Raw genomic sequence first — 57,671 nt, 5'->3', positions numbered from 1 at the left:
TGGCCAGCGAAGAGAGCCTCCAGCAAATGACAAAATTCCTCCAACTGCGCAAGGAGCATAAGTTGCAGGAATTCAGCCAGTCACACCGTAAGATATTCAACACCTTCCACCTGCCTATGTGGAAGCGCATATTCGACATCCTTTTTGCCGTTGCCGTACTGATTGTGCTGTCTCCCATACTCATCGCGACAGCCATAGCCATCCGCGTGGAAAGCAAGGGAAGAGTGATTTACAAGTCCCAGCGTGTGGGCAGCAACTACCAGATATTCAACTTCCTGAAGTTCCGCTCCATGTACACCAATGCCGACAAGCGCCTGAAAGAGCTGAACGCCCTCAACCAATATAAGATAGAGGAAGAGCTTACGGACGAGCAGCCCGATATCCGCTTCGACGACCTGACCGGCACTTCCGAAGAAGAGGCTACCCTGCTGATTTCGGACGATTTTGTCATCTCTGAAGAAGATTTCCTTAAAAAGAAGGCCCAAGAAAAACAGAATACGTTTGTCAAGATAGAGAACGATCCCCGTGTCACCCGCGTAGGCCGTTTCATCCGCAAGTACAGCATTGACGAACTGCCGCAGCTGTTCAACGTCCTCAAAGGGGACATGAGCATCGTGGGCAACCGCCCGCTCCCCCTCTACGAGGCCGAGCTGCTGACCAGCGACGCGTATATCGAGCGTTTCATGGCTCCCGCCGGACTGACGGGACTGTGGCAAGTGGAGAAACGAGGCGGCGCCGGGAAGATGTCGGCCGAAGAGCGAAAGCAACTGGACATTAAGTACGCCCAAGAATTTTCATTCTGGCTGGACATGAAGATACTGTGCAAGACGCTGACAGCGTTTGTGCAAAAAGAGAATGTATAAAAAAAGATAATAGGAATTATATGGCTTTAGAGATGATAAAAAGATATATCAAGTCCATCATTTACAGTGTAATCCTTTTAGGATTGTTGGGGGTACCTTTGTCTGTGGCTGCGCAGCAGGAGTTGACACGGGAGGAACGGATAAAGGCGTTGGAGAGGTTGAAGATGGAAGACGAGAAGTTCGAAGTTAATACATTGGAATCTACTGCTCCTAAGACATTGACAGAACTTGAAAGGCTGGAACTTCCACCATTATCAGTCTTTCTTGATGCAGTAATAGAGAACGCTACTGTAAAAAGAGCTCAGTCACAAGTAGAACAAGTCAAAAATGAATATCGTCTTCAAAAACGGGATTGGCTAAATTATATTCGATTAAATGGTAACTATTCTTATGGACGATATAACATTATAGGTAATGCTAGTGATGAATTTACTCCTATGTATCAAACTACCATGTCAAGTGCCCAGCACAATTTCAATGTAGGTGCTAGTATCGGCGTAAGTTTAGGTGACATATTCAATCGGCCAACTAAACTAAAAAATTATCGTTATCAAATAGAACAACTACAGTATTCACAAGAGGAAGTAATGGAAGAACGCCGTTTACGTGTATTGGAAGCATATAACGCTGTGACGGAACAGCTTGCAACAATAAAAGCTAAAGCAGAAACAGCGGCTTTGTATAATGCACAAATGAAAATATGTGAATATAATTTCATAAACGGGACAATGGATATTACAGACCTTTCCATGGAACGTTCTCGACGTTCGGGAGCTGTAACTGCCTATGAACAAGCTCGGGTAGCTCTACACAATTCTATTATTTTATTAGAGATGCTTACTAATGTAAAAATTATCAAGGATAAATTGTAATAATATGGATATAGCACAATTTATAGCAAATTTCATTTATCGTATCCGATATTGGCTACTGTGGGGTACCCTTATTATCACAGGTATTGTAATTTATTTCACACAATTTCTTCCTTTTAGCTATACTGTTGAGGGAAGTTTATATGCCGGTGTTACAAATTCCACCTCTCTTGATGGAAGTTCTGCAAATCTAATATCTATTAATAGCACTTTTGACAATTTAGTAGGCATTGCCAAATCAAGAGGAACTCTGGAAAAAGTATCAGTTCGTCTTCTTGCAAATGCATTAACATATGGCGAAGAATGGAAGGATACCCGATATATCCAAGCAAAAAACTACCGTCAACTATTGCAGCAAACGCCCAAAGAAGTACTAACTTTAGTTGACAGAAAAGACGTGGTGAAAACCGCTGAAAACTTAACTAATTATCGAAAAGAGAATAGTGATAATTTCGTATATGCTATGTTCAACCGTCCAGTACCCTTTTATAGTGCTACTGCTCTTGACGAGATTGATGTTAAAAGAGATGGTACCAGTGATATCTTAAACATTACTTATACAGCTTCAGATCCAGGCATAACTCAGCAAACTGTATCTATTTTAATAGACGAATTAACAAAAGCATATGAGATATTACGATTTAAATCGACACAAGACGTGATAGCCTATTTCCAGGAACAAGTTCGTATAGCCAAAACAGCTCTGAATGAAGAAGAGAATGGTTTAATGGACTATTGTGTTCAAGAGCAAGTCATCAATTATCCCGAAGAAACAAAATTCTTAGCAGGCACGCGATACAACGTGGATGACCGGGTAGAAGAAGCTACACGCAATTACGAAAGTGCTGTTAAATTACGTTCAATGCTGGAACAAGAAATGGACATTCGTGCTAAAATAATCCGAAACAACAGTGATTTGCTTAAAGAGCTTGAGAATGTCAGTAGATTGAACCAAAATATTATGGAACAAGAGATTTTTGTCTCTGATAAAATTCAAGATAACAATATACTATTAAAAAAGAGTAAACAAGAACTCCAAAAAGCAGAAAAAAAGATAAACCATATATCTGATAATTTGAATGAATATGGTATATCTAAAGAAGGCGTTTCTGTTCATAGTATGGTAAGTGAATGGCTGCAAGCTTTAGTTAACGAGACTAAAGCTCAAGCAGAATTGAAAGTTCTAAAGAGCCGTCAGCAAGATATTTTTGAACAATACAGCCATATGTCTCCAATTGGTACGCAAGTAAATCGGAAACAACGTTCCATTGGCATTGCTGAAGATAATTATCGTACACAACTCAAAGGTTTAGCAGACGCGAACCTTAGGCTGAAAAATATAGAAATGAACACCAGCAACCTGCAAATCGTTGCTGAGCCATCTTATCCTCTTACAGATAATGGTCGCAGACGAATACTTTATGTTATTGCAGCATTTATAGGAAGTATGGCGTTTATCATAACTTATTTCTTACTTATAGAATTATTAGACCGAACATTACGAGATCCCCTACGAAGCAAACGTCTTAGCGGTCTGGATGTAATTGCAGCTTTCAATGGAACTAGCAATCTCAAATTCCGTGGCTTCCTTAAAGCTTGTAATAGACTAGCAGCAGCATACAGTTGCAGACAATTCAATAATTATCTACAACCACACCGTTCTACTGTCATCAATATAATAAGTGTAAATAAGGGAGAAGGAAAATCATTCCTAAGTAAATATTTTGCTGCATATTGGGAAACAGAAGGAATGAGCGTCCGCATTGTAAGATATGGCGAAGATTTTGACAATGAAGGTTATTCATATGTCAATGCTCGTCAACTATCTGATTTTTGGCAGCCTAACAGTGCAGAAAAAGAGCCTGACATTATTTTAGTAGAATACCCTGCTATGAAAACTTCTAGTATTCCCTTGCCAGTACTGAAACAAGCAGATCTTAACCTAGTAATAGCAAATGCCTGCCGTTTATGGAGTAGTGACGATGATGCCATATTGAAACCTCTAAAAGAAGTATCCAAGGATAGCACACCGCTCTTCCTCTATCTGAATAATGCAGATCGTGAAGTAGTTGAAATGTTCACGGGTGAATTACCTCCTAAAACTCCTGTCCATTCCTTCTTTAGCCGGATAGCACAATTAGGTTTAACTGCAAAAAGTGCAGCTGTAAAGTAACTATAAAAATAGAGATATGTCATTAATGTCCACGCAAAGTCGCGAAGCTCTAGCTTCCCCTAAGACGTTTACAATCTTATTGCTAATAATAGGATTGTGTGGGTTGGCATATTCAATAATGTTTCAAAAATGGATATTTGTAGCCATTATTTGTGCATCTCCCAGTATTATCCTTCTATTTGTTTATAGTTGTAAATACCCGATTGTCAGCTTTGTTGTATATGCTACTATTGCTTATTTTTTTGATGCAATTAATCGCTATACGCGCTTTGATGGAATCAGTATCATATTAGATATAGCCCTGATATATACTCTAATGGCAATGCTTCTAAATAGGATTTCAAATGAACATTCGGATATTCGTGCAAAGGATATTTTCAATACACTAACCATAGGTTACTTTATATGGATGATTTTCATCATTCTACAATTAACGAATTTGGGAACTGATTTAAATAAAATATTTACCAGTTCACGTAGCTGGCTTTTGGCAACCCCGCTTCTATACATTTTGTCATCATTACTATTAACCAGTCCCAAGAAATTACGATATGCACTAATTATATTAGGTGGATTTACTATTATCGTCTTTTTAAAATTATTGTGGCAAAAATTCCGATGGTTTGATCCTGCTGAAGTAGCTTGGCTCATGGAAGGAAGTTGGAGAACGCATTTATTACGTAGCGGAGTAAGATATTTTTCATTATTCAGTGATGCAGGAAACTTTGGAGCCATCATGGGTATGACTACTATTATCTATTCCATTTTATTTTTACATACCTATTCCAAAGTATTACGTTATTTCTATTTATTAATTGCATGTATGGGCGGATTAGGCATGCTAATGTCCGGCACACGAGGAAGTATAATAATTCCTCTGGGAGGACTTATGTTATACTGTTTATTGTGCCGTAATATAAAAGTCATTATAAGTTCCATTATAGCAGGTGGACTAATCTTCTGCTTCTTTTCTTTTACCAACATTGGAGATAATTATTCAATGATACGTCGTATGCGCACAGCTTTTAAGCCTACAGAGGATGCATCTTTTAATGTTCGTATAGAAAATCAAAAGATAATAGCCCAATATCTGAAAAAGCACCCCATGGGAGCTGGTATTGGTGGCCATATCACAACCCCAAGATGGGAGAATGATCAATACATTGATTACAGAATTCCTCCTGATTCTTTCTATGTAGATATTTGGTCACAAGGTGGTACATATGGATTAGTTTTATATATACTAATTTTTGCATGTATAATATTAAGGTGTTGTTACATCATTATGTTTCGAATACGGGATGCCCAATTAAGAAATACTTTGGCTGCTCTGCTATGTGGTTTATTTGGTTTATTTCTCAATGGATATGTAGGAAGAGGTATGGGATTTCAACCAGGTGTCAGTTTAATAGGTTTTTTCTTTGCTTTTATACTAAATGGGCCCTTAATAGAACAACGATTATCTAAAAAAACAAACTAAATATATGAACGAGATTTTTCAAATATTCAATCCTGATTGGTGGATGGACGAGAACAACAATGTATTGCAAATGACAGATGCAATTCTATTCCTCTTGTTTCTTATTCCGGTAGCATATCTATTTATCTATTCTTTGGCATCTTTGATGAAGTATAAAAATCCTTATCCAGAATCCAAAAAACAGCATAAATTTTTAGTGTTGTTTAATGTCTTTCGTAACGGTAAAGAAGTAATAGAATCTATTAATTATTTTCTAGACACGCAAACATATCCGCGGGATAAATATGATATCGCTGCAGCTGCAACACAGCTATCAGAAGAAGACTTGACAACCCTCCTTCAAATGCCTGTCAGTATTGTAGTACCAGATAAGGAATATTGTACTAAAGTATACGCTATACAGCAAGTTATGGAACGATACTCACCTCATGAATATGACATGATAGTCATTTTCAATTCTGATAATCGTGTAGTTCCTAATGCGTTGCACTTATTAAACAATGCATACTATTCAGGTTGTGACTCCATACAAGCACACCGTATGACAGAAAACCTTACGACCAGTACAGCTATTCTATCTGCTGCAGGAGAAGAAATCAATAATAATATATTCCGTAAAGGACATACAAAATTGGGATTCTCATCCGCATTGCTTGGTTCAGGTATGGCATTTGACTTTGAAATGTTCCATAGAATTGCTCCTGCTCTTAAAGGCTCTGACCTAGCAAAGGCAGTAGAGGTAAGATTACTTGAAGAAAATATTTACACTGAATACATACAGGAAATAATCTGCTATAGTAAGAAGCAAGAAAATGCAGAAGGATATAGTCGTGAACGCCAACGTTGGTTATCAGCTCAATATAATAGTACCTTCTTAGCACTAAAGCATTTACCATTAGCTTTTCTGCAAGGTAAATGGGACTACTGTAACAAACTATTCCAATGGCTGCTACCTTCACGATTTCTGCTTATCGCATGCATAGTAACTGCTACAATAATTATTACAATACTTGATTGGACCTTATCCTTCAAATGGTACATACTACTTTTACTCATCATAATTACGTTCTTAATGGCTTTACCGGAAGGTGAAATAAACAAGCGTTTCAAACACGCTGTATGGGCATTGCCTATACTGATTTTCGCTTCCATTTTCAGCCATTTCGGACGTATTTTCAAAAGTACAAAAAAGAATAAATGAAAATAGCAATCGAGGCCCAACGTATCTTCCGCCGCGACAAACACGGAATGGATTTTGTCGTTCTTGAAGTCTTAAGGGAACTTCAGAAACGGAAAGATGGCAATGAGTACTATGTACTTGTTGCTCCCGGTGAAGATTGCTGCCTCAAAGAATCAGACAATCTCCACATCATCGAACTGCGTTGCCCCACCTATCCCCTATGGGAACAGATTGCATTACCACGAGCTGTACGCCACTTAAAAGTAGATATATTGCATTGTACCTCAAATACGGCTCCATTGTGGTGCCCCATACCGCTGGTACTTACATTGCATGATATTATTTACTTGGAACCACGCCAACACCGAAATCCCTCGCTATATCAAGAAATGGGATGGCATTACCGACGATTGGTTGTTCCGCGTATCTTAAAGAAATGCAAGAAAATCATCACTGTTTCACATTTTGAATGTACACGCATCCGCGAAGCACTGCACCTGCCTAATAGACAGATAACCGCTGTCTATAATGGATATAATACACATTTCCGTAAGAATGAAACAATTGACGAGAATATCATTCAAAAGTATATCCCACAGGAAGGTTTTCTGTTCTTTTTAGGGAACACAGACCCCAAAAAAAACGCGGCACGCACGCTGAAGGCCTATTCACTTTACCTGAAAGCATCTGTAATAAAACGCCCGTTACTCATTGCGGACTTAAAAGAGGAACATATTGACGCACTCCTCCAGCAAGAAGGTATAACAGATATAAAAGTACATTTATTCTATCCGGGATATATTGACAACCGTGATTTGGTAACCCTCTATAGTGCAGCTTTTGCTTTCCTTTATCCTTCTTTAAGGGAAAGTTTCGGCATTCCAATGCTGGAAGCAATGGCTTGCGGTACTCCCGTAATAACCAGCAATACCTCTGCAATGCCGGAAGTGGCCGGAGCTGACGCCATCCTTGTCAATCCGCAAATGCCGTCAGAAATTGCAGACGCCATCCTGCAATTAGAAAAGAACAATGATTTCTATCGGCAACAATCTGCTTACGGACTAGAACGTGTAAAACAATTCTCTTGGAAAAGCACAGCTGAAGAATATGTGAAGATTTACAATGAAATCCATACACCATAAACCCACACCTCTAAAACTATGGCAGACTTCATCATCACCAGCCTCCAATCCTGGGACATCGAGATAGGAAGCACCATCAAGAACACCGCATCCGAGATAGCAAAGAAGCACCGTGTACTCTATGTCAATCCTCCCATGGATATTGCCACAAGGTTACGCATTGCAGCAGGAAAAGGGCCTCTATCTCCTACAGGCCATCGACAGCTGGAAGTCATCCAAAGCAAATCGGCTCCATTGCGGCAAATCAATGAAAATCTATGGGTATTGGACTGCCCCTTCATCATACACTCCGTAGGACAACTTCCTACATGGCTATTCAACTGTCTCAATCGCCGGAATTGCAAAAAGATTGGCAACTGGATAGTACAACAAGCCGATGTTCTTGGTTTCAAAGACTATACGCATTTGATTGATACCGACCTTTTCCGAAGCCTGCATCTCAAAGAATATATCTGCCCGGCAATCAGCATTTATTATCGGCGCGACTATGTTATCGGCTTTCCCTATTGGCGCAAGCACGGACCACGTTGCGAAGAAATGCTTGTACGTCAGTCAGATATCGTACTGGCAAATTCCAGTTACTTTGCAGAACAGCTCCGACCTCTGAACCGGCACACATATGTATTGAATACCGGTGTCAATCTTGAACTATACGATGCTACCCGGCATTGGGACAAACCGACGGATATGCAAAACATCCCCTCGCCAATAGTCGGCTATACGGGAGCTATCATCGAAAGCCGCCTGGACAGTGAACTGCTATACAATATCGCAAGGCAGTTGCCCGGCTACAGTTTTGTTTTCGTCGGACCTGAAGACAAGCATTTCCAAAAGCACCTGCTACACAATTTAAAGAATGTATTCTTCACAGGACGTAAGGAAGTGGAAGAACTGCCGAAATATATACAGCACTTTGACATCTGCATCAATCCACAGATACTCAATTCTATAACAGATGGTAATTACCCACTGAAAATAGATGAATACCTTGCCATGGGAAAACCTATAGTAGCTACCAGCACACATACCATGCGTAGCATCTTTGCCGGACACACTCATTTAGCTGTTTCAACAGAAGAATGGATAATAGCACTGAAAGCAGCAGCAAACGAAGCAGGCAACCCAAAACTGGAGAATGCCCGCATTGCCTTTGCGCATACACACAGTTGGGGACATAGTGTACAGACAATTTACAATGCCATTACCAGATATGTGACAAAAAAATAAGGTAACTATATACCACTTTGCACCAAATAGTAAATTGAAAGTTTAATGGAATTACATTTATTCATGTTTCAAACTTTTATATATTTGCCATACGTTCAATAAGAAAGATGCAAAAATAGAATAGTAAAGTCTGGATTTTAAATGGAAATAGATTATGAAAGATGAAATTTCCGAAAGCAACAAAATTCATTTCGCTGTTATGGCTCTTGGGGCCAGCTCTCGAAAGATGAATATCTCACCCATGGAGATGTACGGGTAGACTTATTCAAACGCCTTGTTTTAGACTGCTATGACGTGATGCATACACAAAGTTTAAAACATGTTTCCGAGGATTTAGTTGAAGCTTTGTCAAATTGGGAAAAACAACACAAATTCAACAGATAAGTTTTTTCTACATTTGCCATATTGCAAATATACGAAATCTATCGGGCGAAATTCGTATCTTTGTCGCGTTTTTCTTAAAAAAGTATTATGAGTAAAAAAAGTAACCTTTACCCTCCGTAGCGGAGACAAGGACGCAGTAAACATCGAAAAGGATACTGCACACAGTAGAAATCCATTATTGGATCAGTTGGAAATCATTGCAGAGGTCATTGACTATTTGCTGAAAGGGAAATCGTCTTTCTCCCAAAGCGAACTGCGCAGTCTGGCCCACATACGGCAGATGACACGTATGCACAAAACAAAGTCCGGAGAGTAATAGCTACTGTGAGTCAAATGTTTACGAATGTAACAAGTAGAAGGCCGCCTAAAGAGAGGGCTCCACCGACTACTTTCTGTAAAAAAACACATATTTCTCCATTGTATGCCTAAGCACCCGAAAAGAGACTGTAACACACGCAGGACAGCTTCTGGGGTCGGTGAGATGCCGCTAAACCCTACAAAAGTCCATTTGCAGGCTTGTTCTGTTATACGTAACTTTGCCGCATATTTTAAAAGATATGACCGCTGAACAGTCTCTCCCTTACACATCACTATGAAGCCCTTCTATCCTTTCAGAATATAAGATAACTATCAGGAAATAGAAAACTAATACACGAAGAAAATGATTTGGTTCAAACACCCCAACGATTTGCCTAATGACAAAAGACTGGCCGCACTCATCGACAATGAAGGATGCAGGGGCTATGGCATGTATCTGCGCATCATCGAGATGCTCTGTGCACAGCCCGACAGGAAACTCAGTTTCAGTCAACTGAATATTATTTCAAGAAAAGGGTTCTCCAAAAAATACATGGAGAAAATCATCTGGGAATACAAACTTTTCACTATCCACGAAGAAGAATTTGAATCTGCCATCAACTTCAACTATACGGAAAAAGGAAATCATTTGCAAAATGATTTGAAAACTCCAGAAAAAACGGAGGATGCGAAAAATGACGATAAATCACTGAACAACAGTGGTAATACAAACAAAACCAGCCTCGCGCGCGTAAGAGAAGAACAGAATAGAGAAGAACAGATGAAGAGAAAAGACGACGATGTCATCCAAAAGAACGGCGGCGACGGCGGCATCACTCCCTACCAGAGCTGGAGGAAGCAAGTGGATGGCTTGTCGAAAAATCAACTGTTCCGTGAAATGGTCTGCATGAGAAGCGGCTACAGTGTCCTGCTGAACAAGCATTTTGATACGGCACTGGAAGAATTCAAGAAACACATCGTACTCCTCGGAAAAGAGGAGAAGATGAACAGCCAGGAAGAAGTGCGAAGCTACTTCACGTTCTACACCCAAGCCGGCCAGCGCACCTCGCAGGAACTGCATATGCTGTTGCAGGGCCTCGAAAAGCAGCAGTCCGCCGCCGCACCGCCCAACCCCTACCGCTACGAGCAGCTGGTGAACGGACGGCGCACCTACCTGGGCTGCCCCATCCCCGACGGAGCGCCGCCCCGACCGGACAATACCGCCTTCTGGAACGAAACGACCCGTTCGTGGACTTCGCAAACCCCGCCGCCGTCATCGAAAAAGCCGAAACAGAAACCCGGCTGAAACGCCACACTCCGGCATCCGGAATGCCACATGTCAGCGTTCCGAATGCCACATGTCAACGTTCCGAATGCCACACCTCAGCACGTCCCAAGTGTGGCATTTACCCCCGTGAAGTGTGGCATTTCAACCCGCGAAGTGTGGCATCGGAAGGGGTGAGACCATTCATGTATAACCATTTACCGGACAAAAGGACAAAGAGACAAAAAAAAGAAGACAAGTACGTCCTTCTGTCAAACAAAACAAATCCCATATGAGAAATTTCCATCAACGCGGCATTGACACCCGCGGCCGTATCAGCGGCAAAATCAAGACCATCTGCCCGCAATGCAACGACACCCGCGGACACAAAGGCAACAAGTCACTCTCCGTAGACCTGGACAAAGGCTTGTGCTACTGCCACCACTGCGGCTACAAGCTCTACGTGCCCGACGACGCCGAAGAACGCCTCAAGCAGCAGCGCTGCGACATGCACCGGAAGCCCGCCGCACCGCCCCAGCACTTCCGCCGTCCCACCTTCGACCCTGCCCGGATGCAACTCTCCGAGAACCTGGAACGCTACTGGACCACCGTCCGCTGCCTGCCGCAGGAGCTGCTGCGCACCCTGCGCATCACCGAAGAGACGGTGCGCCTCCCGGAGAGCAGCCAGGAGGAGAATTGCATCTGCTTCAACTACTTCGAGAACGGGACGCTCGTCAACACCAAGTACCGCAGCGCCCTGAAACACTTCATGATGGTGAAGGGGGCCGAGCTCATCCCCTACAACGTGGACAGCATCCTCGTCACCCCGGAGTGCATCATCACCGAAGGCGAGTTCGACGCGGTAGCCATCATCGCCGCCGGACGCAAGGACGTCGTCTCCGTGCCCGCCGGCGCCCAGAGCAACCTCACGTGGCTGGACCGCTTCGTGGAGTCGCACTTCGAAAACAAGCAGGCCATCTACATCGCCGTAGACGAGGACCCGGCAGGGCAGTCGCTCCGGCAGGAACTCACGCGCCGCCTCGGAGTGGAACGCTGCCGCATCGTGCACTTCGGCGAGGGCTGCAAGGATGCCAACGAGCATCTGGTGAAATACGGCGCCGAAAGCCTCCGCATCTGCATCGAGCAAGCCGAAGAAGTGCCCCTGGAAGGCATCTTCACCGCCGAAGACTGCCGCGACGACCTGCGCTCCCTCTACGAGAACGGCCTGCAGCGGGGTGCCGACACCGGCTGGGACAACTTCGACGAACACTGCACCTTCGAGCCCCGCCGCCTGCTGGTGATGACCGGACGCCCCGGCGACGGCAAGTCCGAATTCACCGACGAGCTGGTGCTGCGCCTCTGCCTGCGCCACGAGTGGAAAATCGCCTTCTTCAGCCCCGAAAACATGCCCATCGCCTACCACCTGCACAAGCTGGCGGAGAAGCTGACCGGCCACCGCTTCACCCCCGGACCGGGCATGACGGAAGCCGTCTACGGGCAGGCAGTGGGCTGGCTGGACCGCAACGTGTCGCACATCCTGCCCGACGACGGGAGCTACGGCATCGACCACATCCTGGAGAAAGCCCGCCAGGTGGTGCGCCGCAAAGGGGTGCGCATCCTCGTCATCGACCCCATGAACCGCCTGGAACAACGTCTGGAACCGGGGCAGACGGAAATGGACTACATCACCGACACGCTGAACAAGCTGGGACGCTTCGCCACCCGCAACCAGTGCCTCGTCATCCTCGTGGCCCACCCCCGCAAGGTGAACCGCAACGAAAAGGACGGCACCCGGCGCCGTGTCGAGATGAACGACATCAACGGCTCCGCCAACTTCGCCAACATGTCCGACTTCTGCCTCGTGGTAGACCGTAACGACACGAAACAGATAGCCACCATCTACATCGAGAAAGTCCGCTTCAAACACCTGGGCAGCGCCCACACCGAGGCCAAATTCGTCTACAACCACCTGAACGGACGCTACTGGCCCTGCGAGGAAGACATCATCCACACGCCCGAAGGGGACAGACCGGGACCGGTGAACACGCAGTTCGACAACGAAAATTGGTTGAAAAATAATGAAGAACAAGGCAGGTTATTCGAGTAAAAATCCGTATCTTTACAAGACGGAAAGAAGAGAATAGGTGCAAGCATGTGCAAACTGTGCAATCACGTGTTATCCGTGCAATCACGTGTTATCCCTATTAAAGAAAACATACAACCTGAACTTTAAAGAATATGATGAAACAGAATGATTCCTTTGCAGAGCCACGCTTCCCCGTCCGCAGTTACGGGAAAGGCGAACTAGCCATGTACTACCTTCCGGGCATTGCCCAGCAGACTGCCGTCAACCGGCTGAACGAATGGATACGCACCGCCCCCGGGCTGGAACAACGCCTGCTTGCCACGGGCATGAACCCTTATTGCCGACGGTACACGCCCGCACAAGTGCAGCTTATGATTAATGTCTTCGGGGAGCCTTCTTAGAAGGTTCCCCCCTTTTCACATAAATCCTCACCCCCACTCTGTCTATATGCTCACGCAATGCCTCGTTTTCAAGATTGGCATATACCACCACTTCACGCACTTCATCAAAACGAGCTAAAACAGCACATATCCTGATTACTGTTTTCCAACATATTCCATGTCTTTTTATTCAGTTTACGCACATCTATGCGAATACAAATATACCTCCTATTTGTCACAAATCCAAAACAAAAGAAACAATAACCTCCCTTATCCTCTCCCAACCTCCTCCTACCTCCCCCAACCTCCCATCCTCCCTGCCCCATGTCCTATCTTTGTATCAACGAAACGGAGTAGAGGCCATCGCCGCGGAGACACCTCCTTCCCCCTTTCGGAATGAAACATTAACCATTAAACATCAACCATCATGCCAACAACATTAGTAGTGCGCACACAGCGCCACAAGAAAATCGGGGACAGCAGCTCCCCCATGGTCTACACCCTGAAACGCAAGCCCCAAGATGCCAAAATCTTCGACCTTGCCCGTATCGCGCAAGACATTGAAGCACTGGGAGCCATGTCGGCCGAAGACGTGGAGCACGTAGGCAAAGCCATCGTACGACAGATGCGCCAGACGCTGACGGACGGCAACAGTGTCCGTCTGGACGGCTTCGGCATCTTCCACACCACCTTCAAGTGCCGTGCCACCGAACTGGCCAAAGACTGCACCGTGAAAAACATCGAGCGCGTCAACATCCGCTTCAAGGTAGCCAACACCCTGCGGCTGGTGAACGACAGCAACGCCACCACCAAAGGTGGAGCAAACAACCTCATCTTTGAGCTTGTAACTGCCGACAAGGATAGCACCGGCGGAGGTTCCGGCGGCAATAATCCCGATGGCGGAGGTTCCGACGGAGACCAGGGGGAGAATCCGCTGGGATAAAAAAGAGGGATTAAGGATGAGCTTGTGTTCATTAATCATTAATCCTTAACCCTTAATCCTAATCCTTAAACATCAAACATCATGAGTACAAAATCATCAACCTGGGACAAGATTCTGAAAGTAATCATCGCTGTAGCTTCGGCACTTTTGGGTGCATTCAGCGCACACGCCATGAACAGCGGTGGTCCCTTTTAGCGAACAGCCCCCAAAGGCAAACAGTAAAGAAAAATGAGAAAAATTGATTTGATTGTGATACATTGCAGCGCCACGTGCGAGGACCGTCCCTTTACCGGGCAAGCTCTGGAAGCCGCGCACCGCCGACGTGGATTTGATGGCACGGGCTATCATTTCTACATCCGCCGTGACGGACAAATCCTGACTACCCGCCCGGTCGAGAGGGCCGGCGCCCACGCCCGCGGCTACAATGCCCACTCTATCGGAATCGCCTACGAAGGCGGATTGGACCACTATGGGAATCCCAAAGACACACGCACGGAATGGCAACGCCACTCGCTCCGCGTATTGGTCCGCGCTTTGCTGATGGACTATCCGGAAGCAAAAGTGGCGGGACATCGCGACCTCAGCCCCGACCTGAACAACAACGGAGAGGTGGAACCGATGGAATGGACGAAACAATGCCCGTGTTTTGAAGTAAAAAAAGAGAAGTGGTAACCAAGAAAAGGGAGGTGACAAAGCATGACAAAAGCTTTGCCACCTCATTTTTTATTCATACATTTGTTCTAATTAAGCAAAATGCGCATCAAACAAAATTCAGCCGTATGAAGTACCCTATTGGAATACAGAGTTTTGAGAGCCTTATCAATGACGGATATATCTATGTGGACAAAACCGCCCTGATTTATCAGTTAGTACATACCGGTCGTTACTACTTCCTGAGCCGCCCGCGGAGATTCGGAAAGAGTCTGCTCATCAGCACACTGGAAGCCTACTTTAACGGGCAGCAGGAACTGTTCAAGGGACTGGAAATGGAACGGCTCGAAAAAGAATGGACGAAATATCCGGTACTGCATTTGGATTTGAACACGAGTAAATACGATGAGAAGAACAGTCTTATCGACATATTGAACGATACTCTCTGCCAATGGGAAAACATCTACGGAGCCGTCTCCAGCGAAGTCAACCCCGAACTGCGTTTCAAGGGAATCATCCGCCGCGCCTACGAGCAGACCGGCCAGCGCGTGGTCATCCTCGTGGACGAATACGACAAACCCATGCTCCAAGCCATTGGTGACGAAGAACTGCAAAATGAATATCGCAACACACTCAAAGCCTTCTACTCCGTAATGAAAACGCAGGACCGGTATATCCGTTTCGGCTTCCTGACGGGAGTGACGAAATTCGGAAAAGTCAGTGTGTTCAGCGACCTGAACAACCTGATAGACCTCTCCATGGACCGACAGTTCCAGACGCTCTGCGGAATGACCGACAAGGAGATACACACCTATTTTGAAGAACCGCTGCACCAGATAGCCGAAAACTACGGTATCACCTACGACGAGGTCTGCCTGCGACTGAAAGAACGGTACGACGGCTACCGCTTCCGCCAGAACGGAACCAATCTGTATAACCCCTTCAGCCTGCTGAATACCTTCCGTTCCCTGGAGTTCGGCAGCTACTGGTTCGAGACCGGCACCCCCACCTACCTTGTGAAACTGCTGAAAGACAACAACTTCTGTCTGCCCGACCTTACGAGTGAAGGAGTGACTGCAGAGACTTTCAACCATGTGGATTTCCTCATAGAAACACCGCTTACAATAATTTATCAAAGCGGCTATCTCACTATAAAGGGGTATGATGAAGAATTCAACACTTATCAGTTGGGATTTCCTAATAAAGAGGTTGCTGAAGGATTCATCAAATATCTGGTTCCTTACTATATGCCAGAACTCAGTAGAAAGCCATACTACACGTTGGAGAAATCTTTATAGCATACATAAAGATTTTCTTCTTTATCCATTCCATACTTATCAATTACCTCAATAGGAAATTTAAATAGTTCAACTCTAAAACCACATTCTTCCAAGCGATCTTTGTAGTCTAAACCATATAATCGCAAATGATCTGTTTGACCAAACACTTTCAATCTTTCTTCAGATGTTTTCACGGAAGAATCTTCCAAAGTCTTATCTAATATATTAGACATAGGAACTTGCAAGAGACCCACTCCACCTTTTTTCAATACCCTAAACAATTCACGCATTGCTTTACGGTCATCTTCAATATGCTCCAATACATGGTTACACATAACCATGTCAAAATCTCCATCTGCAAATGGCAAATTCAAAACATTCATATTATGAACATAAGGGGGGTACATATACCCTTTAGCAAAAAAATCTCCGCATATATAATCTATACTTTTCATTGTCAAAATACGTTGAGCAATAATATCCTCTGGAGCGATATGCAATATTCGTAAAGGATGTCCATCAAAAATCTTAGCTATATCCCGAAGATAAAGATACAATAATTTTTCCTTATCCTTAGCCCGGCATTTCCAACACATGCCAGGACGCACTCCCATACCAACAGTCTTGTATTTTCGCGCAGCAGGACTATCAATTCCTAACAGAGCCAAGTCATCTGAATGAAATCCACAAAACGGGCATTCATAGTGTACTCCTACATGCTTTTCCGCTTCACGATTGAACCTCCAATTATCAAACGCTATTTTTATAGGTTTCAAATGCTGTTTTATTCGTACCAATAATTCCATATCCTTTTTATTTCTATTTTTTCTTATCAATCAATCCATGCCAAGTTCCTCTTATTAACGCAATCGCAACCATCCAATTTTTCTTACGCAATGCAACTATAACATTTTTAGGCATAGACACACATACCAAGTATGTACAAGATAAAAGCCGAATAGCCCACTTGCTTCGCCGTCGGGTAAACAATAAACGGGCACGTGACATATAATAAGCACGATTAGGACTACCATACCCTATTGTAGCCCCACCTTTATGATAAACCACTACCTCTGCCTCATACCACAACTTATATCCGGCCTCTGTAATCTGATAACTCCAATCGAACTCCTCTGCAAAAAGGAAGAATACTTCAGGCATTTTCCCCACTTGTTCAATCACATCACGTCGCACCATCATAGCACCGCCATAAAGCACTTCTGTTTCACAAGCCTCAATGCATTTAGCAGGACAATTACAGTCAAATACTTCAGTTTGAAATTTCAATGTCAATGGCTTCAATCTTCTACAACCAAAATATTGAATATTTTCCTTATTAGTTAAATAACGGACAGTAGGAGATACACCACCTATAGTTTCATTACGTAAACGTGTAACTAACTTTTCCAGTATCGGTTCTTCAACCAGCATATCATTGTTAAGAAAAAACACATATTCCCCTTTAGCATAGGCAAGGCCTCTATTATTTCCCCCTGCAAAACCTAGATTTGTTGAATTACAAATCAATTTCACATCAGGACATAATGCTGATATACGCTCTACATCTTCACCACTTGAAGCATTATCCACCACTAAAAATTCATAAGAATATGTCTCATGCTCTTTAAACGATCTCACTAAATCACAAGTGTCTCGCCAACCATTATAATTAACCGTTATTATTGATACCATAGATTAATCCTATTAAAAATGAATCCAACGACGGATAAATTGTTTCACTTTTATTCCTGCCCCTATTTTGAGAGCCAAAAGCTTTAACTGTAAAGGAAATGCATTAAATAAACGATAAAGTATATAAGTGCAAGAAATGCCTACTTTATTAGTCATTTTAGGTGAAGTAAAAGGAGGAGTCAATAAAGAAGATTCAAATTTTTTTTTATCATCTTCATTTATTTGAGACGATATTTCTACTTGATAAGCATGATATAAACTCATTTTTAATATATCAATCAATGCCCCCCGATAAAAACTCATTTTTACATATGGTCTTATATATCCACATTTCATTCGCTGAATATCAACGAACTGTTGTGCCGTACTTTCAGAATAGCCATTAGAGAATCCAGCACTCGATGAATTCGGATTATAAGTATAAAATAATGTACAATCAGGTAACAATCGACATGAAGAAGCTTGCATCAAAACTTGATATGTAAACCACGAATCCTCATGTGTTTGTCCCGGAACACATCGTATATGATTATTTCTTAAAAAAGCAACATTATATAGCCTATTACAAAGAGATACTGCAACTTTATTTCCTTTGCCATAACAAAAATCAAAAACCGCATGTTTTGAACCATCAATCAGTATATCCTTATCATATTGACATCCAGCATAAAGCACTCCTCTCAAATCACGTCTTACAAAAGATGCGGATACAAAATCTACCGGATGCTGACGCATTGCATTATACAAAATCTCAATACAATCTAAAGATAAAACATCGTCACCATCTAAAAAGAAAAGATACCTTCCTACGGCATTATCTAATCCTGCATTTCTTGCTGCGCCCGTTTTTTTATTATATCGCTGATCTACAATTTTCATATCATTACCACGCAAATGCTCATTCATTATACGACGTACTATATCCATACTTCCATCTTGCCCTTTGTCATCAATAATCAAGTATTCAATACTTTGAAATGTCTGATTAAGAGCTGATAAAAGAGAAGATTCTATATATTCTGCTACATTATAAACTGGAATTGCAATGGTAACTTCGTATTCTTTCATTCTAATGCTTCATCATTCAATCAAATTAAAATATGCTTATTGCTACAAAGATAGAAAAAATTGCATACCTTTGCCTACAAGAAGCAAAAAATGTCACAAGAGTCACGCCTTAAAAAGTCATTGCTCAATGCCCGGGTTAATCTCATTTTCTATTTCCTGAGTTTAGCCTTATCCTTTTTCTCCAGAAAAATCTTTCTGGATGCATTGGGTGCAGATTTTATGGGGCTGATAGGTACGCTGAACAATCTTTTAGGTTTTCTGAACCTTGCAGAATTAGGTATCAGCACAGCCATCGGCTACGTTCTATATAAACCTCTCTTCGAACACGACGAAAGGAAAATCAATGAAATCATTTCTGTTTTCGGATTTATCTACCGACGTATCGGTTTTATCATTCTAAGTGCAGGATGTGTCTTGGCATGCTTCCTGCCCCTAATATTCCCCAATAATGTCTTTGATTTAGGCATCATCTATTTTGCATTTTTCTCATATCTGACCACTTCACTGATAGGATATTTTGCCAATTACAAGCAAACCCTTTTGGGTGCAGACCAGAAGAACTACGTAGTGACAGCCTACTTTCAAAGTGCCGTACTGATAAAGACTCTCCTGCAAATGGGGTTAGTATATTATACGGGCAATTATTACCTGTGGATTAGTCTGGAACTTCTGCTGGGCATTACCTATTCCATTATCCTGAACTGGAAAGTCAACCAGGTATACCCCTGGTTGAGAAGCGAAGTGAAGCAGGGAAAGCTACTTTTCAAGAAATATCCGGAAGTAACCCGGTATACCAAACAGTTGTTTGTCCACAAACTTGGCGGTTTTGTACAATTCCAAACCACTCCCTTCCTGGTATATGCCTTCGTCTCTCTTAAGACTGTGGCATATTATGGAAACTATACCCTCATTATAGATAAGATAAGTATATTTATCAGCAACCTATTAGGGAGTACCAATGCAGGAGTAGGCAATCTGATAGCCGAAGGCGATTCCAAACGTATCCAGCAAGTATTCTGGGAGCTGATGGGTATCCGTTTCTTGATAGCCGGAACCATTTCATTTGCCTTGATTCGACTGACCGGCGCTTTCATTTCATTATGGTTGGGAAGTGAATATGTATTGCCCCAACACATTCTGTACCTGATTATCATCAACTCGTTCATCAGCTACACCCGAGGTGCCATAGACCAATTTACCTATGGGTATGGCTTATTTCAAGATACTTGGGCTCCGATTGCGGAAGTAATCATCAACCTGACTGTTGCCATCATTGCCGGACATTTTTGGGGACTGCCGGGAATTTTGATGGGAAACATAACCAGCTTATTCCTTATCATCGTCATTTGGAAACCTTACTTTCTTTATTCGCAAGGATTCAAAATATCCGTTCTCTACTATTGGATGGGCTACATCAAGCATCTACTGATTATACTGCTGCCGGCAATAGTATGTTATTATCTTTTTCCCGACAATGACTTTGCAGCGGAAAGCTCTTTTACACATTGGATAGTCTATGGAGCTATTATAATTTCCACTTACGGAATATTCACTTGTTTATTACTCTATCTTTTTACTCCAGGTATACGTGCATTCGCTCACCGGATACTGAAAAGGCATCATTAACGAGCTGTTGATTTCAGTCTGTCAAAGGTCCTTTCCCACTCGTCTGCCACATTCTGTATGTCAAAGCGTTTCACATACTGCACACAATTTTTTGACATCTCCATACGCAGTTCTTCATCTTTCATCAATGCACCCAACTTCCGGGCAAACGCTCTATGCGAGAAAGGAGGAATCAACAATCCGTTTTTGCCATCATCAATAATATCTGTTATAGCTGCATACGAATTGAACGCCACCGGAACAACCCCGAATGTCATGGCTTCGGTCAATACCATTCCCCAGCCTTCAAAATCACTCGTCAGGCATAGGATGCTTGCATCCCGATAAAAAGTCTCAGGGTCCTGCCAACCAGTGAAAACAACCCGCTTCATCTTTGAGGCTTTCTGCTCCAGTTCCTGCCTTATGGGTCCATCTCCCACAATAACCAGCTCCCAATCGGGAATTTTTTTATATATACGCTTCCATATATCAATCAGCCGTCCTACACGCTTCTGGCGCCACTCTATCCGGCCTACATACAATATCTGCTTCTTCTTGAGGAAATCTGTATTTTCTTGAGCGGGATATGTATTCGGATTGGGAATGGCAATCACCCGGCTCAAGTCTTTTGAATATATCTGCCTCAAATCAGGGATAAATTTCAAAGAAAGTAAACACAATGCATCTGTATACAGTAAAATGCCTTCATAATCGGATTTTAATGTACGCTTGTAATCATACTTAAACATAGGAATCTTTATGATACGGGCCATCTTTCTGATTTTTCCCATAATCGTGTTTTTCCCTTTTATCCACATTACGAACTCTCCCAAATGGTGATATATGCCAAGAGGATTATAATGTATCACGGAAATAATATACACGTCCCGCAAGGTTTTAGAGAAGGAATATAATGTATAATAAGTCTGCGGGTCCTGGTCTATGACCATATCAATACGGTGCTCTTGCAGGAAACTACGGAAAAACAACCCGTTCTTTTCTACTTCCCGAACCTGATATGGGAAAAAATAAGATGGTGCAGGATATGCATAATCCATGCGGCTTTCATCCCGCACACTATGTAAACAAAGAACATGGTGTCCCCGTCTTATGAATTCACGGCACAAAAGGTCACTCACTCTTTCAATCCCTCCCCGTTGGGGATGGAACATGACAGGATGTATAAACAAGATATTCATAATGCCCCCCGTTATTTTGCTCCAAACATCTTCTTGAATTTTATACCTGACAAGAAACGCATCCACCCATCAAAAGCCGATACCCCCACCCTACAAAACAGGAATTTGCCCAACACATCCGCTTTATACTGTGGAAGAAAAAATCGTCTTATCCATTCTTTATCTGATAAAAGGACTTGATGTAAAAAAGACAACCGTTCCTGCCGGGTATACTTATGCTCTGGTTTATAGATGGCCAAAATCACTTTATGGAAAAAGACAGTCAATGAATTCCATGTTCTATCCAGTGAGCTATCCTCCAAATTAAATTTCTTTTGATACACATAGACCCTTTCCAAAAAATTGGAGAATGCTGCATATTCTGCCGGAAAGCTGTTTATACGCACAGACAACACATCTACAGAATACCCTACTCTATAAACGTAATTATTGTAATCACGAATAACCATAAAATCCGCATACATCAGGTAGTCCAACATAAACAGCATATCTTCCAGTCCGGAAACAAAAGGAACAAAGCCCACCCGGTATTGCTTGATAATCCGATGGTCGTATAGCTTGCTGCCTGCGTACGCAACACGCTTGTCTATCAAGTCTGTCAATATAAGATACATCTGTTCCGAAGCTATATCTTGTTCGGGAACGTGAAACGTTTGACAGTCCCCATTTGGCAGATACGCATCAAGAGAACCGACTATTACTCCCTCCTTCGTTTTATCGGCAGGCAATGCACCGTACAGCCTTTCAAGATAATAAGGCTTTACATAATCATCTGAATCAATAAAGGTTACATATCTTCCACGAGCATTCATCAAACCAGTATTCCGGGCACAGCTCAATCCTGCATTAGCCTGATGGAACACCCGTATCCTCGTATCCTTCCCGGCATACTCTTCACAAATCTCCCCGCAACGGTCTGGGCTCCCGTCATCTACCAGCAACAACTCAAAATTCGTAAAGGTCTGTGCAAGAATACTGTCAATGCACTGGGGCAAGTACTCTTCCACCTTATAAACGGGTACTATAATGGATATTTCCGGGACATGATTCATATTCGCTCATTTTGTATGCAACACTGCCTTCATTTTTATAGACAACACCAACAAATAGTAGGCTGACTTTACAAAAGCCTTAAAATACAGATAGCCGGCATACGTAGGAAGCACATAATGGATGTTCTGCAGCATCAGCTTCCATTCGGAACGCAGGCCCGTCATCTCCAACAAAGACGCATACTTTTTGTTCCTGAATACCAAATAACTCTGATAATGAAAGGATGTGTCTTTCGTGAAATACAGAATACGGTCAAAATATTTCGCCTTCAGACTCTCAAAGTATATATATATCAGCCGGTTATCCTGCAAACACCGGGAAGACCGGATAAAGTCGTAGATATAACCAAGCACCAGCACACGACATTCCAAATTACGCATAGACGGCGCTCGCATGATGGAATCTGGCTGCATGGAATAATAGTAAGTGGTCTCATTGACGACATACATACTTTGAGACATACATGCCAACTTAAATGACCATAAATCATCCTCGTGTACAATGCCCTCCTGGAAGTAGAGTTTATGCTGCAAAACGAGGGGACGACTCACCAGCTTGTTCCATGCCATGACATACCATTTTCCCTGCACATAAGTGGAAAGTACAAGAGCATTCCCTTCATAAAACCCGGTGCCTAATGATAAAGGAGGAGCCCAACGTCTGGCGCCGGTCACCTCGTAATTGCCTATCACAAAATCCGGTCGCTTCTGCACCGCTGCATCCGCCAAAAGCTCTATTGCATTCGCAGAAATATAGTCGTCGCTATCCAAGAAGTACAGATAATCGCCAACAGACGCTAAAATACCGGTGTTTCTTGCAGCAGAAAGCCCTCTGTTCTCTTCATGTTCCAAACACCTCACCACCGTTCCACGCGGATGCGAAGCCACCACCCGTCTGACTATCTCCATAGAGTTGTCCGGAGTGCAGTCATTCACAAGAATAACTTCCAAATCCGGCCAGGTCTGGTTCAACACAGACAGCAGACACCGTTCTATGTACTTGGCAACATTATAAACCGGAACAATAATGGAAACTTTCATACTTTCAATCATATTTTCAGAATTTCACCTCATGTCCTTCCACAAACTCTTCCCACCACACAACAAGCGTCAACAGATTGAAATATTGCAAAGCCTTGTTCTGCCTATGCCAGAACCAACCGCCCTCCTTCTCTGCAACTTGTTCATAATCTGTAAGAAACTTCTCCACTGCATCACGGCGCAGATAGTTGTCCATAATGCCGGAAGCAAGAATGAATTCCTTAAAGAAAGCACGTCGGGCCCTATCACGGAAGAACAGTGGCATAGGTGCAAAACCGCCCTGCTTCTTCTTCAAGGTAATGGCCTCGGGAAGTAAAGGTTTATAATGGTGCTTTAACAGATATTTAGAAACGGAACGACCCCGCGCAATGTCCAGTACACTGTTGCCCCTGCACTTCAACCCTACCGGTAGCTCCTGCAGGAAATGGAAAAGCTCTAGGTCCATAAAAGGATACGTCAGATTGTTACCGAACATGCGTGCCATGCTGGAAGCCTTGAAAAGAATGATACGGTTGATTACAGTCTCCAAATCGGAAAGAATGGCATGCTGCGCATAAAGATGCTCGAAACTGTGGATATCGGGCCGTAGTGATTTTACCGGCTCAAAATCTTCTTTCGGATTTTGCAGAAGGGCACACAAGGCAGAATCGGAGAAGCCGAAACGCTCCCCTTCCAGAATATGAAGTATCTTATCCAAATGGAAATTGATGCGGGAAAGCTTTCCACCGGTATCAAAGGTTTCATGCTCCAGCAGACGGCTGATGCCACGTAGCAAGGGACGCAATCCTATGCGGGCGGATAGATAATGCAACGCCACTTCGCGACCGGAAGTACCGAAATACTGGTCACTGCCGTCACCTCCCAGAATCACGTCGGGCTTGTCATCGCCTATCATGCGCATAGCACAATAGTTTACCATCAGCCCGCCTTCCATAAAAGGCTCACCCAGAAAACGGACAATGTCGGGCAAGGCACTGGTTTCCGTACCGTCAATCTCGTACTCGTGGTGGCGGGTACCAAAGGTTTCAGACATCAGACGGGCCATGGGCAGCTCCGTCCAGGCATCTCCTTTAAAGCCCACGGAATAGGAGTCAATCTGGCCGTCGTAAATGCTGCGCAGCGCAGCAAGGTTTGAACCGGAATCATAGCCGCCACTCAGCAGGATACCTACCCTGCGGCTATGGCCGATACGCCGGCGGATGGCTTGCGCATGCAATTCTCCATAACGGCGGGAGTAGGTTTCTACATCCGGATTCCGTTCAGTCGCCACCTTGGGTTCATGCTCAAAAACGCTGTCGCGCTTCAGACAATAAATGTCATCTGCCACCTTTTCATATAAGCTGGGATTTCTTTCCTTCAGCGAATCAAACATGGAATGTACTTTCGCTTGTGTCTCTAACTTTACAGAAGCCCAAACCGGCATCAGATAACCAAGCTCTGTCAACATGTAGAACTTTTCGCCGGCACCTAAAGAATGAACATCGAATAGGGCGAAATTATTCTTCTTCAAAATGCCACGCTGAAGGAATGTACTCAATGAAACCAGATTAGGCTCGAAATTTTCTTCCAGTTGGTCCTCTAAAAATTGCCAGGAAGTGGCAAAATTACCATCAATGTGACAATAGACGGGATAATGCGTGCCATGATGGTCGCGCACCACTCCGCATTCATTTTCTGAATAATATACTATGGTGAACGAACCGTCCAGGCGTGAAAAGCCATATGCCGGATCGGATAGAAACGCATCAGCAGCAAGCTTGGCATTGGTATCATCCGGAGTTGCCTGCAAGGTGTCCCGATTATACAAAGTTCCGAAAAAGAAAAGTCTCAGATTATAACTTTCAAAAGAAGATTCCGGCTCTTCTCCCTCTACACAGACTGTACGCCAATCTTCTAAAGTGATTTTTCCGTATATCATTTGTTTGCTTATAGACTTGTTTATTGTGTATCCCTTTCTATTTTTCCACCACCCCATGCCTGGTATGTATAAAGGTCTTGTTTGCCCCCCTCAGCTTGAAGATGTTTCCTGCCATCAGCAGGAATGTATAGGGTATCTTTTGCAGGGCCATTGCCAGGCGGCTGGTGCAGAACCTTTTGGGAACGGCAACGAGCAGTGCGACAGCGAGCAACACCAAGAGCAGCCACCACTTCAGCCCCCATGTCCAGCGATAAACCGTAAACAACACGGAGAAGAGGAACGTGAACCCCATCAACAGCAGGCGGGGAATGGAAAGCTGCTGGAAAAGCTTGTCGCAGAAGTCCCAGTTACGCGCAGCAAGCGCCTTCCACAGAAACTTGGCGAAGGTCTGGCAGTAATGCCATTGTGCCGACAGCCAGCGGCGGCGCTGACGGGAGAAATCACCGGTGTTCTGTATCTTCTCATCGAACACAAAGGTTTCGGGCAGATAATAAAAACGCTTGCCGCGATAGAGCAGGGTCAGCTCCAATTCACGGTCGAAACCGCCCACAGCCTTGATGTCCGCCATCGTATCACGAAACAAGTCATAACGGAATGCCATACCGGAACCGATAAGGGCAGCCGACAAACCCAGCTTGGCATGCCCCAGACGGAAAATGGTATTGTTGATTTCCTCACTGATGGCATCGAGCAGGGCCATGTCATTGTTCAGGTTCTTGGCACTCCGGTGGGTCTGCACAATCTCGACTTCCGGATTGGCGAAGAGGTCGTTAATATCACTCAGATAATCGTAAGGGATGACATTGTCCGCATCGAGCACCAAAGCGATGTCATAGTCATTGCCGATGGCAGCCATGGCAGCATTCAGAGATTTGGACTTGGTGCTTTTCTCAAAATGCACTTCAACCAGGCGGACAGGAAGCACAGCGAGGGAAGCGTTGGTTTCGGGCTGCATACGGTCTGAAATGACAACCGTATCAAAACAGTCGGCGGGATAATCCTGCTCCAGACATGAATGGACGCACTCGTGTATCACGGCATCTTCGCGGTAGGCAGGAATCAGTATGGCAAAACGCTTGTGTTCCTTGGCTGGAGGGGGCAGAGGCAGGTCACGCCGGCGTGACGCCAGACTGTAAACCAATAGATACAGTATGTTTATTGCAAACCATATGTATAAAAGCCAATCGAATATATTCAATATATGTTCCAAATTCAGAGCTATTTAAGCTTTAGAGTTGCTGCTTGTTTTTAATGGGTATCCGACACAAAGATACAAAAAAGAAGTAGAGTCCGGACAAAATATACAAAAAATGCGAAGAATATAGGAATAAAAAAACGAGCAAGCTCTCACGAACCCCTCGCCCCTGTAAGAAAAGCCTTAAAGGCTTTTCTTTTAAACTGCGTCAATGTTACCTAAAAATCAATCTTTCTCTTTACCTGAAAAATAAAACTTCAATTACCTATTCTGAAAACTTCAAAATCCAATTTTTACCTTTACCTAATTTACCTATTTATTCAAAACATTTAGCTTATGAAAAAAATCTATTTTCAATCCTTTTACCTAACAACTAATATCCTTTATTGAAAACTGTTTTTATTATTTATCAAATCCAAATGCAGTTTCCCAACTGCACTGCAAAGGTAAGTGTTTTATCCGCACGCACAAAACGCCGGCATATTTTTCGCGCGTTTTATAACATTGTTTTAGAGTTTAAGGGTACAGTTTACACTTATAAACATTTTATTGTTCATCGGGAGTATACTTTCCAGTAAAAAACAAACCACCGAAGCGCCGAAACGCTTCGATGGCTGTCCCCTTTAAACACCTTTAAACAAAATGAATTTCTTCTTTATTTTCTTGCTTCGGCAATATAACCTAACGCTTCTTTACATTTTTCCGTAACATAAGTCCAGTCTTCAGCAGCGACCTTATCCTTCGGGAAGAGTTTGGAACCCATACCTACGCAGAACACACCCGCCTTAATCCAGGAGGTCAGGTTTTCCTGAGTCGGCTCCACTCCACCGGTCACCATCAGCTTGGACCAGGGCATCGGAGCCAGCAAACCTTTCACGAGTTTGACACCAAGCACGTCGCCCGGAAATATCTTGCAGAGGTCGCAACCTGCTTCTTGCGCGAAACCTACCTCTGAAACGCTGCCGCACCCCGGAGTATAAGCTACCAGACGACGGTTACAAATCTTAGCAATCTCCGGGTTGAACAACGGGCCTACAACGAAACATGCACCCAACTGCAAGTACAGCGCCGCAGTAGCAGGGTCAACGATGGAACCTACACCCATAGCCATCTCCGGGCACTCTTTGACCGCAAACTTCACCACTTCCGCAAACACCTCGTGGGCAAAGTCACCACGGTTCGTGAACTCGAACGCACGAACACCTCCATCGTAACAAGCCTTTACAACTTTCTTTGCAACTTCTGCATCCTTATGATAAAAGACAGGCACCATTCCAGTAGAACCAATCTTATTCAATACTGAGATTTTATCAAATTTACTCATCTTTTTATTTACGATTTGACGATTTACGATTAATATTACTTTACTTTATATCTATTCTTTTTATTTACGATTTGACGATTCAAACTTCCTTTGCTAACCGATTTCTTGTAGTGACAATAGAACTCACTATTATTTTATACAATTCATGCGCCTCTTGTTGCAACCCAAGCAGTTTATTAGCAGGAATCATCTCACTTTCAGCAATAATTTCCAACCAGTGTATAGTTTCATCCAGTTCTTCCTCTACCATTTTCAGTTTATTCAGAAAATCCTTATCAGACTTTCCCAAACAAGCTGTCCTATAATTGGCAGCAGGTGAAGTCCCTGAACGTACTATTTGTTTAGCTATAGCCATTGACGAAATCCGATTAGGCATACAATCTACCATCTTGATTATTCTCAAAGAGAACACCTTCAATCGTATTTTCAATTCCTCCGAGTTCACTGTAGAAGTAATTTCAATCGTACATCGTAAATCGTCAAGTCGTAAATGAGCTTAGCGTTGTACTCGTCCGCTTGCATCCCCTCCTGCCAGCGCTTCTACCTCTTCGGTAGAAACAAGGTTGAAGTCACCGTTGATAGTGTGCTTCAAGGCGGAAGCGGCTACTGCAAATTCGAGGGCGGCACCCTGGTTGGGTTTTGTCAGCAGGCCGTGGATGATACCACCTGAGAAAGAGTCGCCGCCACCTACACGGTCGATGATAGGATTGATGTCGTAACGCTTTGACTCGTAGAATTCCTCGCCGTTGTAAATCATTGCTTTCCAGCCGTTGTGGGTAGCGGAGAAAGACTCGCGCAACGTAGAGATTACGTATTTGAAGCCGAATTCCTTCGCCATCGCCTTGAAGATTCCCTTGTAGCCTTCAGCGTCCGTCTTGCCGCCTTCCACGTCTGCATCGGGCTTGAAGCCCAGACAGAGTTCAGCATCCTCTTCATTGCCGATGCAGACATCCACATACTGCATCAAAGGCTTCATGATGGACTGGGCTTTTTCTTTGGTCCAGAGTTTTTTACGGAAATTGAGGTCTACCGACACCGTAACGCCGTGACGTTTGGCAGCCTCGCAAGCCAGGCGGGTCAACTCGGCGGCCTTGTCGGAGATGGCGGGAGTGATACCTGACCAGTGGAACCAGTCTGCACCTTCCATGATGGCATCGAAATCAAAGTCTGCCGCATCTGCCTCGGCAATGGCAGAGTGTGCACGGTCATAGATTACCTTACTGGGACGCATGGAAGCACCGGTCTCAAGATAGTAGATACCTACACGGTCACCACCACGCGCAATGAAATCCGTCTTTACGCCATACTTGCGCAATGCGTTGACAGCCGACTGGCCTATTTCATGTTTCGGCAACTTGGTTACAAAATAAGCATCATGTCCGTAGTTGGCACAGCTGACAGCCACGTTGGCCTCGCCGCCGCCATATACCACATCAAAAGAGTCGGACTGCACAAAACGGGTGTTTCCCGGAGTAGACAGCCTCAGCATGATTTCACCTAATGTAACTACTTTCTTTCCCATAATCTTTCTATGTTTTATTTTAATATGAAATTAATTTGTTTCCTTTCAATTTATCATTTCGAGGTATAAACAGAACTTAAACACCTGAAACTATGGAGAGTAAATCAAAATAACATTCGTTCTTCATAGTCTTCGTGTACGGGCACAAAGATACAACAATTTTTGAAATACAAAAAATTATCATATATTTGTATCGAAAATATTAAGATTATAATTGTGTGCGAGCACAAGAAGATGTACGATGGGACGATTTACGATTAGACGATTGAGATTACATTGTAGAATCGTAGCCAAAGCAACATCAATCGTACATCGTAAATCGTTAAATCGTAAATATACAGATGGAAAGAGTCAGAATAAAGGATATCGCCAAGATGGCCGATGTATCCGTGGGAACCGTCGACCGTGTGATTCACGGGCGTAGCGGTGTGTCCGAGTCCAGCCGGAAGCGGGTGGAAGAAATCCTGAAACAACTGGATTACCAGCCCAATATGTATGCCAGCGCACTGGCTTCGAACAAGAAGTACGCATTTGCCTGCCTGCTGCCACTGCACGAGAAAGGCGAATACTGGACAGACGTGGAGACAGGCATACACAACGCCGTAGAGACTTACTCTGACTTCAACGTGGCCGTGCACCTCTCCTACTATGACCCGTATGACTATCATTCATTCGCGGAAGCCTCCGGACAGATTCTGGCACTGGAGCCGGACGGAGTGATGTTTGCCCCCACCGTTCCGCAATACACCAAGCCCTTCACGGATGAGCTGACGCAACATAATATACCTTATATATATATAGACTCCAACATAAAGGAAGAGCCCGCCCTCTCCTTCTACGGGCAGAACTCGCACCAGAGCGGATATTTTGCCGCCCGCATGCTGATGCTGCTTGCCGGAGAAGACGCGCAGGAAATCGTCATCTTCCGCAAGATAAATGAAGGCATCGTGGGGTCGAACCAGCAGGAACGCCGCGAAATAGGTTTCCGCGAATACATGCAGGAGCATCATCCCGCCTGCCGCATCTGGGAACTGGACCTGCATGCCAAGCGCGACAGCGAGGACACACTGATGCTGGACGAGTTCTTCCAAGAGCATCCTACCGTAAAGAACGGAATCACCTTCAACTCCAAAGCATACATCATCGGGGAATACCTGCTGAAGAAGCAGAAAAAAGACTTCAACCTGATGGGCTATGACCTGCTGCAACGCAACGTAGACTGCCTGAAGCAGGGAAGCATCTTCTTCCTCATAGCACAGCAGCCCACCCTGCAAGGATTCGACGGCATCAAGGCCTTGTGCGAATACCTGATTCTGAAGAAGGAAATCACAAGGGAGAACTTCATGCCGATTGACTTGCTGACGAAGGAAAATATAGAATTCTATTACAATAAATAATAAGGATGTACGATTGGACGATTTACGATGTACGATTGAAAATGCCACGCCCGCAAGAAAAAGCAACTATCGCAACCGTAAAACAAAGCAAACTTCAATCGTACATCGTAAATAGCTAAATCGTAAATAACATGATGGAGGCAAAGTACCTGAAAATCAACCCTGCCGACAATGTTGCAGTGGCTATCACAGCACTCCCGGCCGGTGAAAAACTCACGGTGGACGGAAAGGAAATCACCTTGAATGAGGATGTTCCTGCCGGACACAAATTTGCACTGAAAGATTTTGCGGAAGGCGAAAACGTCATTAAATACGGATATCCCATCGGCCACGCCCGGAAAGCGCAGAAGCAGGGGGATTGGATGAATGAAAACAATATCAAGACCAACTTGTCCGGGTTGCTGGAATACACTTACAACCCCGTCAATGTAGACCTCAATACTACAACTCTAAACCTCAATACCGGCGCGCCAAACCTGACCTTTAGAGGGTACAAACGTAAGAACGGCGACGTAGGTGTGCGCAACGAGATATGGATTATTCCGACAGTGGGCTGCGTGAACGGAATCATCAACCAGCTTGCCGAAGGCCTGCGCCGCGAAACGGGCGGAAAGGGCGTGGATGCCATCATGGCTTATCCCCATAACTACGGCTGCTCCCAGTTGGGCGACGACCACGAGAATACAAAGAAAATCCTCCGCGACATGGTGCTGCATCCCAATGCGGGAGCCGTACTCGTGGTAGGCTTGGGGTGCGAGAATAATCAGCCGGATGTATTCCGCGAGTTCCTGGGAGACTATGACCAGGAGCGCGTAAAGTTTATGGTGACCCAGAAAGTGGGTGATGAATACGAAGAAGGAATGGAACTGCTGCGCGAACTTTATGCCAAAGCCATCCAGGACCAGCGCGAGGATATTCCCTTAAGCGAACTGCGCGTAGGCCTGAAGTGTGGCGGTTCGGACGGTTTCTCCGGTATCACCGCCAATCCGCTACTGGGCATGTTCTCCGACTTCCTCGTAGCACAAGGCGGTACCAGCGTACTGACGGAAGTGCCGGAAATGTTCGGTGCAGAAACCATCCTGATGAACCGCTGCCGCACCAAAGAGCTGTTTGAGGACACGGTGAAGCTGATTAATGACTTCAAGGAATATTTCCTTTCACACGGTGAACCGGTAGGTGAAAACCCGTCTCCGGGAAATAAGGCGGGAGGCATCTCGACATTGGAGGACAAAGCCTTGGGATGCACACAGAAATGCGGCACAAGCTACGTGGAAGGGGTACTTCCGTATGGCGAACGCCTGAAAGTAAAGGGACTGAACCTGCTGTCTGCTCCGGGAAACGACCTTGTAGCCGCCACTGCCCTTGCCTCTTGCGGATGCCACATGGTGCTGTTCACCACAGGACGCGGAACGCCCTTCGGAACCTATGTGCCGACCATGAAGATTTCCACCAACTCCACTCTGGCAAAGAACAAACCGGGCTGGATAGACTTCAACGCCGGAGTTATCGTCGAGAACGAACCGATGGAGAAAACCTGCGAACGCTTCATCGAGTATATTATCAAAGTAGCAAGCGGCGAATTCGTGAACAACGAAAAGAAAGGCTACAAGGAAATAGCCATCTTCAAGACCGGAGTAACTTTGTAAGGTGAAAATTGAAAGGTGAAAGGTGAAAATTAAAGGCTGATATATGGAGGGCGGGACAAAACCATTTTGTCCCGCCCTTTGTTTTTTATACCTTTGCAGCAAAATTGGCTTATATATTTACGATTTGACGATTTACGATGTACGATTGAAGTTTGTATTGTACAACAACCATTCTACGATTTCAAGAGTTATATCAATCGTACATCGTAAATCGTCAAATCGTAAATCCCCAATCGTAAATCGTAAATTATGTCAGCAACAACCGATACAATCTCCAAACCCAAAGGCGGCTGGTGGGCACTCAGCCCGTTGGCGGTGTTCCTTTGCCTCTATCTAGTGACTTCGCTCCTGGTGAACGACTTCTATAAAGTCCCCATCACGGTAGCCTTCCTCGCCTCATCCTGCTATGCCATCGCCATCACGCGCGGCCTGAATCTGGAACAGCGCATCTACCAGTTCTCCGTGGGCGCCAGCAACAAGAACATCATGCTGATGGTATGGATATTCATCCTTGCAGGAGCATTCGCCCAAAGCGCCAAGCAGATGGGCGCCATTGATGCGACCGTAAATCTGACCCTACATATACTGCCGGACAACCTGCTGCTGGCGGGCATCTTCATTGCCGCCTGCTTCATCTCCCTCTCGATAGGAACAAGCGTAGGAACTATCGTCGCACTGACTCCCGTAGCCGTGGGACTGGCGGAAAAGACGGGCATCGACCTGCCCTACATGGTCGCCATCGTGGTGGGAGGCTCGTTCTTCGGAGACAATCTTTCCTTCATATCCGACACCACCATTGCATCGACCAAGACGCAGGACTGCGTGATGAGGGACAAGTTCCGCGTCAACTTTATGATTGTGGTACCGGCAGCACTTATCATACTGGGCATCTATATCTTTCAAGGACTGTCCGTCTCTGCCCCACCACAAGTACAGACCATCGAGTGGATAAAGGTAATCCCCTACCTCATCGTACTGGGTACGGCCGTAGCAGGCGTCAATGTCATGCTGGTACTGCTGCTGGGCATCCTCTCTACTGGAATTATCGGTATCTATACCGGCACCGCCTTCTTCGACTGGTTCGGAGCCATGGGAACGGGCATCACCGGCATGGGCGAGCTCATCATCATCACCCTGCTGGCCGGAGGCATGCTCGAAACCATCCGCTACAACGGCGGCATCGACTTCATCATCTCCCGGCTGACCCGCCACGTCAGCGGCAAGCGGGGAGCCGAATTCAGCATCGCTGCCCTGGTCAGCATCGCCAATCTCTGTACCGCCAACAACACCATTGCCATCATCACCACCGGCCCCATAGCCAAGGACATCGCCCTCCGCTTCCACCTGGACCGCCGGAAAACAGCCAGCATACTGGACACCTTCTCATGCCTCGTGCAAGGCATCATCCCCTACGGAGCACAAATGCTGATAGCCGCCGGACTTGCCGGCATTTCACCCATCAGCATCATCGGAAACCTGTATTACCCCTTCTGCATGGGAGCATGCGCCATACTCGCCATTCTGCTGAGATACCCCAGGAAATACTCGGGAGAAGGATGAGTTATGGGTGACAAGTGATGAGTTATGGGTGACGTTGTGTGAACATTTAAAAAAACACCCCTCGTGCCAACAAATAACTCATAACTCATAACTCAAAACTCAAAATCTTTTCTTACCTTTGCACTCGCTATTACGAGATAGTAGCATAATTCAAATCATTAACTAAAAACATTTTAATTAAATGGCAACAAAAATCAGATTGCAAAGACATGGACGTAAAAGCTACGCTTTCTACTCTATCGTTATTGCAGACGTAAGAGCACCACGTGATGGTAAATTTATTGAGAAGATTGGTACTTACAATCCTAACACCAATCCTGCCACAGTAGATTTGAAGTTCGACCGCGCACTTGACTGGGTGTTGAAGGGTGCACAACCTACTGACACAGTTCGTAACATCCTCTCTCGCGAAGGTGTTTACATGAAGAAGCACTTGCTGGGCGGTGTAGCAAAAGGCGCATTTGGCGAAGCAGAAGCTGACGCTAAGTTCGAAGCTTGGAAGAACAACAAACAAAGCGGTTTGGCTGCTCTGAAGGCTAAGGAAGACGAAGCTAAGAAAGCTGAAGCAAAAGCACGTCTGGAAGCTGAAAAGAAGATAAACGAAGAAAAGGCAAAAGCATTGGCTGAAAAGAAAGCTGCTGAAGCAGCCGCAAAAGCCGCTGCTGAAGAGGCTCCTGCTGAAGAAGCCCCTGCTGCTGAAGAAGCTGCTGCCGAATAATAGTAAGCACAGCGTTATCGCTAAAAATGGGATTAAAACTATAAAAATCCTCTCCGGTTCATATCGGAGGGGATTTTTTATTACTATATTTGCAGCTATAATCATTCATTAAAAAAACAAGCAATGAAAAAGTTTACTTATCTGCTCGCTGTAGCCGCTGTATTTACAGCTTGTAACAGTGGAAACAACGGTTATACCGTAACCGGAACTGTAGAGGGTGCAGCCGACGGCGACACCGTATATCTGGAAACCGTGGAAGGACGCCAATTCGTAAAATTGGACTCTGCTGTCATCAAAGGCGGAACATTTACCTTCAAGGGTACACAAGATACTGCTGTCAACCGCTACATCTCTTACAAAGCCGAAGGAAAAGACGGCGTAGCCATCGACTTCTTCCTGGAAAACGGCAAGATTAAAATCAACTTGTCGCAGGAAAACAACTCTGCCACCGGTACTGCCAACAATGATGCCTACCAGGAAATCAGAGCCCAAATCAACGGCCTGAACAAACAGATGATGGGCATCTACGAATCCATGTCGGACACCACACTGACCGACGAACAACGCGAGGCTAAAGGCAAAGAGATGGAAAATCTGGAAAACAGCATGATATCAGCCATCAAAGCCGGCATCAACAAGAACATCACCAATCCGGTCGGCGTACTCCTGCTGAAGCAGAACTACTACTACATGGATGTGGCAGACCTCGACCCTCTGATGCCCCAAATCCCTGCAGCTTACGACAACGACGAAGCCATCGTCAAGATAAAAAACAACGTTGAAAAGATGAAAGCCACTGCCGTAGGCCAGAAGTTTACAGACTTCGAGATGCAGACGCCGGAAGGAAAAACCGTGAAACTGTCCGACTACGTAGGCAAGGGCAAAGTTGTCCTCGTTGACTTCTGGGCAAGCTGGTGCGGCCCCTGCCGTCGCGAGATGCCCAATCTGGTGGAAGCTTACGCCAAATATAAGAACAAGAACTTCGAGATTGTAGGCGTATCCCTGGACCAGAGTGCTGACGCATGGAAAGAAGCCATCAAGAAGCTGAACATCACGTGGCCGCAAATGTCCGACCTGAAATACTGGAACTGCGAAGGCGCACAGCTTTATGCCGTAAGCAGCATCCCCCACACTGTGTTGATTGACGGTGAAGGAACTATCCTTGCACGCGGACTGCACGGTGACGAGCTTCAGGAAAAGATAGCCGAAGCTGTCAAATAATAAAACCGGACACACCGGAGACTAAAAGAGGAGTGCCACACTTCGTCAATCGAAATGCCACACTTCACGAGGCCCAATCAATGGCATTTGCCTCTGTGAAGTGTGGCATTTCCCTTGCTGAAGTGTGGCATTCGGAATGATGGAATGCGGCGTTTTTCAAGAGAAGATACGCGCAGCCATTTCCATCCCCAACCTTACGGTTTCCCACTGTTTCTCCTCATCGGCCTCCGAAGGCGAAAGAAGCGCATTGGCATCCGGCAGACATAAAGTGAAACGTTTCAAAGGAATATAGTTCAATACACTTTCAGTTTTTGCCTGCAATTCATCCAATTCGTCTTCCTGAGGATAATGGGACAGCACGAAACCGAACACCGCTTCCTTCTCGTGTATGAACCAGAGCAGACGGTTACGGTCGCACGCGCCACAGTCGTAATTCAGGAAATAAGCATCGGCCCCATGCAGTTGCACCAGCATGTCCGTCGGTGCATGGAATGCAACATACATCCCTGCAGGACGCTCACGCAAAACCCGGTTGTTGAGCCGGATGGTATCTTCCATTATCACCGAATGTACCCCGTCGAACTGGACGTAGCGGCAGCCTGCATCATAAAGTTTGGTAAGCAAAAATTTGTAGCAGGAAGCAATATCATCCGTCAAAAGCCGGATGTCGGAGTAAACGGTTTCTATCTGAGTCCGCTCCACACGTTGAATAATCTGGGTCATAACCTCTGCCGGCGAAGGGATATGCTGTTTTTTCATCACCCCTCCGTCCACAATGGAATCAAGAAATGCGAATTCTTCCAGAATAGGATGCCGTAGCAAACTGAGCCGTCCTGTAATCTCCAAAGGAGAGCCTTCGGAGAAAGGCCGGCCGTCTTTGGAACAAATACCCTCCCAGCTTTCCAAAAAATCGCGACTTCGGAAACCACCATCGGAAACAACTTTCATGCCTCCCAGCTCCAGCCGTTCCACCAGACTGCGCACTTCCGCATCTTCAACAGCCTGCAATATCTGCCGGCTCACCTGCCCGTTCTGATATTGCTCGCGGACATCCTTCAATGCACGAGGTACACAAAAAGCCCCAGCTATATCAATTTTAAACGGAGGAAATACATTTGCCATGTTCATCCTTTCTTTGATTATTATAATAATGATACTTTTGCCCCAATACCATGAGCAGCAAAGCAATACAATCGAATGGCAACAAGAAGTATTATCAAGGACTAAAAACCTTAAATAAACCAATTCGTTGCAAATATAACTAAAAAAATCGAAGATTCACAATCTGCCCAAAAGATTTATCTTCATTTGACACTTCGAAATCAGATGATGTTTATGCATGCAATAATAGTCAGTAATGAATAACTTTAAAAATTATTTTTCATTAGAAGTTTTCCACTTTAAACAATTACATCATTAATAATCAATAGATTAACACTTTTTAAACCACAAAAAGTTTTCCAAAAAGCAAAACCTATCAATAACTATAATATCTTTGTTTCCGCAATTAAACTAAAAAAGACAGTCATATTTAAGCATAAAAGGTTATGATACAGACAGTACTCAAGCGCGACGGGCGCGTCGTCGGATTCAACGAAGAAAAAATAGCAACGGCCATCCGCAAAGCCATGTTGCATACAGACAAGGGGGAAGACCTGCAACTGATACACCAGATTACGGACCGCATCTCTTTCAAGGGAGATTCGCAGATGACGGTGGAAGCCATCCAGGATTTGGTGGAAGTGGAGCTGATGAAGAGCAGCCGCAAGGACGTTGCCCAGAAATACATCGCTTACCGCAACCAGCGAAGCATTGCCCGCAAAGCAAAGACGCGCGACATGTTCCTGGAAATCATTAACATCAAGTCCAACGACATCACACGCGAAAATGCCAACATGAATGCCGATACCCCGGCAGGCATGATGATGAAGTTTGCCAGCGAAACCACCAAGCCTTTTGTGGACGACTATCTGCTGAGTGAAGAAGTGCTGGATGCCGTCACCCAGAACTATCTGCACATCCATGACAAGGATTATTATCCCACCAAGAGCCTGACATGCGTGCAGCATCCGCTGGACCATATTCTGAAATACGGCTTCTCTGCCGGACACGGCGAATCGCGCCCGGCCAAACGCATCGAGACTGCCAGTATCCTGGGATGCATCTCGCTGGAAACAGCCCAGAACGAGATGCACGGCGGACAAGCCATCCCTGCATTCGATTTCTACCTTGCCCCCTACGTGCGCAACAGCTTCATCGAGGAAGTCAAGAACCTGGAAGAACTGAACGGAAAAGACTATTCACACCTCTATCAGAAGGAACTGGCCGACTATCTGCTACAGCCGTTGGACGGACTGACGGGCGAGGACCGCATCGTACAGCATGCCGTCAACAAGACCGTATCGCGCGTGCACCAGTCCATGGAGGCGTTTATCCATAACATGAACACCATCCACTCACGCGGCGGCAACCAAGTGGTGTTCAGCTCCATCAACTACGGCACAGACACCTCTGCCGAGGGGCGCTGCATCATCCGCGAGCTGCTGAAAAGCACCTATCAAGGGGTAGGAAACGGAGAAACCGCCATCTTCCCCATCCAGATATGGAAAAAGAAACGGGGTGTGAGCTACCTGCCTGAAGACCGCAACTACGACCTCTACCAACTGGCCTGCAAGGTGACGGCACGGCGTTTCTTCCCGAACTTCCTGAACCTAGACGCCACCTTCAACCAAAGCGAGGACTGGAAAGCCGATGACCCGAAACGCTACCAGCATGAAGTTGCCACCATGGGATGCCGTACCCGTGTATTCGAAAACCGTTTCGGACCGAAGACCTCCATCGGACGCGGCAACATCTCTTTCTCTACCATCAACATCGTCCGTCTGGGCATTGAGTGCATGAACATCGAAGACAAAGAACAGCGCATCGCCCGGTTCTTTGCCAAGTTGGATAGTATGCTCGAAGTGACCGCACGCCAGCTGCACGAGCGCATGGAGTTTCAAAAGACCGCCTTCGCCAAGCAGTTCCCGCTACTGATGTCTGCCTTGTGGATAGGCAGCGAGAAGCTGAAACCGAACGATACGATTGCTTCCGTCATCAACCAGGGAACACTGGGAATCGGTTTCATCGGGTTGGCAGAATGTCTCGTGGCATTGCTCGGAAAACATCACGGCGAATCTGGCGAAGCCCAGGAGCTGGGACTGAAAATCGTGACCTACATGCGCGACCGTGCCAACCAGTTCTCGGAGCAATACCAGCACAACTACAGCGTGCTTGCCACTCCTGCCGAAGGGCTGTCGGGCAAGTTCACCCGCATAGACCGTAAGAAGTTCGGCACGCTGCCGGGCATTACGGACCGTGACTACTACACCAACTCCAACCACGTGCCCGTATACTACAAATGCAGCGCCCGCCACAAAGCGGAAGTGGAGGCTCCTTATCATGAACTGACCCGCGGCGGACACATCTTCTATGTGGAGATAGACGGTGACGCCACCCACAATCCGGAAGTCATTATGCGTGTAGTGGACATGATGGACCAATACAACATCGGCTACGGTTCGGTAAACCACAACCGTAACCGCTGTCTGGAGTGCGGCCACGAAAACTCCACCCCAAACCTGGAAGAATGCCCGAAGTGCGGCAGCAAGCATATCGACAAGCTGCAACGCATCACCGGCTACCTGGTGGGGACAACCGACCGCTGGAACAATGCCAAGCTGGCAGAGTTGAACGACAGGGTCGTTCATAATTAAAAATTGAAAATTAAAAATTAAAGGGCTGCGCAGTGCAAAGCGGAGCTTCATTTTTAATGGTTGACGTTTAATTTTTAATGATTAATATTCAGCTTCCTACCTGCGATGTTTAATTTTTAATTTTTAATTATTAATTCCCTACTCATGCTTTCTATTCTCGATATTTTAGAAGATACCACAGTAGACGGTCCGGGCTTCCGGACCGCCATTTATGCTGCCGGATGCCCCAACGGTTGTCCCGGTTGCCACAATCCGGAGTCGTGGGACATCAACCGCGGGCACTGGATGAGTACGGAAGAGATTCTGGAAAAAGTCCTTGCCGACAACTTTGCAGACGTCACCTTCAGTGGTGGAGACCCGATGTTCCAGCCGGAAGGATTCACCCAACTGGCACATGCCATCAAGGAGCGGAGCCGGAAAAACATCTGGTGCTATACGGGCTATACTTTCGAAAAACTACTGCGCAACCCGCGCCAAGCCCAACTGCTGAAGTACATCGACGTACTGGTGGACGGCAAATTCAAGAAAGAACTGAGGGATGAGGAACTCTATTTCCGGGGAAGCCGCAACCAGCGTCTGATTGACGTACAAACATCCCTGCAAAAAGGCGAAACCGTCATTTACCACTATAATCCGAAAAAGGGCATTTAAAAAAGAAGAGAAGTTTTCAAAAATATATGAGCACTTTTATAATGTTATAATATCAGACGCGAATTACACGGAATAACACGGATTCAATAAACAAAATCCGTGAAATCCGCGTAATCCGCGCCTAAAAGAAAGTGTTAAGAGTTTTTTGACACCCTCCACCTATATCACCATTCTATAAATTTCCCTCTTTCCCTGCGCTTCTGCAGCTCCTCCTGAAGAAAGCGCTGCCTATCCTTGGCAATATACCGGCGGGCAAAGATATTGGGCACCGCCACTCCCAGCGCTATGCAGAGAATAATCAGTGAAGCCGTGATGCCGTTGGAAACAACCGCCGTCACCTCGCCTACCACACCGTGCATATTGATAAGCCCGAAAAGTGCACGATACATCAGCACTCCCGGAATCATCGGGATGACAGAAGGAATCGTCAGTACGTGATTGGGAACATGGAACCAATGCACTGCCTTCACGGCTATCAGGCTGACAACCATGCTGCCCATGAACGAACCTATCACCGGTCCGTAACCCAATTCGAAATTGACAAAGTTACGCGTACAAACGGCAATGATACCGCCCACCGCAACAACCCACAACAAGCGCCGCTGTATGTTGAATATCATGGAAAATCCCATGGCAGCTATCGCCGCCGCAATGGCATACACCAGATAACTGTCATGAGGCACCATACTCAATTCGCTGAACTTCTTGTCAATCACGACATCCTCCACCGTCAGCAGGCGCATGGCTATTACAATGCCGAAGGCCATTGCACAGACCATCAGCACCGTATTCACAGCCCGCACAATGCCCACCTGGATATAATTGTCAATCATATCATCCACAAAGTTTATCAGCGGCACCCCCGGAACGATGAACAGTGCACACGCCAACAACGGATGATAGGGAGTTTCCGAGAGCCCGGCAAACGAAGACACATAGGCCAGACAGGTAGAAATCAATGCGGCAATGGCAATACTCATATAGTGATTGATGCCGAACTCCATGCAACGGGCACGGACGCGGAAGCCGGCAAAAGCGCAGATAGAGGTAAACAGAAACGCCATCCAGTCACCACCGAACAGTTTACAGAAACCTCCGCAGGCAAAGCCGGCACCGATGGCAACAACGTATGGCACATAGTTCCGCTTCTTGTTTTTGATTCTTTCCAGTTCCTCCTCATACTGGTCGAGGGAATAGTCATTCTCAATAGCCCGCCAGGACAGTTTGCTGATTTCGGAAATGGCCGTCATGTTGATGCCATGCTTTTCACATTTCTGGAATTTGGAGAACGAATGCAGGCCGTCGCTCACATTCACCACCAGCATGGTATAACTTACGTCGATGTGGAGCTTTTCTTCCGGCAGCCCCAGATAGGCGGCAACACGGTTCAGGTTACGAACAACACGGTTCGTATCAGCCGCACTCTCCACCAGCAGCTGTCCGGTACGAAGCAATAAATCGAGTTTCCTGCGCAGCAGGGCAATCTCTTGTTCAGTCAAAGTCTTATCCATGAATCTTTTTACCTATTTTTTTGGAGGCACAAAGATAGGCAAAATGTAGAAAACGATTTCATTCTTTCGGCAGAAAACTCTACCTTTGCAGCCGTTTTTTTAATGGACACAAATGGAAATATTCTGGAATACTATCGCACAATACAACGAGGCCACCTGGTGGACACAGCTCCTCATCACCGCAGCAGGTATCCTGCTCACCACGCAACTCTACTGGAAACCGACCTTATGGGCAAAACGCTCCATGAAAATCTACATGGTATTTCTGAACGGGTGGATATCCATCGTGTACTACATGATGTATTGCGGAGCGCGCGGACACCACCATATACTCGCCATCTTCTGGGGAGTGATTGCAGTGTTGTGGCTATGGGATTTGTTTACCGGCTACACTCCGTTCGAGCGCAACCCGAAATACAAGGTACTGGTGGGGGTACTCTATGCAATGCCTTTCCTCTACCCGCTCCTTTCGTGGGCACGCGGAATGGAATTTCCCATGATGACCACCACCGTGATGCCCTGCTCGGTAGCAGTTTTCACCATCGGGCTGCTGCTGGCTTTCTCGCGCAGGGTCAACCTGCTCGTCATTCTGTTCCTTTGCCACTGGGCGCTCATCGCCTTTTCCAAAGTCTACATCTACAAGATTCCCGAAGACCTGCTACTGGCAAGCGCCACTGTGCCTGCCATCTATCTGTTCTTCAAGAACTACTTTGAACAGAACTTGCACAAGGAAACCAAGCTGGGCGCACGGCTCATGAACTGGTTCCTTATCCTCATCTGTATAGTGGTCGGGGTACTGCTCAGCATGACGCTGCTCCATGGAATGAGAGGATAAAGAAATAGCGCGCTTCCGTGCGCCAAAATCAGTTCTTCTTTCCCTGATTGGCCACAGCCTCCATCAATTTCTTTATCTCCTCGGGGTCACCCAAGAAATAGTCTTTCGTCAAGTTCAGCTCATCGTCAAACTCAAAGACGTAGGGCACCGCCGTAGGCAGGTTCAGATGCACAATTTCATCGTCCGAAATATGCTTCAGATGCTTGATAATACCCCGCAGGCTATTGCCATGAGCCACTACCAGCAATTCGTCGGCCGTCTTCAGATTCGGGAAGATGACACATTTCCAGTAAGGCATGATACGCTCAATCGTATCTTTCAACGACTCCGTACGGGGCAGTTCGGCATCGGGCACTTCTTGATAACGGTCCTCAAAACGCGGATTACGCGGGTCATCCTCGGCCAATGCATGCGGAGCCACATCAAAGCTCCGGCGCCATACCAACACCTGCTCGTCACCGTACTTGGCAGCCGTCTCTGCCTTGTTCAGCCCTTGCAACTGGCCGTAGTGTTTCTCATTCAACCTCCACGATTTCTCCACCGGAATCCAGTCCTGGTCGAGGCGGTCCAGCACACAATCCAGTGTCTTCACGGCACGCTTCAGATAGGAAGTATACGCCTTCTTGAAGCGGAATCCCTTTTCTGCCAGCAGCTCACCCGCCCTTACAGCTTCAGCAACGCCTTTCTCTGTCAAATCAACATCCGTCCACCCCGTGAAGCGGTTTTCCTTATTCCATGCACTCTCGCCGTGGCGAAGCAAAACAATCTTTTTCATATAGTCTCCTTTCAGTTTTACCTATAGAACACCCGGCTACCTCCTCTTGTTCATGCAATAGCGGACCACATATACCAAAAGTATCAGAAACGCCACCCACACCATGCTGATGACCGGCAGGTAGCGGTTATACAAATATTCCCCTTCCTTCGGGACACGGTTGAAAGTACAGATTATGCAATTACAGCACGCATCGAGTGCATCATGCGAGAATACCGAAAAAACAATGATAGCCACCCCCGCAAGAAGCATCATCAAAGTCCCCCACACCAGCCACTTACCAGCCACGGAAGGATGGAATTGCGAATGAGTGGAATGTACGAATCTAACCATAAACACTTGTCTATTATTACCGGTACAAATGTCCTTCATTTTTAACAATCCGGCAATACCTACTTTTCATCAAAAAGAGAGTCTGCCATCCCAATTAGTAGGTAGCCGCGACCTCTATAAACCACGCCACAAGCTAACCCGAAATGGGGAGCGGCACAACACTAAAAGCCCTACATGTAGGTATTTCACGTTCTCCGGCAAAGCCTTTACTTTGCAGCAAACAATTTAATCACTTTATTTACAATGAAAAAGACTGGTGTTTTTTATGGTTCCAGTACCGGAACCTGCGAAGAGTTGGCTAACCAGATAGCCGAAAAGTTGGGAGTTTCCTCCACCGACGTACATAGTGTTGACAAGATGACCGCCGATAAAATCAAGGAATATGAAGTGCTGGTTCTAGGTACCTCCACTTGGGGAGACGGCGAACTGCAGGACGACTGGTATGACGGCGTAAAGGTACTGAAGAGCGCCGACCTTTCCATGAAGTTCGTAGCCTTATTCGGTTGCGGCGACTCCGACTCCTACTGCGACACATTCTGCGACGGCATCGGAGTACTCTACGAGGACCTGAAGGATAGCGGGTGTACCTTCTTGGGCAACAAAGTCAGCACGGACGGGTATTCCTTCTCCTCTTCCATCGCCGTGGTAGACGGTGCATTCGTAGGACTTCCCCTCGACGAAGTGAACGAAAGTAACAAAACCGCCGAACGCATTGACGCCTGGACAGCCGAAATAAAAAGCAAGCTCTAGAAAAGAAACAGACCATCCGTTTACTTTAAACGGATGGTCTGCCTGCAATCATGCAGATGATATCTTTTATCTGAACAGATAATGTGTTCCGCCATATCCGCAGGCACATTATCTTTTTTATGCTCTTATACGAACCAGCGAACGTAGCAGAAGTCCTGACGGTGAGGCAGGTCTGCATTCTTCGGGAACATACGGTAAGAAACCTTGAAGCTACCCGCATTTTCCATCTTGTGCTTAGCTTGGAAAGTATAAAGGTTACCTTCTTTCTTCACTACATTGAACGGTTCTACGGAGTAAACATGCTGTTTGCCATCCTGAGCCGTATAAGTAGTCACCAGTTCCAGACCGATAGCATCGTTCAAGCCCTTCTCGTCGATAACATAAGTAATGGTGTATTCCTTACCGCTCTCGATGGAGCCTTTCACCAGGTCTTCGGTCTTTTCGCAAGACACCACTTCAATGCTGTCCCACTTCTCGGCAACTTCTTCCTTCCAAGCAGCTATTTCCTTAGCCTTGGCACAACCGTCGGCAGCCAGCATCTTGAAACGTTTGGCCTCCTTGATGTAGAACTTGTCGTAATAGTCGTCCAGCTGACGCTTCATTGTATAGTGGGGAGCAATCTGTGCGATGGAGTTCTTGATAGTCTTCACCCAACCTTCAGAATATCCCTTCTTGTTGCGTGCATAGAACAACGGCAGAATTTCTTGCTCAAGAATGCTGTAGATAGTAGCGGCATCGAGCTGGTCCTGATGTTCCTGGTTCTGGTAAGTACGCTTTTCGGTCAATGCCCAACCGGCACCTTCACGATAGCCTTCCAACCACCAGCCGTCGAGTACGGAGAAGTTTACAACACCGTTCATCAACGCCTTTTCGCCGGAAGTACCGGATGCTTCGAGCGGACGTGTCGGAGTGTTCAGCCAGATATCCACACCTGAAACGAGGCGACGTGCCAACTGCATGTCATAATTTTCCAGGAAGATAATCTTGCCCAGGAACTCCGGACGACGGGAAATCTCAATGATTCTCTTAATCAAGCCCTGGCCGGCACCATCGTGCGGGTGAGCCTTACCGGTAAAGAGGAACTGTACCGGATAGTCGGGGTTGTTCACAATCTTGGCCAGACGGTCGAGGTCGGTGAACAGCAAGTGTGCACGCTTGTAGGTAGCGAAACGGCGTCCGAAACCTATCAGCAGAGCGTTCGGATTGATTTTGTCCAGCAGGGAAACGATGCGTGAAGGGTCACCCTGGTTCTTCAACCAAGTTTCACGGTATTGCTTGCGAACATAGTCAATCAGTTTGTTCTTCATCACCATGCGCGTCTTCCAGATTTCTTCGTCGGACACGTTATAGATAGCCTCCCAAATCTTGGGGTTGGACTGGTCGTAGAGGAAGTTCTCATCAAAATGCGCAGCATAGAGATGTTTCCACTCCGTAGCGCTCCAAGTGGGGAAGTGTACACCGTTGGTAACGTAGCCCACATGGCTTTCTTCGGGGAAGTAACCCTTCCAGATGGAAGCGAACATCTCCTGGGAAACCTTTCCGTGCAGCCAGCTCACACCGTTCACCTCCTGAGAAGTGTTGCAAGCGAATACAGACATACAGAAACGTTCACCCTTGTCGCCCGGATTGTTACGTCCGAGGTCCATCAGGTCGTCCCAGCTGATACCCATTCTTGAAGGATAGCCGCCCATGTACTTGCCGAAAAGGCCTTCGTCGAAGTAGTCGTGACCGGCAGGAACCGGAGTATGTACAGTATAGAGAGAAGAAGCACGTACCAGCTCGATAGCCTGGTCGTAAGTCAGACCTTCGGCCACGTAGTCACAGATGCGCTGTACGTTGATTAAAGCAGCATGTCCTTCGTTGCAGTGATAGATATCTTTCTTGATGCCCAGCTTCTTCAGCGTCAGAATACCACCGATACCGAGCAGGATTTCCTGCTTCAAGCGGTTTTCCCAGTCACCGCCATACAGCTGGTGAGTGATGGAACGGTCGAACTCGCTGTTCATTTCATTGTCAGTATCAAGCAGATAGAGAGAGATACGTCCAACGTTCACTCTCCACACATAAGCATGCACGTAGTAGTCCAGATAAGGAACATCCACTACCATCTGCTCGCCCTTCTCATCCAATACACGGTCGATGGGCAACTGGCCAAAGTTCTGTGCCTCGTAATTGGCAATCTGCTGGCCGTCCATAGACAATGTTTGTGTAAAGTAACCGTAGCGGTACAGGAAACCGATTGCACACAAGTCGGCGTTGCTATCGGAAGCTTCTTTCAGGTAGTCACCGGCAAGTACACCCAGACCGCCGGAATATATCTTAAGTACATGGCTCAAACCATACTCCATACTGAAATAAGCCACGGACGGGCGCTTGCTGTCAGGCTTCACATCCATGTATGTGCGGAACTTGGAGTATACGTCATCCATTCTGCGCAGAATAACTTTGTCATTTGCGAGTGCCTCGAGTTTAGCATAACTCATACGTTCCAGCAGAAGTACGGGGTTCTGTCCCACTTCTTTCCAGAGAGCAGGGTCAAGGTCTCTGAACAGTTCGGTGGCTTCATAATTCCATGCCCACCAGATGTTATGTGCCAGTTCAGACAGTTTCTCCAGTTCGGCGGGAATGTGCGATTTCACATTCACATCTTTCCAGTTAGGAGTGTTTACATTACTAACTTTAATCTTCATTGTATGATAACTAATTGATTAATAATTCTTTTATTTTAGTTGACGCTTCATGGCATTGCGCAGTGCAATGTCGTAAGCCTCGTAATAATATTGTATAAAGTGCTTCCACAAAGCCTGCTCTGCCACCTGGCCTGCACGCTTGCGTATTTCCTTGATTTCGGCTTCCGTCTTGGTAGAGAACAAGGCTACGGTGTCCTTGATGCCGTCTGCCACTTCGGAATAGTTATAGTCCGAACGGTGCAGCACTTCCACTCCGTCGTTTATGCCATGCTGGTTTTTCAGGCTGTTCACCCAAAGTCCGAAACCGGCAAGGTCGGTGGTGATGGTAGGCACCCGGAAAGCCACGCTCTCCAGCGGGGTATATCCCCACGGTTCATAATAGGACGGATAGACACTGAGGTCCTCGCCTAAAATCAAGTCATAATAATGCTTGTTGAGGATGCCATCGTGACCATCCTGATAGCAAGGTACAAAAATTACTTTCACCTTATCTTCGGGACGATTGCCCATACCGAGGTATTTCAGCATATCCAGCACCTGGTCGTGCGTCATATTGTGCAGCCAGTGGGTGATGAAAGGACACTGCAACGGTTCGGTGAACTTATCTTTGCTCTTCAAGCGCTTCTGCAAGTCCTCGCGGGGGTCTCCCACCCAGCTGGGCACGTTGACAAACGCCAATACTTTCTTCTTTAAATCTTTATCGCGGTTCAGCCGGTTCAATGATTCCAGGAACACATCGATACCCTTATTTTTGAACTCATAGCGTCCGCTGGTACCGATAATCAGCGTATCGTCGCCCAAGTCCTCACCCAGCAGGCAGTTTGCCACACGCAGCATGGTGGAACGGGCACGTTTGCGCTTGCCGGTAAAGGTGGCGCCTTTCGGTACAAAATCATCTTCAAAACCGTTCATCAGCACAACATCCGCAGGCTTGTCAAGCAATTCCCTGCATTCGTTGTTTGTGATTTCGCTCACAGTGGTGAAACAGTCCACATAGTGGGCCGTCTGCTTTTCAATGGAATGTTTGGACTGCATGTTCAGCTCCTCTGCCATCTGGTCGCCGTTGTAGGCGAAAAGATAATCGTAAAGCGGCTTGTTGTTGCCAGCTATGGAGCGGCCGATGGACGTGGCATGGGTGGTGAAGATAGTCCCTATCTCGGGAACGGCAGACTGAAGATAGAGGGCGGCCATGCCGGTCATCCACTCGTGTGCCTGGAACACCACTTTGTCCGTTTCCGTCAAATTATAGCGATAGAAGCTCTCTATCACCTTGCCGGTAGCGAAAGCAAACATGGATGCTTCGTCATAATCACCATATCCATGCAGTGAATCCACCTGATAGCGGTTCCACATTTCTGTATAAATCTCATTTTTTTCTGCAAAGAACGGTTGGAAATCAACCAATATAACAATAGGTTCTCCCGGAATGTTCCAGCGACCTACGCGGACGGAAAGATTGTCTTTCAACGCTGCATGTTTTTTCCACGCTGCACAAAGGTTATCAGACTCAATGAACAAAGGGTTCTCTTTTCCCTGCCAGAAATCCGGCCCTATAAAGAATAATCTATCGCGAAATTTAGTCTGTAAAGTATTTGCCCTTGTAGACAAAACTGTATAGATACCGCCTACTTTATTACACACTTCCCAACTCGCTTCGAAGATGTAATCGGGGGTAAGTAGTTCTTTAGTCATATTATGTTATAATCTCTTTATCTTAATTACGGCTGCAAAAGTACGTATTATTCTTTGAAAAATAGCCTTTTAATCGAAAAAACTGATTAAATATGCATAAACAATCGTTTGCGGAATGTCATAGTTTAGCCACAAAAGCCCCATTGGCTCGCCCATCCATGCATTTTTCGTCTAAAATTCCCGAAGTTTCAAAAAAGAATTCCTGGAGTTTTCAGTTGAAGCCCCAGGAATTTAAACAAAAAACCCCAGGGATTTCAATTGTAAATCCCTGGGGTTTATTTTCTTATAATCCGGATTATACCATCAATGCAGCTACCAGCGCCAAAATAGCGTAGAATTCAGGAAGCGCGGCGTAAATCATTGTATTGGTCTGTACGTCGTGTCCCTGGGAGATACCCACAATACCGCTAGCACAAATCTGTCCCTGACGGATAGCGGAGAACAGACATACCAGTCCGACACCCAATCCGATGCCCAGCATCAAAGGACCGTCTGTCGCAAAATCCCTGCCCATAGACATCAGGAAAGCCACGAAGCCGTAAAGTCCCTGCGTAGCCGGAAGGGCCGACAAAATCATATAACTTGCTGACTTGGAAGGGTCTTTCTTCAACGCACCTTCTGCCGCACTACCGGCGATAGTTGTACCGAAGCAACTGCCAATTCCTGCAAGGGCCAACATCAGGCCCAGACCGAGATAACCTAAAATTTCATTCATAATGTTTCTATTTTTATTTGTTTTTTAATTTGTTTATTTCTTTACTACTGTAAAAGGTTTATAGGCTTCGCCCTTACCTTCGTAACCGGAATTCTTGAAGTATTCCACAAATGTCAGACGGAGCGGGTGTACAAAGGCACTCAGACAAGACATGGCAATGTTCAGCGTATGCCCGAATATCAGTATCAGACCGCAGAACAGCCATCCCAGGGCCGGACCTGCAGCATCGTTCACCATGAAGGCAAGCTGGTTGAACACGCCTCCAAGCATACCGCCTGCCAAGCCGAGGGCATAGAGACGGATGTAGGAAAGTATATCGCCCATCAATCCGGTTGCCATGTTATAGGTATCCCATACTCCGGCACCGATGTTGACAAATACATTCCGGTGGATATTGTTCAACAGGTAGATACCGATGGCAGAAACACCGCCAATCACGATAAATGCCCACGTAGACACGTCTTCCGAAATTATCTTGAAGAAGGAAAGTCCGCCGGTGCAGATAAATCCCACCACCAGCAACAGCCATCCCCAAGCACTGAGCGACTCCTTGAAGCCGAAACGAACGGTCTGTCCCACGGCCTTCACCGTCATGGCAATGCAGATGTGCACCGCACCGATAATCAACGCCAGCAGCATTTGCTTGTCATAGGTAGTCTCACCTATCTTACCCACAATCATGAATTCCTTCAGTTTGGCGGGTATCTCCAGGTCAAAGAGGCTTACACCGAAGAAGGTTCCCAATATGGCACCGATGACGGACGTAAATATACCCAACGTAATCACCAGGTTCATCATGCCTTTCATGGACTTGGACATCTTCCTTTTCAAAATGAACCCGAGTGCAATCAGTACCAGACCGTAGCCCGCATCTCCCATACAGAAAGCAAAGAAGAGCGAGAAGAATGGCGCAAGTATCGGTGTCGGGTCGAACTCGGCATATTCGGGCATACCGTACATTTTGGTAAGCACTTCGTACATGCGTGTATAGGCGTTGTTTTTCAGCTTGATGGGAGCATTGTCCTCGCGCTTGGCAGCCCTTATCTCATAATAAGTGCCGCTTTCATCGAGAAGTTTCCTCACATCCGCCTCGCAGTCTTCGGGAATCCAGCCTTCCATCAACACTACGGCACCTTCTGCCATATGTTCGCTGTTCAGCTTGACTTTCAGCAGGTCTATCTCTTCCTGGAGCTGTAGGTTGTACTTCTCCAACGTGCAGTAATTCGCTTTGCAGAATTCTTTCAATCCGGCATGTGCCTGCACAAGGGCCTCTTCCGTATCGGCTTTCTTCCGGCTCAGTTCGGAGAGGCTGAGTGAAGGCAGACGGAGCGGTTCCACATCCAGTTCTACCGGTTGGGGAGTGACGGTCACGAAATAAAGATGTCCGCCGTTCTCTTTCACCACGATGGCATTGTAGTCCTCTGCCCACGCTTCGTTATAGTCTTTCTCCGGGCAGGTATAGAACTGCACGAACCAACCAGCATCTTCCAGCTTGCGGATGGCTCTCCAATCGAAATCGCCCCAGACTTCCATCTGCGCCACATCCTTGTCGATGGCGGGAATCTGCTGGTTCAAGTCTTGTATCCGCGCCTGCAAGTCCTCGTAGAATTTCACCAGAGCATCGGCCGACAACTCTTTATGCACCTTTTCTTCCGGCTGTTTGTCCGCCAGGGTGTGCATGCTCTGAAGCATATTCTTGTAGAGCGTACGCTTCTGCATGAATTGCTGCAAGGTGTCGTCCATCTCGCCGCACTGCCTTTCCACAACGTGCACCACGCCCAGTTCCCGGATTTGTGCCAGAAATGCTTCGTACTCCTTATGATACACAAGGAACGTGAGCTTCTTCATTTTCGTAATCATGCCTCTGCCTCCTTCCTTTTCTCCTGATGGGATTTCATGATTTTCTGCGATGACTTGGAAAGGTTCTCCTCGTCTTCCATAAACCGCTTGATTTTGCGCAGAGCATCCTGATAACCCGGAATCTGTACTTTCTCAAAAAGATTCACCTTCTGGGTGGTCTTTTTACGCGCATGTTCCAACAAGTTCAACTTGGCAACAGTAAATTCACGCTCGATGGCAGTATGTGCCAGTGACTTAAGCAAATGCAGCCCGTCTGCATACCATTTGGGCGCATTGAACAAGCTGTAAGGGCGTATCTCGAAATCTACATTCTCGAGCAACGGCACCCGTACACCGGCAATCTTCTTTACACCGAGATGAACATCGCTGACCTTTATCAATGAAGCGTCGAACTCATTCCAAAGGGCGAACATGGCTTCGTAAGCTTGGATTTCCTTTTCCAACCTCGCGTCCAACGCGGCAGCGTCTCCCTTGCAGCGCTTCACTTCCATACGCAGGGCACTCTCCTTATTCTTAATAATGGGGAGTGTACGCACGCGCACCTTCAGTTGCTTTTCGAGTTGCTGAAGCGAGGTTTTGTTATATTGAAACTTAATAGCCATTTTATTTACGATTTAACGATTTACGATTAGACGACTGAAGCTACTCAATTTCTCAATTTACAGATTTACAATTTCAGTAATATCAATCGTAAACCGTAAATCGTCTAATCGTACATTTATTTAGTTTGCTTTCGGCCAGAACTGGTCCACAAGCTCTTTCTTGATATTCACCTCTTCCGGACGGAAATACTTGCCGAACAGACTCCATGCCACATCGAGCATCTCTGTGGTATCGAGGTTGACATCGATGGCCAGTAGCTGGTTGGAGTAGTCCTTGGCAAAGGCAAGGGTACGTTCGTCGTAGTTCGTCAGGTCGAAACCGTTTTCAAGCTTGGTTTTGGCGTTGGCGGCATCGGCGTACAGACGTACGGCGGCATTCATCACCTGCGGATGGTCCTTACGTGTCTTTTTGCCCGTAACAAGCTGTTTCAGACGGGACAAGGAACGGAACGGGTCAACGATAACCTTACCGATGTCGCTGTCACGACGGAGGAACAACTGGCCTTCCGTGATATAACCCGTATTGTCGGGCACGGCATGCGTAATGTCGCCACCGGACAGAGTCGTCACCGCAATAATCGTGATGGAACCGCCGCTTGGGAACTGCACCGCCTTTTCGTATATCTTCGCCAAGTCCGAATAAAGGGAACCCGGCATGGAGTCCTTCGAAGGAATCTGGTCCATACGGTTGGACACGATGGCGAGCGCATCGGCGTAGGAAGTCATATCCGTCAGCAGCACCAGCACCTTTTCATTATTGTTTACAGCAAAATACTCGGCCGCCGTCAGTGCCATATCCGGAATCAGCAGACGCTCTACCGGAGGATTCTCGGTGGTATTCATAAAGCTGACGATACGGTCGAGCGCACCGGCATTGGAGAATACGTTCTTGAAGTAAAGGTAATCATCGTTCGTCATACCCATACCGCCAAGGATAATCTTGTCAGTCTCCGCACGCAGAGCCACATTCGCCATCACCTGGTTGAAGGGCTGGTCGGGGTCGGCAAAGAACGGAATCTTCTGTCCGGACACCAGCGTATTGTTCAAGTCGATACCTGCAATACCGGTTGCAATCAGTTCCGAGGGCTGCTTACGGCGCACCGGATTCACGGATGGACCGCCAATTTCCACCTCCTCGCCTTCAATGGCCGGACCACCGTCGATGGGGTCGCCAAAGGCGTTGAAGAAGCGTCCGGCAAGCTGCTCGCTCACTTTGATTGTAGGAGCCTTGCCCAAGAATACTACCTCTGCATTGGTGGGAATACCTTCCGTACCCTCAAACACCTGCAAAGTCACTTCGTCGCCGGCAATCTTCACCACCTGGGCCAGCTTGCCGTTTACGGTCGCCAACTCGTCATACCCCACTCCGGTTGCCTTCAGCGAACACGTAGCTTTCGTAATCTGAGTAATCTTGGTATATATTTTTTGAAATGCTTTTGTTGCCATCTATTTATTTACAATTTAGCAATTTACTATTTACTATTTAAATCTCTGCCATCCTATTCTACTATTTTCCTATCTACAACCTCCGTACACCTGCATCCGCAAGGCAAATAGTAAATTGTAAATAGTCACATAGTACATCCTTAGGCTTTACGTTCCTCAACCAGTTCCTGCAACTGCTTATGGAACTTGTCGTATTCTTCCGACTTAAACTTCGAGTAGTTCATCTGCTTGCAGATGTTAATCATCTTCTTGAAGTAATCCATTACTTCGTTGAAGTTGTCGAACTCAAATTCGGTATGACAGATTTCTATTACCATATTCAGAATCTCCTCCTGGCGCTCCATCGGAGTCACGGCATCAATTTCGTCAAAGGCATCCTGCTGCAGGATAACGAAGTCAATCAGTTCCGATTTCCAGAAAGTCACGTGATATTCTACGGGCACGCCGTCGTCACCCAGAATGTTGATTTGCTCGGCAATCTCCTTACCACGCTGCAAACGGGTCTTGATTTCATTCACCTTGCCAATCCACTCACCGTTGATGTGCTTGGTGATATACTCCTCGAATTCAGGGTATTCAATGTATTTGGAATATGAGTCAATCGGATTTACGGCAGGATAACGCTTCTTGTCGGCACGGTCCTGCTCAAGGGCATAGAAGCAGCGAGCCACCTTCTTCGTATTCTCGGTTACCGGCTCCTTCAGGTTACCGCCGGCAGGCGATACCGTACCGATGAAAGTAATGGAACCGGACTCGCCGTTGTTCAGCTTCACATAACCCGCACGGCCGTAGAAGTTGGAGATGATGGAGGACAAGTCCATCGGGAAGGCATCGGGACCGGGCAACTCCTCCATACGGTTGGACATCTCGCGCAATGCCTGCGCCCAACGTGAAGTGGAGTCCGCCATCAGCAGTACCTTCAATCCCATGCTTCGGTAGTATTCTGCAATCGTCATAGCCGTGTAGACAGATGCCTCACGGGCAGCCACCGGCATGTTCGAAGTATTGGCAATGATAATCGTACGTTCCATCAGCTTCCGTCCCGTATGCGGGTCAACCAATTCGGGGAATTCTGTAAAGATTTCCACAACCTCGTTGGCACGTTCACCGCAGGCAGCAATGATTACGATGTCCGCTTCCGCCTGTTTTGAGATGGCATGCTGTAGTACCGTCTTTCCTGTACCGAACGGACCGGGGATAAAGCCCGTACCACCTTCCACAATCGGGTTTACGGTGTCGATTACACGCACACCGGTTTCCAGCAATTTGAAAGGACGCGGTTTTTCCTTATAGTTGGTCATGGCGCGCTTCACGGGCCATTTCTGTATCATGTTCACCCGGATGTCATTACCTTCGCTATCCGTCAGCACTGCAATGGTATCCTCAATGCTGTAATCACCTTCCTTTGCAATGGATTTCACGGTGCACACACCTTTCTGTTCAAAAGGCACCATGATTTTCAGAGGTTGGAAGTTTTCGTCCACTTGTCCCAGCCAGGCAGCGGCTTCCACTTGGTCGCCCACCTTTGCCAAAGGCACAAAATGCCATTTGCTTCCTTTATCCAGCGGATAGGTATATTGCCCGCGTTTCAAGAAAACACCGTCCATCTTATCGAGGTCGTTTTGCAGACCGTCGTAGTTCTTCGAAAGCATACCGGGCCCCAGTGTTACTTCGAGCATATGTCCGGTAAACTCAGCTTCGGCCCCCACTTTCAGTCCGCGGGTACTCTCAAATACCTGCACGTAGACCTGGGTACCTACTACCTTAATCACCTCCGCCATCAACTTGTCTCCTCCGGTCGAGATATAACAAATCTCATTCTGCGCTACCGGTCCGTCGACGACGAGGGTCACCATGTTGGCTATTACGCCACTAACAGTTCCTTTTGTTGCCATATATTTTTAGTTGTTTATTTTATCTGAATTCTGCGGGTATCTGCACCTCGTCTTTCAAGGCAGCGATAATGCTGCGGAACAGTTGGTTACCCTTCTCTTTATCCAACGAAATCCACCGTTCTATCATCTCCAGCTGTAGCAGGAAGACAAACAGACGTTCCACGGTAAAGTAATCGAAGAATGTGGCCTCCTCCATCCAGTCCCAGCGAAGCTGGTCCAGTTTCTTTTCCCGGTCCACCAGTTCCTCCGTCTCACTGATTTTCACCAGCTGCTCCAGATAATCCACCTCAGTACCCAGACCGAAGTCACGGGCATTGGAAGTACGCAGAGCCTCGCACACTTCCGTATCACCCACAATCAGCGGAGCAATGTCCAGCTTGAACTTACGTGCTGTGAGCGCCACCAATATATTATTGAGAGTGAGGTTGAAGCCAAACCAGGAAGACACAAACTGATTCCTGGATTCCATAGCATAGGCGTAATAGAGCGCTGCCAGGCGGTCTTCATACAAGAAACCGTCCTCGGCAGGCAGGCTGAAGTATTCGGAAATGAACGTAGAGAGATAAGATGGGAATACACTGTCAGAGACTTCGTCGCCATCCTTCAGTTGTGAGATATATTCCACCAGTTCCTCCGACGAATAGTTTCCGCGCGGGTCGATGGCAGCATCCTTATCCTTCAATAGTTTCAAGACATTCGCATTATCGAATTTCAGATAAAACAAATCTATCAACTTTTTATCATCTTCCGACAAGGCAGGATATAGTTCCGTCTTGAAATCGGCTACTGTATAGCTCAGTTTACTGTCTTCCAGAGTAAGTTCAGGCAAACCGGCTACCAAGTAATAGTATTTACTCATAATCCTGTGGGAGTTTTTAGAACAGCATTTCCACTAATTGCGGACGCAGGAATTCCTTGAAGTAATTCATAAATTCTTCTTCGCCAAAGTTCACCTTGTACGAACCATCGGCAGGCGATACGGAGAACAAGGTTTTGATGCCATTCACTTGCTCAATCTTCACACCCTTGTCCAGCAGGTCTTTCGCCTTCGCTGCGAAATATTTTGTCAAGCCTTCCGCATCGGCAGTAGAGATAACGATTGGTTCGTTCACACTCCATTTGGACGCCAATGCAACGATGAAGGCATTAAGATAATCCTTGTTTGCAGCAAATGCCTTTACATCGGCATTCACAATGTTGTCCGTCACCAACGTAGCGATTTCGGACTTCAGAGCATTCACAGCCTGACCGGCAAACAACTTTAATTCAGATTTTGTATTCTCTGCCAGTTCATCGGCAGACTTATGAGCGGTAGCCACGATAGAATCCGCTTCCTTGTGAGCATCCTCTATAATTCTCTTGGCTTCTTCCTGAGCTTTTGCGATAAGTTTCTGTGCCTCTTCGTTTCCTTTCTCTACGCCTTCGCGGTAGATCTTATCGGTCAGCTCTTGAATCTTGTTTTCCATATTTGCAGGAGTTATTATATGATTTATATTACAATATTAATTGCGTGATTTTTTCCCTTCCTATTAGATTCACGCCAAATTTACAAAAATCCATTTGATATTGAATAGAAAGAAAGGAAGAAAAGTTCTTGCTCTTCCAAAAAAAACTCATTTTACACCAACTTTGTTCTGTAATGATAACAAAAGAATGACAAAAGAAGCAGAAAAATACGTATGCAACAACGCATGACAGGGATTAAGGGGAGCAGTTCCGGAGGTATATAAACGAACAAAGCCTCCGTATCCTTATCAGACACGGAGGCTTCTTCTGAAAAC

The 57,671-nt window shown here is 46.2% G+C and carries 50 protein-coding genes and 1 pseudogene (1 of these 51 running past the window's edge); 27 read left to right on the top strand and 24 right to left on the bottom strand.

The window, feature by feature from the left end; genetic code table 11:
* From DXD78_RS21465 to DXD78_RS06695, 17 genes and pseudogenes are all read left to right on the top strand, one after another.
* On the top strand, positions 1–863 hold the 3' portion of the coding sequence (locus DXD78_RS21465) for a sugar transferase (RefSeq protein ID WP_057089623.1). The gene continues 304 nt to the left of window position 1, outside the view; 863 of the gene's 1,167 nt are visible here — the last part of the coding sequence; its start codon lies beyond the left edge, outside the window; the stop codon is at positions 861–863.
* A gap of 20 nt (positions 864–883) precedes the next feature.
* The gene (locus DXD78_RS06770; protein ID WP_117652634.1) at positions 884–1,735 is read left to right on the top strand and encodes a TolC family protein; all 852 of its coding nucleotides are present in this window, start codon (positions 884–886) and stop codon (positions 1,733–1,735) included.
* A 4-nt stretch (positions 1,736–1,739) separates the two neighbouring features.
* Positions 1,740–3,908 (top strand): hypothetical protein, encoded by a 2,169-nt coding sequence (locus DXD78_RS06765; RefSeq protein ID WP_117652633.1) that lies wholly within the window; start codon positions 1,740–1,742, stop codon positions 3,906–3,908.
* 16 nt (positions 3,909–3,924) lie between these two features.
* Positions 3,925–5,388 (top strand): O-antigen ligase, encoded by a 1,464-nt coding sequence (locus DXD78_RS06760; protein WP_230327126.1) that lies wholly within the window; start codon positions 3,925–3,927, stop codon positions 5,386–5,388.
* A gap of 4 nt (positions 5,389–5,392) precedes the next feature.
* Positions 5,393–6,589 (top strand): glycosyltransferase family 2 protein, encoded by a 1,197-nt coding sequence (locus tag DXD78_RS06755; RefSeq protein WP_117652631.1) that lies wholly within the window; start codon positions 5,393–5,395, stop codon positions 6,587–6,589.
* Positions 6,586–7,710, top strand: coding sequence for a glycosyltransferase family 1 protein (locus DXD78_RS06750; protein WP_016273904.1), 1,125 nt, complete (start codon positions 6,586–6,588; stop codon positions 7,708–7,710). The genes DXD78_RS06755 and DXD78_RS06750 overlap by 4 nt, the downstream gene beginning before the upstream one ends.
* A gap of 18 nt (positions 7,711–7,728) precedes the next feature.
* The gene (locus DXD78_RS06745) at positions 7,729–8,937 is read left to right on the top strand and encodes a glycosyltransferase (RefSeq protein ID WP_016273905.1); all 1,209 of its coding nucleotides are present in this window, start codon (positions 7,729–7,731) and stop codon (positions 8,935–8,937) included.
* Between the two features lie 297 nt (positions 8,938–9,234).
* Positions 9,235–9,321, top strand: coding sequence for a hypothetical protein (locus tag DXD78_RS21300; RefSeq protein ID WP_229094616.1), 87 nt, complete (start codon positions 9,235–9,237; stop codon positions 9,319–9,321).
* 178 nt (positions 9,322–9,499) lie between these two features.
* Positions 9,500–9,637, top strand: a complete 138-nt coding sequence (locus tag DXD78_RS21295; RefSeq protein ID WP_230327127.1) for a hypothetical protein — start codon at positions 9,500–9,502, stop codon at positions 9,635–9,637.
* A gap of 345 nt (positions 9,638–9,982) precedes the next feature.
* On the top strand, positions 9,983–10,924 hold the full coding sequence (locus DXD78_RS06725) for a DUF4373 domain-containing protein (protein ID WP_117652630.1): 942 nt from the start codon (positions 9,983–9,985) through the stop codon (positions 10,922–10,924).
* Positions 10,867–11,178 carry a hypothetical protein gene (locus tag DXD78_RS21180; RefSeq protein ID WP_147328003.1) on the top strand — a complete coding sequence of 104 codons (312 nt, stop codon included), beginning with the start codon at positions 10,867–10,869 and terminating at the stop codon, positions 11,176–11,178. Before DXD78_RS06725 ends, DXD78_RS21180 begins: the two co-directional genes overlap by 58 nt.
* Positions 11,175–12,989, top strand: a complete 1,815-nt coding sequence (locus tag DXD78_RS06720) for a bifunctional DNA primase/helicase (RefSeq protein WP_117652629.1) — start codon at positions 11,175–11,177, stop codon at positions 12,987–12,989. Before DXD78_RS21180 ends, DXD78_RS06720 begins: the two co-directional genes overlap by 4 nt.
* A gap of 131 nt (positions 12,990–13,120) precedes the next feature.
* On the top strand, positions 13,121–13,369 hold the full coding sequence (locus DXD78_RS06715) for a DUF4248 domain-containing protein (RefSeq protein WP_005827481.1): 249 nt from the start codon (positions 13,121–13,123) through the stop codon (positions 13,367–13,369).
* 406 nt (positions 13,370–13,775) lie between these two features.
* Positions 13,776–14,291, top strand: a complete 516-nt coding sequence (locus DXD78_RS06705) for an HU family DNA-binding protein (RefSeq protein ID WP_117652628.1) — start codon at positions 13,776–13,778, stop codon at positions 14,289–14,291.
* Between the two features lie 81 nt (positions 14,292–14,372).
* Entirely contained in the window at positions 14,373–14,486 is a 114-nt protein-coding gene (locus DXD78_RS21030; protein ID WP_157132533.1) for a smalltalk protein, read from the top strand.
* A gap of 33 nt (positions 14,487–14,519) precedes the next feature.
* Positions 14,520–14,963, top strand: coding sequence for an N-acetylmuramoyl-L-alanine amidase (locus DXD78_RS06700; RefSeq protein WP_005827473.1), 444 nt, complete (start codon positions 14,520–14,522; stop codon positions 14,961–14,963).
* Between the two features lie 107 nt (positions 14,964–15,070).
* A pseudogene (locus DXD78_RS06695) lies at positions 15,071–16,189 on the top strand (AAA family ATPase); the annotation flags it as partial.
* A 26-nt stretch (positions 16,190–16,215) separates the two neighbouring features.
* Here the strand turns inward: DXD78_RS06695 and DXD78_RS06690 are convergent.
* Genes DXD78_RS06690 through DXD78_RS06680 form a run of 3 tightly spaced genes read right to left on the bottom strand, consistent with a single transcriptional unit; the run spans position 16,216 to position 18,982 of the window.
* On the bottom strand, positions 16,216–17,028 hold the full coding sequence (locus tag DXD78_RS06690; RefSeq protein ID WP_117652626.1) for a class I SAM-dependent methyltransferase: 813 nt from the start codon (positions 17,026–17,028) through the stop codon (positions 16,216–16,218).
* Between the two features lie 13 nt (positions 17,029–17,041).
* Positions 17,042–17,914 (bottom strand): glycosyltransferase family 2 protein, encoded by an 873-nt coding sequence (locus tag DXD78_RS06685; protein ID WP_117652625.1) that lies wholly within the window; start codon positions 17,912–17,914, stop codon positions 17,042–17,044.
* A 12-nt stretch (positions 17,915–17,926) separates the two neighbouring features.
* A complete protein-coding gene (locus DXD78_RS06680) occupies positions 17,927–18,982 on the bottom strand; it encodes a glycosyltransferase family 2 protein (protein WP_117652624.1) in 1,056 nt (351 codons plus the stop codon).
* 90 nt (positions 18,983–19,072) lie between these two features.
* Here DXD78_RS06680 and DXD78_RS06675 point away from each other — a divergent pair, with 90 nt between their 5' ends.
* Positions 19,073–20,608, top strand: coding sequence for a lipopolysaccharide biosynthesis protein (locus DXD78_RS06675; RefSeq protein WP_117652672.1), 1,536 nt, complete (start codon positions 19,073–19,075; stop codon positions 20,606–20,608).
* Here the strand turns inward: DXD78_RS06675 and DXD78_RS06670 are convergent.
* The 8 genes from DXD78_RS06670 to DXD78_RS06635 all read right to left on the bottom strand — a co-directional run bounded on the left by DXD78_RS06670 (position 20,605) and on the right by DXD78_RS06635 (position 29,838).
* The gene (locus tag DXD78_RS06670; RefSeq protein ID WP_117652623.1) at positions 20,605–21,786 is read right to left on the bottom strand and encodes a glycosyltransferase; all 1,182 of its coding nucleotides are present in this window, start codon (positions 21,784–21,786) and stop codon (positions 20,605–20,607) included. The genes DXD78_RS06675 and DXD78_RS06670 overlap by 4 nt on opposite strands.
* An 11-nt stretch (positions 21,787–21,797) precedes the next feature.
* Positions 21,798–22,838, bottom strand: coding sequence for a glycosyltransferase (locus tag DXD78_RS06665; RefSeq protein WP_117652622.1), 1,041 nt, complete (start codon positions 22,836–22,838; stop codon positions 21,798–21,800).
* A gap of 6 nt (positions 22,839–22,844) precedes the next feature.
* A complete protein-coding gene (locus tag DXD78_RS06660; protein WP_233534013.1) occupies positions 22,845–23,879 on the bottom strand; it encodes a glycosyltransferase family 2 protein in 1,035 nt (344 codons plus the stop codon).
* A 16-nt stretch (positions 23,880–23,895) separates the two neighbouring features.
* The gene (locus tag DXD78_RS06655; RefSeq protein ID WP_087333078.1) at positions 23,896–25,797 is read right to left on the bottom strand and encodes an asparagine synthase C-terminal domain-containing protein; all 1,902 of its coding nucleotides are present in this window, start codon (positions 25,795–25,797) and stop codon (positions 23,896–23,898) included.
* A gap of 37 nt (positions 25,798–25,834) precedes the next feature.
* Entirely contained in the window at positions 25,835–27,007 is a 1,173-nt protein-coding gene (locus tag DXD78_RS06650; RefSeq protein WP_117652620.1) for a glycosyltransferase family 2 protein, read from the bottom strand.
* A gap of 640 nt (positions 27,008–27,647) precedes the next feature.
* Positions 27,648–28,316: a bifunctional 4-hydroxy-2-oxoglutarate aldolase/2-dehydro-3-deoxy-phosphogluconate aldolase gene (locus DXD78_RS06645; protein WP_117652619.1), complete on the bottom strand. Its 669-nt coding sequence runs from the start codon at positions 28,314–28,316 to the stop codon at positions 27,648–27,650.
* A gap of 79 nt (positions 28,317–28,395) precedes the next feature.
* Positions 28,396–28,761, bottom strand: a complete 366-nt coding sequence (locus DXD78_RS06640) for a four helix bundle protein (protein WP_117652618.1) — start codon at positions 28,759–28,761, stop codon at positions 28,396–28,398.
* A 51-nt stretch (positions 28,762–28,812) separates the two neighbouring features.
* On the bottom strand, positions 28,813–29,838 hold the full coding sequence (locus DXD78_RS06635; protein WP_005827441.1) for a sugar kinase: 1,026 nt from the start codon (positions 29,836–29,838) through the stop codon (positions 28,813–28,815).
* 341 nt (positions 29,839–30,179) lie between these two features.
* Between DXD78_RS06635 and DXD78_RS06630 the strand changes: the two genes are divergently transcribed.
* From DXD78_RS06630 to DXD78_RS06605, 5 genes are all read left to right on the top strand, one after another.
* Entirely contained in the window at positions 30,180–31,235 is a 1,056-nt protein-coding gene (locus DXD78_RS06630) for a LacI family DNA-binding transcriptional regulator (RefSeq protein WP_005837354.1), read from the top strand.
* A 134-nt stretch (positions 31,236–31,369) separates the two neighbouring features.
* Positions 31,370–32,881 (top strand): UxaA family hydrolase, encoded by a 1,512-nt coding sequence (locus DXD78_RS06625; protein WP_005827433.1) that lies wholly within the window; start codon positions 31,370–31,372, stop codon positions 32,879–32,881.
* Between the two features lie 249 nt (positions 32,882–33,130).
* A complete protein-coding gene (locus DXD78_RS06615; RefSeq protein ID WP_117652617.1) occupies positions 33,131–34,441 on the top strand; it encodes a Na+/H+ antiporter NhaC family protein in 1,311 nt (436 codons plus the stop codon).
* A 181-nt stretch (positions 34,442–34,622) separates the two neighbouring features.
* Entirely contained in the window at positions 34,623–35,159 is a 537-nt protein-coding gene (locus DXD78_RS06610; RefSeq protein WP_117652616.1) for a 30S ribosomal protein S16, read from the top strand.
* 123 nt (positions 35,160–35,282) lie between these two features.
* Positions 35,283–36,380: a TlpA disulfide reductase family protein gene (locus DXD78_RS06605; RefSeq protein WP_117652615.1), complete on the top strand. Its 1,098-nt coding sequence runs from the start codon at positions 35,283–35,285 to the stop codon at positions 36,378–36,380.
* Between the two features lie 156 nt (positions 36,381–36,536).
* On the opposite strand, the gene DXD78_RS06600 is transcribed toward DXD78_RS06605, so the two are convergent.
* Positions 36,537–37,508, bottom strand: coding sequence for a hypothetical protein (locus tag DXD78_RS06600; protein WP_005827419.1), 972 nt, complete (start codon positions 37,506–37,508; stop codon positions 36,537–36,539).
* A gap of 419 nt (positions 37,509–37,927) precedes the next feature.
* Between DXD78_RS06600 and DXD78_RS06595 the strand changes: the two genes are divergently transcribed.
* The gene (locus tag DXD78_RS06595; RefSeq protein WP_005827414.1) at positions 37,928–40,135 is read left to right on the top strand and encodes an anaerobic ribonucleoside triphosphate reductase; all 2,208 of its coding nucleotides are present in this window, start codon (positions 37,928–37,930) and stop codon (positions 40,133–40,135) included.
* Between the two features lie 144 nt (positions 40,136–40,279).
* Positions 40,280–40,786, top strand: coding sequence for an anaerobic ribonucleoside-triphosphate reductase activating protein (gene nrdG / locus DXD78_RS06590; RefSeq protein WP_005827412.1), 507 nt, complete (start codon positions 40,280–40,282; stop codon positions 40,784–40,786).
* Between the two features lie 164 nt (positions 40,787–40,950).
* On the opposite strand, the gene DXD78_RS06585 is transcribed toward nrdG, so the two are convergent.
* Entirely contained in the window at positions 40,951–42,297 is a 1,347-nt protein-coding gene (locus tag DXD78_RS06585; RefSeq protein ID WP_005827410.1) for a threonine/serine exporter ThrE family protein, read from the bottom strand.
* A 112-nt stretch (positions 42,298–42,409) separates the two neighbouring features.
* Between DXD78_RS06585 and DXD78_RS06580 the strand changes: the two genes are divergently transcribed.
* Positions 42,410–43,132, top strand: a complete 723-nt coding sequence (locus DXD78_RS06580) for a DUF6064 family protein (protein ID WP_005827409.1) — start codon at positions 42,410–42,412, stop codon at positions 43,130–43,132.
* A gap of 28 nt (positions 43,133–43,160) precedes the next feature.
* On the opposite strand, the gene gpmA is transcribed toward DXD78_RS06580, so the two are convergent.
* Together gpmA and DXD78_RS06570 are read right to left on the bottom strand one after the other, a co-directional pair.
* Positions 43,161–43,907: a 2,3-diphosphoglycerate-dependent phosphoglycerate mutase gene (gene gpmA, locus DXD78_RS06575; protein WP_009038286.1), complete on the bottom strand. Its 747-nt coding sequence runs from the start codon at positions 43,905–43,907 to the stop codon at positions 43,161–43,163.
* A 36-nt stretch (positions 43,908–43,943) separates the two neighbouring features.
* Positions 43,944–44,240 carry a hypothetical protein gene (locus DXD78_RS06570; protein ID WP_005837364.1) on the bottom strand — a complete coding sequence of 99 codons (297 nt, stop codon included), beginning with the start codon at positions 44,238–44,240 and terminating at the stop codon, positions 43,944–43,946.
* A 243-nt stretch (positions 44,241–44,483) separates the two neighbouring features.
* Between DXD78_RS06570 and fldA the strand changes: the two genes are divergently transcribed.
* A complete protein-coding gene (gene fldA, locus DXD78_RS06565; protein ID WP_005827403.1) occupies positions 44,484–44,990 on the top strand; it encodes a flavodoxin FldA in 507 nt (168 codons plus the stop codon).
* A gap of 125 nt (positions 44,991–45,115) precedes the next feature.
* Here fldA and DXD78_RS06560 read toward each other — a convergent pair whose 3' ends face one another.
* The 9 genes from DXD78_RS06560 to DXD78_RS06515 form a co-directional block, all read right to left on the bottom strand.
* Entirely contained in the window at positions 45,116–47,680 is a 2,565-nt protein-coding gene (locus DXD78_RS06560; protein ID WP_005827401.1) for a glycosyltransferase family 1 protein, read from the bottom strand.
* Positions 47,681–47,710: 30 nt separating this feature from the next.
* Entirely contained in the window at positions 47,711–49,372 is a 1,662-nt protein-coding gene (locus DXD78_RS06555; protein WP_005827398.1) for a glycogen/starch synthase, read from the bottom strand.
* Between the two features lie 295 nt (positions 49,373–49,667).
* Positions 49,668–50,087, bottom strand: coding sequence for an ATPase (locus DXD78_RS06545; protein WP_005827396.1), 420 nt, complete (start codon positions 50,085–50,087; stop codon positions 49,668–49,670).
* A gap of 33 nt (positions 50,088–50,120) precedes the next feature.
* The gene (locus DXD78_RS06540; protein WP_008664313.1) at positions 50,121–51,947 is read right to left on the bottom strand and encodes a V-type ATP synthase subunit I; all 1,827 of its coding nucleotides are present in this window, start codon (positions 51,945–51,947) and stop codon (positions 50,121–50,123) included.
* Entirely contained in the window at positions 51,944–52,549 is a 606-nt protein-coding gene (locus tag DXD78_RS06535) for a V-type ATP synthase subunit D (RefSeq protein ID WP_005827391.1), read from the bottom strand. Before DXD78_RS06535 ends, DXD78_RS06540 begins: the two co-directional genes overlap by 4 nt.
* A gap of 120 nt (positions 52,550–52,669) precedes the next feature.
* Entirely contained in the window at positions 52,670–53,995 is a 1,326-nt protein-coding gene (locus DXD78_RS06530) for a V-type ATP synthase subunit B (RefSeq protein WP_005827389.1), read from the bottom strand.
* 140 nt (positions 53,996–54,135) lie between these two features.
* A complete protein-coding gene (locus DXD78_RS06525) occupies positions 54,136–55,890 on the bottom strand; it encodes a V-type ATP synthase subunit A (RefSeq protein WP_005827385.1) in 1,755 nt (584 codons plus the stop codon).
* A 19-nt stretch (positions 55,891–55,909) separates the two neighbouring features.
* Positions 55,910–56,749: a DUF2764 domain-containing protein gene (locus DXD78_RS06520; RefSeq protein WP_005837370.1), complete on the bottom strand. Its 840-nt coding sequence runs from the start codon at positions 56,747–56,749 to the stop codon at positions 55,910–55,912.
* A gap of 16 nt (positions 56,750–56,765) precedes the next feature.
* Positions 56,766–57,356, bottom strand: coding sequence for a hypothetical protein (locus DXD78_RS06515; protein ID WP_005827382.1), 591 nt, complete (start codon positions 57,354–57,356; stop codon positions 56,766–56,768).
* Positions 57,357–57,671: the final 315 nt, after the last annotated feature.

Origin of the sequence: Bacteroides sp. D20 (assembly GCF_003436255.1) — a bacterium.
Classification (GTDB): domain Bacteria; phylum Bacteroidota; class Bacteroidia; order Bacteroidales; family Bacteroidaceae; genus Bacteroides; species Bacteroides uniformis.
Note: the sequence above shows the minus strand (reverse complement) of the source record. Positions and strands in the feature narration are given on the sequence as shown.

Coding starts and splice junctions, on each gene's coding strand:
- DXD78_RS06525 (WP_005827385.1), bottom strand. CDS start 55,890: ATGGCAACAAAAGGAACTGTTAGTGGCGTAATAGCCAACATGGTGACC.
- DXD78_RS06610 (WP_117652616.1), top strand. CDS start 34,623: ATGGCAACAAAAATCAGATTGCAAAGACATGGACGTAAAAGCTACGCT.
- DXD78_RS06685 (WP_117652625.1), bottom strand. CDS start 17,914: ATGGTATCAATAATAACGGTTAATTATAATGGTTGGCGAGACACTTGT.
- DXD78_RS06600 (WP_005827419.1), bottom strand. CDS start 37,508: ATGAACATGGCAAATGTATTTCCTCCGTTTAAAATTGATATAGCTGGG.
- DXD78_RS06530 (WP_005827389.1), bottom strand. CDS start 53,995: ATGGCAACAAAAGCATTTCAAAAAATATATACCAAGATTACTCAGATT.
- DXD78_RS06720 (WP_117652629.1), top strand. CDS start 11,175: ATGAGAAATTTCCATCAACGCGGCATTGACACCCGCGGCCGTATCAGC.
- DXD78_RS06660 (WP_233534013.1), bottom strand. CDS start 23,879: ATGAAAGTTTCCATTATTGTTCCGGTTTATAATGTTGCCAAGTACATA.
- DXD78_RS06725 (WP_117652630.1), top strand. CDS start 9,983: ATGATTTGGTTCAAACACCCCAACGATTTGCCTAATGACAAAAGACTG.
- DXD78_RS06715 (WP_005827481.1), top strand. CDS start 13,121: ATGATGAAACAGAATGATTCCTTTGCAGAGCCACGCTTCCCCGTCCGC.
- DXD78_RS06760 (WP_230327126.1), top strand. CDS start 3,925: ATGTCATTAATGTCCACGCAAAGTCGCGAAGCTCTAGCTTCCCCTAAG.
- DXD78_RS06635 (WP_005827441.1), bottom strand. CDS start 29,838: ATGGGAAAGAAAGTAGTTACATTAGGTGAAATCATGCTGAGGCTGTCT.
- DXD78_RS06745 (WP_016273905.1), top strand. CDS start 7,729: ATGGCAGACTTCATCATCACCAGCCTCCAATCCTGGGACATCGAGATA.
- DXD78_RS06750 (WP_016273904.1), top strand. CDS start 6,586: ATGAAAATAGCAATCGAGGCCCAACGTATCTTCCGCCGCGACAAACAC.
- DXD78_RS06595 (WP_005827414.1), top strand. CDS start 37,928: ATGATACAGACAGTACTCAAGCGCGACGGGCGCGTCGTCGGATTCAAC.
- DXD78_RS06585 (WP_005827410.1), bottom strand. CDS start 42,297: ATGGATAAGACTTTGACTGAACAAGAGATTGCCCTGCTGCGCAGGAAA.
- DXD78_RS06690 (WP_117652626.1), bottom strand. CDS start 17,028: ATGGAATTATTGGTACGAATAAAACAGCATTTGAAACCTATAAAAATA.
- DXD78_RS06515 (WP_005827382.1), bottom strand. CDS start 57,356: ATGGAAAACAAGATTCAAGAGCTGACCGATAAGATCTACCGCGAAGGC.
- DXD78_RS06545 (WP_005827396.1), bottom strand. CDS start 50,087: ATGAATGAAATTTTAGGTTATCTCGGTCTGGGCCTGATGTTGGCCCTT.
- DXD78_RS06655 (WP_087333078.1), bottom strand. CDS start 25,797: ATGATATACGGAAAAATCACTTTAGAAGATTGGCGTACAGTCTGTGTA.
- fldA (WP_005827403.1), top strand. CDS start 44,484: ATGAAAAAGACTGGTGTTTTTTATGGTTCCAGTACCGGAACCTGCGAA.
- DXD78_RS06770 (WP_117652634.1), top strand. CDS start 884: ATGGCTTTAGAGATGATAAAAAGATATATCAAGTCCATCATTTACAGT.
- DXD78_RS21300 (WP_229094616.1), top strand. CDS start 9,235: ATGCATACACAAAGTTTAAAACATGTTTCCGAGGATTTAGTTGAAGCT.
- DXD78_RS06705 (WP_117652628.1), top strand. CDS start 13,776: ATGCCAACAACATTAGTAGTGCGCACACAGCGCCACAAGAAAATCGGG.
- DXD78_RS06675 (WP_117652672.1), top strand. CDS start 19,073: ATGTCACAAGAGTCACGCCTTAAAAAGTCATTGCTCAATGCCCGGGTT.
- nrdG (WP_005827412.1), top strand. CDS start 40,280: ATGCTTTCTATTCTCGATATTTTAGAAGATACCACAGTAGACGGTCCG.
- DXD78_RS06535 (WP_005827391.1), bottom strand. CDS start 52,549: ATGGCTATTAAGTTTCAATATAACAAAACCTCGCTTCAGCAACTCGAA.
- DXD78_RS06680 (WP_117652624.1), bottom strand. CDS start 18,982: ATGAAAGAATACGAAGTTACCATTGCAATTCCAGTTTATAATGTAGCA.
- DXD78_RS06615 (WP_117652617.1), top strand. CDS start 33,131: ATGTCAGCAACAACCGATACAATCTCCAAACCCAAAGGCGGCTGGTGG.
- DXD78_RS06645 (WP_117652619.1), bottom strand. CDS start 28,316: ATGAGTAAATTTGATAAAATCTCAGTATTGAATAAGATTGGTTCTACT.
- gpmA (WP_009038286.1), bottom strand. CDS start 43,907: ATGAAAAAGATTGTTTTGCTTCGCCACGGCGAGAGTGCATGGAATAAG.
- DXD78_RS06755 (WP_117652631.1), top strand. CDS start 5,393: ATGAACGAGATTTTTCAAATATTCAATCCTGATTGGTGGATGGACGAG.
- DXD78_RS06580 (WP_005827409.1), top strand. CDS start 42,410: ATGGAAATATTCTGGAATACTATCGCACAATACAACGAGGCCACCTGG.
- DXD78_RS06700 (WP_005827473.1), top strand. CDS start 14,520: ATGAGAAAAATTGATTTGATTGTGATACATTGCAGCGCCACGTGCGAG.
- DXD78_RS06560 (WP_005827401.1), bottom strand. CDS start 47,680: ATGAAGATTAAAGTTAGTAATGTAAACACTCCTAACTGGAAAGATGTG.
- DXD78_RS06540 (WP_008664313.1), bottom strand. CDS start 51,947: ATGATTACGAAAATGAAGAAGCTCACGTTCCTTGTGTATCATAAGGAG.
- DXD78_RS06765 (WP_117652633.1), top strand. CDS start 1,740: ATGGATATAGCACAATTTATAGCAAATTTCATTTATCGTATCCGATAT.
- DXD78_RS06555 (WP_005827398.1), bottom strand. CDS start 49,372: ATGACTAAAGAACTACTTACCCCCGATTACATCTTCGAAGCGAGTTGG.
- DXD78_RS21030 (WP_157132533.1), top strand. CDS start 14,373: ATGAGTACAAAATCATCAACCTGGGACAAGATTCTGAAAGTAATCATC.
- DXD78_RS06520 (WP_005837370.1), bottom strand. CDS start 56,749: ATGAGTAAATACTATTACTTGGTAGCCGGTTTGCCTGAACTTACTCTG.
- DXD78_RS06665 (WP_117652622.1), bottom strand. CDS start 22,838: ATGAATCATGTCCCGGAAATATCCATTATAGTACCCGTTTATAAGGTG.
- DXD78_RS06625 (WP_005827433.1), top strand. CDS start 31,370: ATGGAGGCAAAGTACCTGAAAATCAACCCTGCCGACAATGTTGCAGTG.
- DXD78_RS06630 (WP_005837354.1), top strand. CDS start 30,180: ATGGAAAGAGTCAGAATAAAGGATATCGCCAAGATGGCCGATGTATCC.
- DXD78_RS06570 (WP_005837364.1), bottom strand. CDS start 44,240: ATGGTTAGATTCGTACATTCCACTCATTCGCAATTCCATCCTTCCGTG.
- DXD78_RS06605 (WP_117652615.1), top strand. CDS start 35,283: ATGAAAAAGTTTACTTATCTGCTCGCTGTAGCCGCTGTATTTACAGCT.
- DXD78_RS06670 (WP_117652623.1), bottom strand. CDS start 21,786: ATGAATATCTTGTTTATACATCCTGTCATGTTCCATCCCCAACGGGGA.